Genomic DNA, 46,494 nt, shown 5'->3' with positions numbered 1-46,494 from the left:
TCTTTTATCTTTTATCTTTTATCTTTTATCTTTTATCTTTTATCTTTTATCTTTTATCTTTTATCTTTTATCTTTTATCTTTTATCTTTTATCTTATAAATTTCGTTAAGATTCCCGAAAACTATTATTTCATATTATTTAATTTCGTAATTTTAGTGAAGAGAATGTTTTTCGGAAAGTTTTCTAAATTATTTTTTTATCAACCAAATCTTACATTATCATGGAAAATATAAAGTTTCAGGTATCGCCATATCAGGATGAATTGCAGCTCCTTATTGATGGGAAAAAGGCTGGTTATATGTCCATAGAGGTTGACGGAAGACTGCTTATTGTGTATTATACGAAACTTGATGAAGAGCGTGAAGGAAAAGGATATGCCAAACTATTACTGGATGAGCTGGTACGCTACGCAGAAGAAAAAGATTTGCTTGTAGACCCGGAATGTGATTTTGTACGTCAACAGTTTGAAAACCACCCTGTAAGATATAAAGACATCTGGCATGCCTGATCAATCTTCCCACCAGGCTGTAAATTGCTGTTCATGCTGATTCAGATCTACTACCTCTCCGATCATCGGAGTGAGGATATTCAGTTTTTTTTCTTTTCCCAAGGCAGTTATCTTTTGTAAGGGTTCATTCCATGGATGAAGAGCGAGTGCAAATTTTGCTGCATGAACAGGAATAATACGCTCCGCTTTGAGATCAATACCAGCCTGGATAACATCTTCCGGCAACGTGTGGATATATCTCCATGCTTCTCCATATTGTCCGTTTTCAAGAATAGCATAATCAAAAGGGCCGTATTGCTCACCGATTGTTTTAAAATGGCTGTCATAACCACTGTCACCTCCCAAGAAAATTTTCTTTGTTGGTGTTATCAAAACATAGGAGCTCCATAGGGTATCATTCTGCCTTATTCTTCTGCCGGAAAAATGTCTGGCAGGGGTGAACACAATTTTCATATCATTTTTCAGATTCACTTCAGTTCCCCATTCTTCTTCAATAAGCGAATTTTCAGCATATCCCCATCTCTCTAAATGCGCTCCCACTCCCAAAGGCAAAATAGCCATTCCCATTCTGTCTCTGATAGATTCTACAGTCGGGTAATCCAGATGATCAAAATGATCGTGGGTGATTACCAGATAATCAATATTGGGAATATCTTTAGGTTTAAAGATATCTGATCCTTTGAATGCCTTGTTAAAATATTTAAACGGCGAACCATACAAACTCAATACAGGATCAATCAGGAAAGAAATACCGTCTGTCTGCAGATAATAAGATGAATGTCCCAGCCAGATAAATACATCCTGATTTTTGTCTATGTTTTTTAAATCGGTATGAAGGGATGGAATTTCTTTCAGGGGTTTTAAGAGTGGATCTTTTTTCCCAAAAAAGAAATCAAAAGTCACTTTCGACATTTTGTAGCCCTCTGTAATAGATGGTGTATGGCTGGTATTCTGAAACTGTCTTTTTTTATAGAGTTTTGACTGCCTGATCCGTTTCAGCCTCTTTCCTTTTGGCGCCCCGCCAAACGCCTTCATATTGATCACTATAAAAAAGGTAACCGTAAGAACAGCTACTGTCGTAATAATCCAATAAATCATCTGTAGAAAATAAATATCAAATGTATTGACTTTTTACTTTTAAATAAAAAGCTTATTCAATTTCAATGCATTTTTTAACTAAATTTATCATGTATTTTGGAAAATTTATTATTCATTTAAGGTATGGTTAATTTTAAACTTTCTATTTTAGCACCCTAAAAAACTCAGATCTATTGAAAAATTATTCGGTAATATTTCTTCTCGCAATACTTTCGTCTTGTGCTTCTATCAAAAAACACAACGAACAGCGGGCTTCATGTATTCCACCGGAGCAACTCAAAGAGGATGTGGACTTTGCTTATTCAAAATTACAGCAAATGCATCCTCAATTATACTGGTATATTCCCAAGAAGGAATTGGATCATAAATTTGACAGTCTTAAGCAGACAATCACAGAATCTCTTACTCCTCTTCAGTTTTATTTTAAACTTCAGCCTGTCATTGCGGGAATCCGTGAAGGACATCTTTCATTGAGAATTCCCAGAAAGAAATTTACCCAAAAGGAGTTTAAAAGACTGGAACACCAGAAAGGAATGTTCAGCCGTTTTGAATATTATATATCAGGCGATCGAATGTATATTATTCAAAACAGAGATTCCATTGAGCATATACAACCCGGAACTGAAATTTTATCCATCAACCATGTTCCTGTTTCGGATTATATAAAAAAGTACAGAAGTCTGATCAGCAGTGATGGTGACAATACGACTTTCCATCCTTATTTTTTAAAAGATCTTTTCTTTAATTTTTATACTGCAGAGAACGGATTTGGGAGTAAAGCAACTCTGGAAACGCTTTATCAGGGAGAAAAAAGAACGTATACTTTAAGCAGAGAAATAAAATCTGATTCTGACCTTGAGAAGGATAAGGAAATGAAGAAAAAAACGCTTGAAAAGAAACTGAATGATTATGTAGCTTCAAGTAATTCTTACAACAGGAGTTTTAAATTCCTGGATAAAGACAGCACTATCGCTTATATAAAAGTACAGAGTTTCTCCAGAGACTATTCTGATAAGTTTTATAAAAATACCTTTGCCAAGATCAATGATGTCAAGGCTCCCTACCTCATTATAGATGTGCGAAATAACTATGGAGGCTCTCTCTATGAGATCAATAACCTGTATTCCTATTTAGCGGAAGCTCCTTTTACCCTGATCAAACCTTCTCAGGTAACATCAAGAAATACTCCACTGCGCACCAATTACTTCAGAAAAAGCAATCCATTAGAATATGCTCTTAAAAGCATTGCTTATCCGAGCTATTTCTTCGCACAGGCTTTCAGCACCTATAAAAAAGACGGAAAAGTTTTCTATAAAATGAAAGCTGATAAACCTACAAAACCCAATAAGCAAGCTTTCCACGGAAAAGTTTTTGTATTGATCAACGGAGGAAGCTTCTCAGCCTCTTCTATTATTACCGCCAAGCTTAAAAATGATAAAAGGGCAACTCTTGTAGGTGAAGAAACCGGTGGTGCCAATGACGGAACAGTTGCAGGGTTCTATTCATATCAGAAACTTCCTAATTCTAAAATAAGGTTCCCAATAGGATTACTTCTGGTACAGCCTAATATCAAATTCTCAGACTCACGAAAAGGTGTTGTTCCCGATGTAGTGGTTACTGAAAGCATGCAGGATATTATTGATAAAAAAGATCCACAGCTGGATTGGATAAAAAATGAAATTGCTAAGGAAAAAGATAATAAAGGGCAATAATTTATAAGTTTCGGCGGGCTTTCAGCCCGCCGAAACTCTTTTCTATCTTTTCAATTCTTCCAAAAGATTTTCAATATGCTGCATATATCTTCCGTAATAACGGTGAAACCAGAATTTTCCGGCCAGATAGAGTAAAAACAATCCTCCGATTACAGAACCTATTAAGATCACTGCAATTTTCAGTTCACTCAAAGGTTTTGGCCACGGGATAAATTCCAGAACAATAAGGATTTCACATACCAGAAACGGGGCGAAACTGATATAGTATGAAAGATAATATTGTTTATTCAGATTCAGCTGCATCACAAGATCTTTCAGAGAATCGTAGGTTTTGGGCGCAGGATTACTGATTTCGTTATACAGTTTAAAGAACTTACTGAAAAAGAAAACGGTTACAATAAGCATGGAAGCAATTAAAACCGTTATATATAATTGCAGTTTAAAAGGTCTGCAGACTGAGCAAACCAAAAATGCAAAAACAAAAATTCCTATCATCCACCAGAATTCAACACGCATGTTTTTACGTATTTTTTCAAGGGGAAGGTTCAGTTTATTTCTTTGTTCTATACTTATTTCAGGAGTTTCCTCCATAATATCTTCATTCCAGGTATTTTTCAATTCATCGATATTCATTGGATTACTGATTTTAATGTTTGTTGGTTTTTATTTGGCTTAAGATATCTTTAAGTTTGTTTTTTGCGCGGTTCATTTTCACTCTTACATTTCCTTCAGAAATCCCTATCTGCTCTGCAATCTGCTTTCCTGAAAAATCTTCCAGATAGTAGAATATAAAGGCTTTATCAATAGGATTAAGTTGATGAATGGCCTTATACATTTCAGCCAGGCGCTCTTCTTTGCGATAATCATAGTCTTCCTGTATAATGATATGATTGGAAAAATCTTCATTGGTAATAAAGCTTTTTCTTTTTTCTGATTTAAGGAAAATAATGGCCGTATTCAAAGCGATCCTGTACAGCCATGTTGAAAATTCGCTTTCACCTCTGAAACCGGGAAATGCTTTCCAGAGCTGATAGGTAATCTCCTGAAAAAGATCATCCCGGTCATCCTTTTCAGTCATGTACATTTTAGAAATCTTAAATAGGATTCCTTTATGCTGTTCAATTTGACTTATAAACTCTTGTTCTAATGAGGTCATGATTTGTTACTCTATAGAGTTAGTTTTCATTTAAAAAAATTGTTACAGTTTTTACAAAAGAAATAAAAAACCTGATAGCTTATCTATCAGGTTCTTATTTATATTAAAATTCTAATTCAATTTATTTAAGGCTCTTTGCAGGGATCCTATATCAAGAAGGTTCAGCTTGGCACCGGCTATTATGACAATCAAAAAAACGAGTGTCAAAAATAAAATGATAAAAATATACATGGAAACAAACCATATCACGGTATTCAGAATATTTCCTTTGATCCCCATTTTATTCATGAAAAATTTCTGAGAACGCTCAAACCATGTTTTTTTCTTTTGCGGTCTGGAACTTACTTCAATTTCGTTAAGTTCATCCACCAAACGCACCACATCATCAATATATCTTCCATACATATAATAGATCCAGTATTTTATAATAAAAGCAATCAGGAGCAAAGTGATCAGAAGACTGCTCCCGAAGATTGCCAGATTATATTCCATTTCAAAATGAAAATTAATTCTGATCAGAGAGAGAAGAAATCCAAGAGGAATATAGGACACATAGTAGGCAATATAAATTTCTTTCGATATGAGAAGCTGGGTTTTAAGATTAAACAAATCATAATTTGTATTGATACTATTCTTTTGAAGCAGCTTATACAGTTTCAGAAAACGGGAATAAAAATAGACGATGATAACAATGGTCAGGATGGTGACAAATACGGATATGATCTTGATATTAGAATCAGCAGAAGCAAACGGGAAATTGGTTAAAAGTAAAGGCAGCGTTACAATCATCAGCCAGAACTCTGTTTCCATATTTACTTTCAGCATCTGTAACGGGGAATGTATTTCCTTCTGTTTTTCAAGAGAAATTTCAGGAGATTCCTGTCCTGTATCTTTATTCCAAAGTTGTTTAAAATTTTCTAGCTCCATCGTTTTATCTTTTAATGAGAACCTGTTCCCTGTTTGGTAATGATCTCTTTCAGCTTTTCTTTTGCCCTTTTCAGCTTTACTCTTGTATTCACTTCGGTAATTCCCAGCTGAACGGCAATTTCTTTTCCTGAAAAACCCTCCAAAAAGAAAAATATAAGTGCTTTATCAATAGGACTCAGCTGATGAATTGCTTCATACATCAACTTCATATTCACATCATCCGTATCATTATAAGGTTCCTGCCGGACACCCAGCCCGTCTACATTCTGGTTCTGTATAAAACTACGTTTTTTTTCACTTCGCAGGAAAACAATTGCAGTGTTTAGTGCAGTTCTGTAAAGCCATGTAGAGAAATCACTTCTCTTTTGAAAATCACCGTATGATTTCCAGGCCTGGTAGATGATCTCCTGATAGAGGTCATTCTGATCGTCCTTATTATCCATGTACATTTTAGAAATCTTGAAAATAACACCTTTGTGCTTTTCAATTTTCTCTAAAAATTCTTTTTCCGGTGAAGACATGATTTACATACTGATCCTTAGATAATATTTATTGAAACATCATCTTATTATAATACAAAACTCCAATTTCCGGCATTAAGTTAAAAAAATCCTTAACAAACAAAGAAGTTTATTGAGGATTTTTAATTATGTTAAATACAACAGAATCAGAAAATATAATCTGTACTTAAAAAATTGGAATCATGTTCTCTGACGATGGTATTGAGTAATTCTTTATTGGAATCTGTAAGTTTTGCCGCTACCAGAGACCGGATTGAGAATGAACGGAGTGCATCAAATACAGAAAGCGTACCTTCTGCACTGTCTTTTCTTCCGGTAAACGGGAAGACATCCGGACCTCTTTGTGCCTGGCAGTTGATATTGACACGGCTTACAAGATTTACAAACGGATCAATCAGCTTTGCCACTTCCTGAGGATCTTCACTGAAAATACTTACCTGCATCCCATGCGAAGCATTCACCTGATACTCTATAGGCTCTTCTATGTCTTCAAACGGAACAACAGGAATCACCGGACCAAACTGTTCTTCATGATACAGTTTCATATCACTGTTTACCGGATAAACTACCGCCGGAAAAACAAAAGATTCATCTGTATAACCTCCGTCTTTATTCAAAACAGCGGCTCCTTTCTGTAAAGCATCATTAATGCATTCTTTCAAATAAGGAGGTTTATTCACTTCCGGAAGCGGTGTTACTTTTACGTCTTTCTCCCACGGTAATCCTGGTTTCAGAGCAGAAACCGCTGCACTTAATTTTTCTGTAAATTCTAAAGCAATCTCTTTCTGAACAAATATAAGCTTCAGTGCTGTACATCGTTGTCCGTTGAAAGAAAGTGCCCCTAAAATACATTCGCTCACGGCTACATCAAGATTCGCATTTTTAGTCACGATGGCTGCATTCTTAGCATCCAGACTCAGAATAGCTCTTAAACGATTCACTTTCGGATGTAACTTTTTCAAGCCGTTAGCTACTTTACTGGAACCGATGAAGGCCAGAACATTCACTTTTCCGCTTTCCATGATTGGCGTGATGATTTCTGATCCTTTCCCATATAATGTATTCACAGTTCCTTTCGGGAATGCTTCTTTAAAGGCGTTCAATAAAGGATAATGAGCCAGTACACCATGTTTCGGGAGTTTAAACAGAATGGTATTTCCCATGATCAAGGCAGGAATCAATGTGGTAAAAATTTCATTCAGAGGATAGTTGAATGGCCCCATACTTAACACCACTCCAAGCGGAGCCCTTCTGATCTGTGCAATTGTTCCTTCTGCCTGTTGAAAGCGGGAAGATTCTCTGTCCAGATCCTTCAAAGCATCAATGGTCTGGTTGATATAATCTACAGTACGGTCAAATTCTTTGGTGGAGTCTGCAAGCGTTTTTCCAATTTCCCACATCAGTAATTTAATGATCAGATCTCTTTGCTGGATCATCAGGTAGACGAATTTCTGCATGCATTTGATACGCCCTTCCACAGACATGGTAGGCCATTCTCCAAGACCATTATCATAGGCTTTTACACAGGCTTCAAGGACTTCCATAGCTTCCTTCGGGCCAATATTCGGGATACTTCCCAACAGTTTTCTTTCTAACCCGTTTTCTGTAGGAATGCACACCGGGGAATAGATTTCGGTAACATCTCCGTCCCACTCTACCAGTTCGCCGTTCAGGAGATAAGTTCTCTGGTGGATGACCGGAACTTTATATTCTTCCGGAATTTCATTTTCACTCTTAAAAATGTGATGGAATGATGCAGTGTTTTCTGAACTCATAAATCTTTCTATTTTTTTATGTGATAAGACTGAGACTATCTCAAAAGTGTCATTCTGACCACAGACTAAAGGTCTGCGAATGTAGTTCTGATATCCAGACATCAATAAGACTCTTCCTTCGTCAGAATAACAAAAGCCAAACTATTTGACTTTTGAGACGGCTTCGTTTAATAATATAAAGGTAGAAGTAAAATGTTTTGAAAAAAACAATCTGACAATAGATTTGATCTATTTGAATTAAAATTAATCTCAGCTCCTGAAAAAAGAATAATTTAGCTTAAAAATAAATTTCATGTTTTCAAAATTAGTTTTCAGTACACTATTGTTCTTTTCCGCAATGGGCTTTGCACAAAAATCTAAAGCAACCAATACGGTTCTGATGGGAGGAAAAGAAGTACATACCTATGCAAAATTACCGGCGCTGAATAAGCCAGCCCCTAAATTTACCCTTACCGATGTGAATATGAATGATCAGACACTGGAATCTTACAGAGGGAAGAATGTGATCTTAAATATCTTTCCTAGTGTAGATACAGGCGTTTGTTCAGCTTCTGTACACCATTTCAATGAAGAGGCAGGAAACCTTCCCAATACGGTGGTACTTTGTATTTCCAAAGATCTTCCGTTTGCACAGAAAAGATTCTGCGGTGCTGAGGGAATCAAAAATGTAGTAATGCTTTCAGATTTCCGTTCAGACTTTGGATGGAACTATGGGGTGGAACTGGTAGATTCTGCCATGAAGGGCCTTCTAAGCAGAGCGGTTGTAGTAATAGATCCTTCAGGAAAGATCATCTATGAAGAGCAGGTGCCTGATATTTCACAGGAACCGAATTATGAAGCGGCAATTGCAGCGGTAAAATAATAAGCTTTTACTTTAAAATAAATATAAACTCCGGCGATCTTCGATCGCCGGAGTTTATATTTACGCAAGATTTTTATGCTTTATTTTCATCATTTTTTAATCTCCATCTCCACCAATAGAATTAAATTCCTTAGTTGAGTAGTGCAAGAACAGTAAAGTTAATAAGTCATCAACAGAATGATCCACTTCAAGATGAAAAATTGATTCTTTACCTTTTCTTTTCTCCTCCCGTATCTCGATCAGTAATTCCCCTTTTTCAGTTAATTGCCAGGTCTTTTTTAATTTAAAATAATAAATTTTAACTCCCTGGCCCGACTTAATAATTCTTTTTTTTGCTAAATCTGTGAAATACGTTATCACATTTGAATCAAAGAGTTCTACATCATTCTTTAAAAAACCTACATTCCTGATATCATATTTCTTAGAATTGAAAGTGATATACTCTTCAAAATGAAACAACTTACGATTCTTTATAATTCTGCCAACTTCATTTTGACTTTCTGAAACTAAAACCAAATCCTTTTTTTGATAGTGTACGGTATATTTTTTCAACAATTCTATTTTTTACTTTCAATCACAATAACTCCATATCTCCCTTTATCTCCATAAAGTTTGGTTGCTCCTTCACCAGAAAGTATATTTACACTTTTCACATTATCTCCTTTTATTTTTTTCATTTTCTCTTCAGATATTTTCTTACCATCCAGCAGAATCATTGGCTGTGTAGATTCAATATCCTCTTTACTTGGCATGCCCAGCCACATTGTTTTATTGATTGTATTGTTGATGACCTCTACTCCTTCAAGCCCTTTCTTAAAATCAACTTTCTTTACTTCTTCACCTTTTACTTCCTGTGCTTTGGCTGTGGTCACCACTCCGCTTGCAGTCAATAATCCCAAAGCTATTTTAGAGGTTAATGAAAAATTTAGATTTCGACCTAACTGATCACCCGTAAATCTCCCACACATTTTTTTATCAGACTTAAAACTCATTAAAAGTTCTTCATCTGAGGAGCTTGTAAAATCTGTTACAGTTTTAGAACAAACGGAACAAAATTTCCCTTTTTGATCGCTTGTCATTTCTTCCCAATTTTCATGACAAGGGTTTTCAATATTTAGTCTCATGGTCAGTTATTTTATTACTAAGATAGAATAATAATAGAAAATTTAAAATATATCGTATAATGTATGCTTGTTTTATTTTTTTACCGTTTCTTCTTAGTAGTAATCACAACTACTCCATCCTTGGCTTTTTCGCCATACTTTGTAGTTGCAGAAACTCCCTTCAGAATATTCATTGTTTTTATAAGATTAGGATCCAGTGCTTTTACTTTTTCATAATCGCTTATTTTTCCATTCACTACATACATGGGTTTGTATACTGCTCCACTTGAGGGAGCTCCGCCAATACGTATACTGTTATGATCTTCAGGAGCCTTACCAATTACTCCTGGTAATTTTGAGACAATTTCTTTTTTTTCTTTTTCTTTGCTGTCTGATAAAGCTATCGCTGGCACTACTGAAACAGAACCAAGCAATTTTCTGTCTCCCTGAGTATTCAAAAAAACTTCCTGTAAGTCTTCAGTCTTTAGGGTATCACAGATTTTATTTTGCTGTGCATCCACACTTACAATCCCTCCCGTTGTCAGCATAAAACCAACAGCAAATTTCACAAAAAGATCATTGATATAAGAATAATGCAGCTCCCGGTTGAGCTGTGATGGATTAAAATTTCCACAGATTTCTTCCGAGGCCTTAGAAAACACATCTATAATATCATCATCCGAAGTTTTCCTGAAGTCTCGTACCGTTTTGGAACAAACAGTGCAGAATCTTCCTTTTTCATCTGGTGACATCGTATTCCAGTTTTCATGACAAGGTTTGGGTATCGTAATTTTCATAGTAAGCTTTTATTATAAAGATGAGCCTATGGCAGAAAAGGTTGGAAATAGTTGTAAAGTTTTCTAATATTTTAAATTTTGTTGGAAAATCGTTTACATAGTCTTCCTATGTGCTCACCCTGTCATTCCATCTAAACCCTTATTTTTTTCATCAATCTAAAAGTTTTGCTGCATAGATTCCTGTGGAATGATAAAAAGGGTGTGGGAAACTCTACTTATGACAACAGATCGTGGAGTGACAATTGGGTGGAATAACAATGAGGTACAGAAATGATCCTAAAAAAACGGGCTAAAAGCCCGTTTCTATTGATGTTGAGATTCTTCACTACATTTCATTTCGTTCAGAATGACAGTTGTCCTTACAAATACCATTTAAGATTTTAACAACACTGCTCCATCTTTCAGAATCATATACTCCTGTCCTACTTCCTCTGAAATACGCTTCATATCATTGTCATCAAACACCTGAGGAATATAAAATTTTTCATGAGCAAACAATCCGTAATGGATGGGTACCAGTTTTTTAGCATGTAAAAGATGGGCTGCGGCAAAGGCTTCTTTCAGACTGAGGGAAGCGGGAACAGGGCTGTATTCTAATCCAATGATTTCAAAATTAACAACTACTCCGTTTACGGGTAAAAATGCGTAATCTATATTGGGATTTTCTTTTCCGAGCTTCCAGAACTGATTGTGCCAGATGGTGTCTCCACCATGAAAGATCTTTGTTTCCCCGTCATCCACAATCCACGAAGACTGTATTTCTCCCAATCCATCCATGGCAAATACGGGTTTGAAGGTGATATTGTTTTCTGTAAAGGTTTCATCCAGGTCAAGAATAATGATCTCTGCGTCAATTACAATTTTTCTTACCACAGCTTCAAGCCCTTTATATACTATCAGTTTTCCGTCTTCCTTTAGGCATTTTCTGATGACTCCTTTATCAAAATGGTCAAGGTGCATATGGGTAAACAGAATATAATCAGCCTTTACATGGTCTGAAAATTCTATAAGATTCTCTACAGCATCTCCCAAAACGGGTTTATAATAAGTGTAATCTTCTACAGCGTCTATTAAGATGGTTTTGTTGTGTGAAGTGAGCTGAATGCCCGCCCAGTTTAGTTTTTGTATTTCCATATTCTTTTTTTCAACAAAGGAAAAGACTTCCTGAGAGCCAGTCAATAAACAAAAGATAATTAATGAAGGTGTTTTTTTAAAGTTGGAAGATGGAGGATGGAAGATGGGAGTTATTGAGGTGATAGAATAACTATATCTCTCTTTTATTTCAAGTGATTGATCAATTTAATTATTAAATCTATAGAAAATAAGGAAATGGGTAGTAACTTCCAACTTCCAGCTCCCCTCTTCCAGCTTATACAATCCTTTTTCTGATTCTGCTTAAAGAGATAGGTGTAATTCCGATATAAGAAGCGAGGTATTTTAAAGGAATATTCTGAATATAATAAGGTTTGTTCTTCAGCAAATATTCATAGAGATCCTGAGGGGTGTTTTTCAACAGGAGCATTTCTCTTTTCATTGCTGCATTGAGCTTTCTGCTGAGATAATAATTCTGAACGAAACGGCAGTGCGGATTTAAAACAAACATATCTTTCACCTCATCAAGGGTGATTTCCCATGCCAGTCCGCTGTTAATAGATTCATAAACAGCATCGGATTCTTTTTCGTCAACGGTAAAAATATCTCCGGGAAAGTAAAATTCTGCACAGATTTCAGTATCGATATCTGTAGTGCTGCTGATATAATATTTACGAACAAGCCCATCTTCTAAAAGATAGGCTTTATTGTTCGTAAACAGAGTTTTTTTTGAAAATTCAACCTCAGCAAATTTCTCCCATACAGGATCACAATCCTCTACGTTCAGGTGTGAAAAAAGATTTTTGTTGATCGTTGCCAATGTTGAATATTATATTTTACAGTAAATTTTCGTCTACAAGGTTTGGAAGAGTTACTTTCAGATTAGGTTCTGCTTCCATCGCTCTTTTAATAGCGAAAACAGCACCTTCGTTTCTTGCCCAGCTTCTTCTTGAGATTCCGTTGTTTACGTCCCAGAAAAGCATAGACTTCAGTCTTCTGTCGGCATCATCGCTTCCGTCCAACAGCATTCCGAAACCACCGTTGATTACTTCGCCCCAGCCTACTCCACCACCATTGTGAATGGAAACCCAGGTAGCTCCGCGGAAACTGTCACCAATCACATTGTGAATGGCCATATCTGCAGTGAATCTTGATCCGTCATAGATATTGGAGGTCTCTCTGTAAGGAGAATCTGTCCCCGAAACATCATGATGATCTCTTCCCAATACTACAGGCCCGATTTCTCCGTTTTTAATAGCTTTGTTGAAGGCTTCTGCAATTTTCATTCTTCCTTCTGCATCTGCATAAAGGATTCTGGCCTGGGAACCTACCACCAGTTTATTTTCCTGAGCTCCTTTGATCCATTGGATGTTGTCTTTCATCTGTTGCTGAATCTCTTCAGGAGAGTTTTTCACCATTTCTTCTAATACTGCACACGCAATATCATCGGTTTTCTGCAGATCTTCAGGATTTCCGCTGGAACATACCCAACGGAACGGTCCGAAACCGTAATCAAAACACATCGGTCCCATAATATCCTGAACATAACTTGGATATTTAAATTCTCTTCCCAGGGTAGGATTTTCTGCCATTACATCAGCTCCCGCTCTGGAAGCTTCCAATAAAAAGGCATTCCCGTAATCAAAGAAATAGGTTCCTTTTGCTGTATGTTTGTTAATGGCTGCAGCATGTCTTCTTAATGTTTCCTGAACTTTTTCTTTGAATAACTCAGGGTTTTCAGCCATCATGGTATTAGATTCTTCAAACGTCTGTCCTACCGGATAGTAACCTCCAGCCCAAGGATTGTGAAGCGAAGTCTGATCTGAACCGATATCAATTCTTAAGTCTTCCTGATCGAACTTCTCCCAGACATCAACAATATTTCCAAGGTAAGCTAAAGAAACAGTTTCTTTATTAGCCTGTGCTTCTCTTACTCTTTTTACCAGTTCATCAAGGTTTTCATAGATCTCATTTACCCACTTCTGATCATGACGGATCTTTGTAATCTTCGGATTGACTTCTGCACATACAGTAACGCAGCCTGCAATATTTCCTGCTTTTGGCTGAGCCCCGCTCATTCCCCCTAATCCTGAAGTCACGAAAAGTCCTCCTTTCGGTTCTTTTTTTATTTTTCTGAAAGCATTTAATGCTGTAATCGTTGTTCCGTGAACAATTCCCTGCGGGCCAATATACATATAACTTCCCGCCGTCATCTGCCCATATTGTGTAACACCTAATGCGTTGAACTTTTCCCAATCATCCGGTTTTGAATAGTTCGGGATCATCATTCCATTGGTTACAACAACTCTTGGTGCATCTTTATGAGACGGGAACAATCCCATCGGATGTCCTGAATACATCACCAATGTCTGCTCATTACTCATTTCCGACAGATATTTCATCGTCAGCAGATACTGAGCCCAGTTGGAGAATACAGCTCCGTTTCCACCATAAGTAATCAATTCGTGAGGATGCTGTGCTACTGCATAATCCAGGTTATTCTGAATCATCAGCATGATCGCTTTAGCCTGCTCAGATTGTCCCGGATAATCTGTAATAGGTCTCGCCTTCATTTCATAATCCGGACGGAAACGATACATATAAATTCTTCCGTAATCTTCCAGTTCCTGCTTAAATTCTGGAATCAGTTCTGCGTGAAACTGAGGATCAAAATAACGTAATGCATTCTTCAATGCCAGTTTTTTCTCTTCTTCTCCTAAAATTTCTTTACGCTTCGGAGCATGGTTGATATTGGTCTCGTATGGTTTTGGTTGTGGCAGCTGATCAGGAATCCCCTGCTGTATCTGTTCTTGAAATGTCATATTACTATTTAAAGGTCTATGTTGTAAACAATGTTTGAAGTTTTAAAGATATTCAAATTAGAAAATATAAGCAAGTAAAAAGCAAAATGGCTTATGGCTTATGGCTTATGGCTTATGTAAAATTATTGAATCCGTATAGCGCATTTCTATTTTAATACTATATTTGAAAAGATGCACCTCAAATTCCCCTCCCCTGGAGGGGTGGATTTCAAAGTTCATCAAACTTTGAAAGACGGGGTGGTTAAAATAAACACATTCATGAAAGAAATCCTTACCGTCATCAACGGAATTCCGATCCGCAGGAATTTCGTTGAGAATCTGCCCTACAATCCTCATTTAAAAGTATTATTAAGAGAAAAACGCAAAGCCCGTATTCTGGGTGAAGTAATCTTCTGGAAGAAAGTCCGTGCAAAAAAATTTCATACAATTGATTTTGACAGGCAAAGGATTATTGGAAACTATATTGTCGATTTTTATATAAAAACTTTGGGATTAATTATAGAAATAGATGGTTCAAGTCATGATGAGAAAGAAATTTATGATGGAATAAGACAGGAGTATCTGGAATCTTTAGGACTGTTAGTTTTCAGAATAAGTGATTTTGATGTGAGGAATAACCTGAGTGTGGTGATGAGGGAGTTGGAGGATTTTATTGTTTTGCATTATGGAACCACCCCGTCTTCAAAAATTTAAAGAATTTTTGAATCCACCCCTCCGAGGGAGGGGAATTGCCCTTACTAATATTAGTTGTTATTCAACATAAAAAAACCTCACTGAAAGTCAGTAAGGTCGATTTGTTATCGTTAAAGTTTAGGTTAAAACATCATCGTTTTCTTCTTCATGGTCATCCTCATTATCACTGAGACTCCAGTAGTTGTTCTCTTCATCTTCCTCTCCTATTTCTTCCATTTCATCATCGTCATCGGTTCCTGGAATATCTAAGCCTTTATCTATTTTATCTTCGTCTAAGTCCTCATCTAAGATAGGATTTCCATCTCCGTCAAGTGGAATGTGTTTTTCTCTCTTAAATATATCTTCGTTTGGGTTATAATCCATCTGTTCTAACCTCTTGTTTTGTTGATTAATATTTTTCTCTGGTGCCATAATATTTAAGATTTTAGGTTTACATAATCAAAACAAAAATAATTCCAAGTTAGGATGAATGAGCAGAATAAATGTCAGGATTTGCACAATTCGGCATTCTTTCATTTTTTGAAAAAGCGATGATATTTTCTGCTGCCAGTCTTGCCATCCCGTTCCTGGCTTCAATAGTAGCAGAACCAATATGGGGTAAAATACAAACACTTGAAAGTTCAAGAATAGGATCGTCTGGAGACATAGGTTCCGGATTGGTAACATCCAGACCCGCTCCCCAGATTTTCTGATCAACCAACGCCTGATACAAATCTTTTTGATTGTGAAATCCACCTCTGGCAGTATTGATGAAAATAGCATTTGGTTTCATCTGTTCAAAGATGGACGCATTGAACAATTCTTTTTGGTCAGGGATAAAATTGGCATGAACACTCAATACATCTGAGTTTTTGATCAGCTCTTCAAAAGAAACATACGTTGCTCCCAATTCCTCTTCAGCTTCTTCGTTATGATGGCGGTTGTGATAAATGATATTCATTCCAAAAGCTTTCTTTGATTTTTCAGCCATTTCATAACCGATACGCCCGAGTCCGAAAATACCGAGGGTTTTCCCATAAAGCTCCTGTCCCAAAGCATGCAAAGGCTCAAATGCTCCCCAGCTTCCATCTTTTACTTTCCTGAAGTTGTAGCTTGCCCTTCTTGCCACCGACTGCATGAGTAAAAAAGCAACATCTGAAGTCGCCCTGCTCAAAACATCGGGAGTATTACCCACCGGAATATTCCTCTGGGTGGCTTCTTTGATATCTACATGATCGAATCCTACAGAATATAAAGCAATGGCCTTCACATTCGGGCAGGCTTCAAAGAAGTTTTTGTCATATTTAAATTCTGCCCCAATACTTAAAATAGCATCGGTATTTTTACAGTAACTCAGCCATTCTTCATAAGAAAGGTTTTCTTTTTCCGGAATAGTAATTTCCAGCCCTGCTTCTTCCAGCATTTTAATTCCTGTTTCGGGAATTCTTTTATTGATAAAGACTTTCATTGGTATGGATTAATGATTGTAAATAAAAAACCTCACTCGCAAAAAGTAAGGTTCCTGAACTTTAATATTAAAAATTATTTCTTTTCATCCGAATGGTTTTTGTTTTTCTCCCAGGCTTCAGAAGCAATTTCCTGAATCTCGGCCCAAACTTCTTTCGCGGATTTCTGAGCTTGTGTCATAAATCCCTGTTTGGTTGCTTCCTGATTCCTGCTTTTCATGTCATGAATGTAATCTTTTACCTGCTGGGAATAACTTTCTACGCTATATCCCTGATTATTATTCAGGTTTTTCTGAAGATTACTAAAATCATGTGACGCTTTGAATCTGTTCGTGTCCATAATAATAGATTTAGTGATTGGGTTCTCCTATGAGTCCAATTTTCATTCCGAAATGAGTTATAATATTTTAAATTTTGGCTAAAGCCGATAGAATGTATGTTGATAAAAAAAAACGGACTCCCTTCGTCTCCGCTCAGGATGATAGTCCGTTCCTATTGATCAAATTGGTATCCAACGGAACTGGTGTTTGAGACCAGTTCTTCTACCAATTCCGTTTCTGATGGATAAAAATTATTGATTGGTATTTCCAAGCATAGGAACAAATTTATACGCTCCAAATTCCTCTTTTTCAAATTCTGTAGGCCCTATTTTGGTAAATCTGTATAAAACCTGCTCATCAGTAGGTCCTAATGGAATCACCATAATTCCTCCGACGTTTAATTGTTTTAAAAGCTCTGTTGGTAAAGTAGAAGCACCACAGGTTACGATAATTTTATCAAAAGGAGCAAAAGTAGGAAGCCCGGCAAAGCCATCTCCAAAGCTCTGGAATTTTGGAAACAGGTGAAGTTCTCTGAGTTTCTTTTTGGAAAAATCAAAAAGGTCTTTCTGTCTTTCAACCGTATATACATGAGCTTTCATTGCTATTAAGACAGCCGTCTGATATCCGCATCCGGTACCAATTTCCAGGACTTTTTCACCTGGTTTTACCTGCAGCAGTTCAGACTGTTCTGCTACCGTTGAAGGATGGGAAATGGTCTGATGTGCCAAGATGGGAAATGCTCTGTCTTCATAGGCAAAATCTTCAAAAATACTTTCGATAAAAAGGTGTCTTGGAACTTCACCCACTGCCGAAAGTACATTTTCGTCCGAAATTCCAATTCTGTTTCGAAGGTAATCAACTAAAATCTTTCTTTTTCCTTTATGTACAAACGAATCCTGCATTTGACAAAAGTAAGAAATTAGAAATTAGATTTCAGAAATTGGGGCAAAGAATTATCCACAAAAAGAAAGCAATCAAAAAATGACTGCTTTCTTTTTATTTAATCCCATTTTATTGGATAAGGTCCATAAAAATCGCTGAAGGTATTATCAGCACATCTTTTTCTCACAAAAAAGTTATAGTTCACTGTTTTAGTTAATCCTATGTAAATAGCTTTTTGACCTGAAATCACTAATTCTCCACTCGCAGGTGGTGCAGAGCTGGTTGTCAAAACAGTTTCATATGCAGAAATGCCATCATTTTCCCAGGTTACTGTAGCATCAAAAGTGGAAGAATAAACGGAAGAAGTCGTTTTTGAATACGTTGCATATCCTGGTTTTATACAGGTTGTTGTATTACTGGCCAAAACGGTAACAGGTCCCGCCCAGTTGCTCCGGCCATTGTCTATTCCGCAGTTTTTTCTTACGTAAAGATCATATTTATTATTCTTATACAATGGAAGATTATAGGAATTCTTATAGGTTACAACTGTTGTTCCATTTCCTAAAGTAAAACCTTGCTCTCCATACTGTATTTCATAATATCCCTCGCCCTGGCTAATCATATTCCAGGAAAGCTGGTTACTTCCTTTTTCAAATATCAGATTTTCTGGAGTTCCACATTTAGCCTGCGGGTCGTATGGACTATCTCCTATACATCCGGCAGTACATAATCCTAAGATGAGTAATATCGAAATTATTCTTTTCATCGTTATTTTTCTGACCGTGAATTTACTGTAATTTCTTTAATGAATACATGCGTTCAATCTTAAATATCTCCAAGTGAAAAGTCATGTATTTTATAAATGTACATTCACTATCTTTACAAAAATTTAATACAGCTATGTTAAAAGCAGGTTTGGTAGGTGCCGGACACTTGGGAAAAATACATTTAAAACTTCTTAATCAATCAGATAGATATGAATTTGTAGGTTTCCATGATAAAGATGTTGAAAACGGAAGGAAATTAGAAGCCGAATTCGGATATAAATATTTTGAAAATTTTGATGAATTGCTTGAGCAGATTGACATGCTTGATATTGTCACTCCTACAGTTTATCATTACGATTATGCTTTAAAAGCCATTGAAAAAGGTCTTCATTTCTTTATTGAAAAACCGGTAACCCAGACTCTTGAGCAGGCAGAAGAAATTTTACGTTTATGCCAGGAAAAAGGAATCAAAGCACAGGTAGGACACGTTGAGCGATACAATCCGGCTTTTATTGCCACTAAGGAATATATCAGCAATCCGATGTTCATTGAAATCCACAGGCTGGCAGAGTTTAATCCCCGCGGGACAGATGTTTCTGTAGTATTGGACCTTATGATCCATGATCTGGATATTCTGTTGAGCATGGCTAAATCTAAGGTTAAAAATATCCACGCAAGCGGTGTTTGTGTGGTAAGCAAGACTCCGGATATTGCCAATGCGAGAATAGAGTTTGAAAACGGCTGTGTAGCTAACCTTACGACTTCCAGAATTTCTATGAAAGCCATGAGAAAAAGCAGATTCTTCCAGAAAGATGCTTATATCTCTGTAGATTTCCTTGAGAAAAAGGCTGAAGTGATCAGAATGAAAGACGCTCCTGAAAACCCTACTCCATTTGATATGATTATTGAAAATGCAGATGGAGAAAAGAATCAGATCCTGTTTGAATACCCGAATATTCAGTCCAACAATGCTATTTTGGATGAGCTGAACTCTTTCGCAGATGCCATCACAGACGATAAAAATGTAGAGGTTTCTCTTGAAGACGGAACTGAAGCATTGAAAGTCGCTTTGGAAATCATGAGGCTGATCAGCTAAAAATAAAAATATGCTGTTTTTTATACAGCCATACATACAATGCTATCTTGTAATCAAAAAATGATGATGAGGTAGCATTTTTAATTTCTAAGGTTATTCTTTAAAACGTTCTATGTTAATTTGCAAATAAATATGCTAAAAAATTAATTGCCTACTTGTAAATAGTTTTTCTGATAAGGTATTTTGTTTCGCATTATTCCAAAGCATTGTCTGAGTAATTTATTGCATACAGCAATCAATGCTACTTTTTTGGATTTATTTTTTGACAAAATTCTTTCATATAATTCCCTGCATTGGCTGTTAAATCTCATAGCTGTCCAGGAACACACATATAAAATACTTCTTACATGCTTTTTTGTGGTCCTGCATTTGCCAAGACTTTTCTTTTTGGTTCCTGATTCATAAAGACGAGGAGCTACACCAAAGTATTTGGATAGTTGTTTAGCATTGGCAAAATTTTTAAATCCATTGGTGGCTACCAACAACAGTAAAGCCGTTTTTTCTCCAATGCCCGAAATACTACTTAATAAATCTACATCTCTCTTTAATTCTTCATCCTGAAGTCTTGACATCCGTGACATCACTTTTTCTATCTCGCTGTCATGATTCCTGATAAGTCTTTCATAATGTTTTATCGTTTCCTTGCTACACAGTGCTTTTTGTTGAAGAGCCTTAAGCTTAAGACCATACTTTTTTTTCGCCTGTTCCAGATCATGCCAAAGATTTAATTCCTGATCAAGGTATTCCAAAGTCTTACTTTTAGGAGTATAAGGCCTAAATTCTACCTGTTCACCATACTCCCGAATCAGTCTGGAATCTTCAGCATCAGTCTTACTGATATGATTCTTTAGTTCGCCATATCTTTTTATACTTACTGGATTTACCATACTTACTTCGAAACCTAATTCATAGGAAAAATATAAAATCTTGCTGCTATAAGCACCTGTAGCCTCTACTATAATCTTATATTCTTCTTTATCAAAAATATTAAGATTACCTAAAATATCTTTTTTAAGATTAGGAATATTACGTGTTATTATTACTCCCTCTGAATCCTTGTAATTAAGAGTAAGCATTTTCAAGCTAACATCTACTCCAATTACTTTTTTCTCTAAATTTGCCATAAGAATTTTCTTTATTTATTGGAAATATGTTTTCTTGTAACCAACGTGGTAAGAGAATTTTACCTAAACAGCGTTCTATTCGGTTTTTAGAAAACAAGGAATAGGGATGGAGCGTTTAAATCGATATCGGAAGTATCAGCGCAAAGGCTATCTGTTTCCTATTCCTTTTTCCAATAAGGTTAGTCTTAAAATTAAGTCTTTCTGATTTATTGCAAACTTACCACGCAAAGGTTTCATTTTTTCTAAGGTTTTATTTTAAGTGAGCAAAGATTAAATCTATTTGATGAAGCTGTAGACTTATTTAGCTAATTCCTGCTTTATTTTTTAAGCATTTATGTAATGAAATAAAAACTTTTCGTTAAAAATTACTGATTTATCAATTAAAAATCCTTTTCAAAACAAAAAAACAATATATTTGGAGAACAATTCAATAAAGTATTGAAAGATTTTGTTTTACATATATGGATATCTGACGTAATAAATGATGTGAATATAGCATCATCTTACCCTGTCATCATTCATTATAATCTTTAATTTCCCTACTATTTTAAACCATTGAAACCATTATGAAAAGAGCTATTGTAATATCCGCACTTTTATTGTCTCAATTTGGGACATCACAATTATTAAAGACTTCCGGACAAAAAATCGTTAATGATAAAGGTGAAAATATCCAATTGAGAGGTCTGGGTCCTGGTGGCTGGATGCTTCAGGAAGGATATATGCTGAAAACAGCTGACTTTGCCGGTCCTCAGTATAAAATCAAGGAGAAAATTGCTGAGTTAATTGGTGAAGATGGCATGAATGAGTTTTACAAGGCTTATCTGAAAAACGGAATCACCAAACAGGATATTGATTTTCTGGCAAAATCAGGATTCAATTCGATACGGCTTCCCATGCATTACAATCTTTACACACTTCCTATTGAAAAAGAACCTGTAAAAGGAAAAGATACATGGCTGGAAGAAGGTTTTAAAATGACCGATGACCTGCTTCAATGGTGTGCCGATAATAAAATTTACCTCATCCTAGACCTTCATGCTGCTCCGGGCGGACAGGGAAATGATGTCAATATTTCTGATAATGATAAGTCAAAACCTTCGCTTTGGGCCAATGAAGAGAATCAGAGAAAAACTATAGCGTTCTGGAAAAAACTGGCGGAACGATATAAAGACAGTCCATGGATTGGAGGCTACGACCTGATTAATGAGCCTAATATCAATTTCACCGGTAAAAACCCGAACGGTACTGATGAAATGTCTAATGCTCCGCTTTGGAAACTTCAGAAGGACATCACGGCTGCCATCAGAGAAGTTGATAAAAAGCATATTATTTTCATTGAAGGAAACGGCTGGGGAAATAATTATAACGGACTGCCGGCTATCTGGGACAATAATATGGCTTTCAGCTTTCATAAATACTGGAATTACAATGATAACCAAACCCTGCAGTTTGCACTGGATCTGAGAGAAAAGCATAATATGCCGATCTGGCTTGGTGAAACAGGAGAAAATTCCAATGTATGGTTTACTGAGCTTATTCAGCTTTTGGATCAACATAATATCGGGTATGCATTCTGGCCGATGAAAAAGATTGATAATATTGCAGGAATCACCAATGTAAAGATCACTCCTGAATATGAAAAGCTATTGGATTACTGGAAAAACGGCGGTAAAAAGCCTTCAAAAGAGTATGCCAAAAAAGCTTTGATGCAGATTGCTGATAACTATAAACTGAGCAATACGGAAGTTAAAAAAGATGTTATTGATGCGATGTTCAGGCAGACAAAGGATGCTTCAACAAAACCATTTAAAAATCATCAGGTTCCGGGAAGGATATTTGCTTCGGAATATGATCTGGGAAGAATGGGTTCTGCTTATCTGGATAAAGATTTCATTAATCTATGGGTAAGTGATCCTGCAAAAAGATCAGAATGGAACTCCGGACAGCAGATGAGAAATGATGGTGTAGATATTTATAAGTGTAATGATAAAATTACCAATCAGTATTATGTGGGAAAAACAGAATCCGGGGAATGGCTCCAGTATACTGTTCAGTCAAAAGGAGACAAAAATTATACGTTCGACCTCCGGTATGCATCATCCACTGATTCAAAAATAAGGATTGAAACAGCTTCCGGAAAAGTTTTAGCGACGGTATCATTAGCTTCAAGTGGAGGAAATGAGAACTGGAAAACAATTTCTGTAAAAAACATAAGCCTTCAGAAAGGAAAAAACAGTATCAGAATATTCTTTGAAAATGATGGTGCCAATCTGAATTATTTTGAAGTAAAATAGTAATAATTATCTTAAATTGCAGCTCTCTTTTGGTCTTCAAAGGAGAGCTTTTTAATTTCGGTATTATGAAAAAAACAGCATTCTTTTTTCTTCTGATTTCGGCATTTACCTTTGCCCAGACTTCTTTGTTGGAACAAAAAATAAACTCAATTCTTAAAAACAAAAAAGCAACTGTTGGTGTTTCTGTCTTAGGCTTTGAGAATAGTTTTAAATATGATAAAAATGCAGACAAAAAGCTTCCGATGCAAAGTGTCTTCAAATTTCATATTGCCGCTGCAGTTCTGAATGCTGTAGATCAGGGAAAACTTTCATTAGATCAGAAAGTTGCACTCAACAAATCAAATTTACTTGAAAATACATGGTCCCCGCTACGCGATCAATATCCGGCAGGGAACGTTGAAATTCCGTTAAGTGAAGTGATTGAATATACTGTTGCTAAAAGTGATAATAATGGCTGCGATATTCTTCTCAGGCTATTGGGAGGAACTCAGCCTGTACAAAAATTCATGGATTCCAAAGGAGTGAAAGGTTTTCAGATCAAATATAATGAAGAGGCAATGCATAAAGACTGGAAAGTTCAGTATGAAAATTACAGTACTACCCAATCTGCAGTTGATGTCCTGAAAAAGTTTTATGACGGAAAATTATTATCTAAAAAGTCGACAGATTATCTGATGCAGGTCATGTTATCTACTTCAACAGGGTTAAACAAAATGGTAGAGCGACTTCCAAAAAACACTCCTGTGGCCAGAAAAACGGGAGCTTCCGGAAAAAATAAGGCAGGTTTAACAGGGGCAGAAAATGAAATCGGCATCGTTACTTTACCCAATGGAAAACATTATGCATTAGCTGTATTTGTCAGTAATTCAATGGAAACAGATGCGGTAAACTGCAGGATGATTTCTGATATTTCCAAGGAGGTTTGGGTATATTTTAATAAATAAAATTTTAAGCTTATTTTTAAGCGATTTTTAACATGAAAAAAATAATAGTAACAACGGCTCTGCTGGCTTTCACATTCTTTTACTCACAGAAGAATCAGAATTATCTGGAGATCAGCTATGGAAGTGTATGCTGCGGCCCGCCTTCAGACAAACCCGTTATTAGCTTTCTGAAGGAATTCAAGAATAAAAGCAGGGTAAAAAGCCTGGAAATTCTACAACAAAAAGGAAGAGGCAGAGAAGGTGAATTCACATTATATGTTGGTACTGACTATCTTACAAAAAATCAGAAAAGCCGTCTTATAAGAGGATTAACGGCTACCGTTTCTAATCAGAACAACAGTAAGAAAAACCAAAGTACAGGAACCGTTTTCTTTGATTCGGCAACGGTTGTTTCTCAATCGGATCTTACTGACGTAAAAAATTTAACTATCTATAAAAAATAAAGGAAAAATGATCAAAAACATTGTCGTTATCGGAGCGGGAACCATGGGAAATGGTATTGCACATACTTTCGCACAAAGCGGTTTTAAAGTAAATCTTGTAGATGTATCTCAGGAAGCTCTGGACAGAGGTTTGAAAACCATTACTACCAATCTTGACAGAATCATTGCAAAAGGAAATCTTACAGAGGAACAAAAAGCTGAAACGCTTGGCAATATCACTACTTTTACAGCACTGAATGATGCAGTAGGTGCTGCAGACCTTATTGTAGAAGCTGCTACAGAAAATATGGATCTTAAACTGAAGATCTTTGGCCAAATGGATGAACTGGCTCCTGAAGGCTGTATCCTTGCTACCAATACCTCATCTATATCTATTACAAAAATTGCGGCAGCTACTAAAAGAGCTGATAAAGTAATCGGAATGCACTTTATGAATCCGGTTCCAATCATGAAACTTGTAGAAATCATCAAAGGATATTCTACTTCTAAGGAGACTTTTGATGCCATTTATGAAATGAGCAAAACTTTAGGTAAAGTTCCTGTAGAGGTGAATGATTATCCAGGTTTTGTGGCTAACAGAATTTTGATGCCAATGATCAATGAGTCTATCGAAACGCTTTATAACGGAGTGGCTGGTGTAGAGGAAATTGATACGGTAATGAAATTGGGAATGGCACATCCAATGGGCCCGCTTCAGCTGGCAGACTTTATTGGTCTTGATGTATGTCTTGCCATTCTGAATGTAATGTATGACGGTTTCAAAAATCCGAAATATGCGCCTAACCCATTGCTTGTAAATATGGTAACAGCAGGGAAACTTGGTGTAAAATCAGGGGAAGGATTCTATGATTATTCTGAAAGTAAAAAAGCTGAAAAAGTTTCAAAAATGTTTTTGAAGTAATTTTAAAGTCAATAATTTTATTTATCTTTGAGAAAGTTAAAACATTAAAAAAATGAAATTACCAAAGTTTTTATTAGCAGATAATTCGGAGTTTCCAGAGGATCTATTTGTAGTTCATACAGAATACCCAAGATTTATCTTAAACGTTGAGGAAGAAGAAGTTGAGTGGTTAGATGATCTTGAAGGTGATGATGAAGAAACTATGGCAGACGAAGCTACTAAAGTAGTAGAAGCAGCGTTTAAATGGTGCGACGAAGAGTTGGCTAAGTACGACGAAGAAGAGGAAGATTAATAACACTCTAAACATAAAAAAGGAACTCAATTGAGTTCCTTTTGTTTTTTTATTCTGATTTAGTGAATTTCAATAATAAGAGATTGTCTTTATACAATTCTAAAGTATTTCCGGAAATCACATATTTGTTTGCTTTTCCCATCATATCCATAAAGTTCTGCTCTACTCCGATGTTGTTGCACATCATTTTTGTAGATCCCATTTGTCCGGCTGTAAAACCACCTGTAGACGGATCTATGGTAGCCGTTCCGAAATAGTTATTACATCCGGCATTTCCTGTGATTTTCTCTCCTTCAATATTCAATGTCGGAACTTTTCCTTTTACCGTTTCAGCCAGTGTCCATTTTGTGTTGGCAAGAGCAGGCTGAGCTTTTCCTACTTTAGAAGCAGACGGGCTTGTCATAGATCCACATGAAGCCAATACTGCAGCTGTACATATGCTTAAAAAAAGATTTTTCATTTTTTTCTTTTTGAATTAATCCAAATTTACGGAAATTATATTATTTAAACGGGCTGCGGTGAATTTTATTATTCTTTAACACTTGTTATTTTGAATATTTTTCTGGTCCTTTTTAGTAAAAAATGCTCCTGGAAGGATGATCATGCTTATTTTCTTTTAAACACGAATAACATTAATCTTTTCACTAATATCACTAATGGAATTCAATAGGAACGGGCTATTATCCTGAGCTTAGTCGAAGGAAGCCTGTTTGTTTAAAATACAAACATACCAATAGCTTTTGCCCAAGCCTAACACCAGCGCAATAAAACAAAAAAACGGACTTTTAAAAGTCCGTTTCTGTTATATTGAAATATATATTTTCAAGTATTAGGATCTCAACTCAGCGTTGAATTCTTTCTGGAAAGCTTTGATCAGAGAATCCATTACTTCTGTGATCTCTTTTTCTTCCAGTGTTTTGTCTTCGTTTAACAACTCGAAGCTCATTGCATAAGATTTCTTGCCTTCAGGAAGATTTTTACCTTCATACACATCGAATAAGTTAACACTCTTAATGAATGGAGATTTATTCTTTTTAGCGGTCTGATATAGATCCTGATAGTTTACATTTTTATCAATCAATAAAGCTAAGTCTCTTCTGATCTTGTTGAATTTCGGAATGTCTTTGAATTTCAGTTCATTTTTAGAACGCAGTTCCTGAGCATATTCCAGTTCAATTTCTGCATAGAAACAATCCTGATCAATATCGAAATCTTTTAATAAAGCAGGAAATACTTTTCCGATTCTTACCAAGGCTTTACCATCAACTTCATATACCAAAGCATCAGAGAATCTTTCATCAGACAGAGCTGCTTCTTTATACTCTACAGCAAGTCTTTCCAATAAAACTTTTACATAAGCTTTAAGATTATAGAAACTTACAGCAGATTTAGGCTGAAGCCAGTTTTCCGCAACATCTCTTCCGGAAACCAACAAAGCCAATTGTTTTCTTTCTTCGTATTTTTCTTTTTTGTGGTAAATTTTTCCTAATTCGAAGAATTTAATATCCTGATTCTTTCTGTTGATGTTATATACGGCATTCTGAAGAAGTCCTTCCAATAAAGACTTTCTCATGAATGCTAAATCTCCGCTTAAAGGATTTAACAGTTTTACGGCATCAGTTTCGTCTTTTACAGAAGTCAATGAGTTATTCATTACTTCGTTGAAGCCAATGCTCTGTAAAGCTCTTGCCCAGCTGTTTTCCAGTTCATCCTGATCGTTAGCACTAAGCTTAACAGGGGTAAACGAAATTTTCTGTGGAGCATCAATTTTATTATATCCGTAGATTCTTAAGATCTCTTCAATGACATCAATTTCTCTTGTTACATCTGCTCTGTACGCAGGAACAGAGATTTCAAAACCATTTGGAATTTCATTTAAAACCTGAATTTCCAATGCTTTTAAGATTTCCTTTACTTTTTCTCTGTGGATTTTTGTTCCTAAAATCTGCTCAATTTTAGAGAATCTCAGGATCACATAGCTGTCTTCAATTTTCTTAGGATATTCTTCCAACAGATCTCCTACTAATTTTCCTTCAGCAATTTCCTGAATCATTTTAATAGCGTGAGTAATTGCCGTTCGTGTAATATTCGGGTCTACTCCTCTTTCAAATCTGAAAGACGCATCTGTATTCAAGCTGTGAGCCTTTGCCCCCTTTCTTACCGCAATCGGATTAAAGTAAGCACTTTCCAGGAATATCGTTTTGGTAGTTTCTGATACTCCGGAATTCTCACCACCGAATACTCCGGCGATACACATTGGATTATCTTTACCGTCTTTGATCATGATTTCAGAACCATTCAATGTTCTTTCAACTCCGTCTAAAGTAGTAAACTTCGTTCCCGGTTTTACGACCCCTACTTTCACTTTCTTGTCTGCAATTTTATCTGCATCAAATGCGTGAAGCGGCTGTCCGTACCCGTGAAGAATATAGTTGGTAATATCTACAACGTTGTTAATCGGGCTTAGTCCGATCGCTTTTAATCTGTCTTTTAACCAGGATGGAGATTCTGCTACTTTTACGTCTTCAATAACCGCTCCGATATATCTTGGGCATAATTCAGCATCTTCAATTTCCAGTTTGAAACCATGAGTTCCCTCACTATTCAAAGCTTCGGAAGCTACTTTATTAAATTGGGACTTCAGCTGGTTGGTAGAAAGATAGGCATGAAGATCTCTTGCAACTCCATAGTGAGACATCGCATCTGTTCTGTTCGGTGTTAATCCGATTTCAAACACCTCATCATTAGTCAGTTCAAAATAGTCTGCAAAGTTTTTTCCTACTTCATATTGGGTTTCATCCAGCACCATGATTCCTCCGTGATCTTCGCTAAGACCTAATTCATCTTCTGCGCAGATCATTCCCTGAGAAACCTCTCCTCTGATTTTGGCTTCTTTAATTTCAAAAAAGTTTCCGGTTTTGTCATAGATTTTTGTTCCGACAACGGCTACAGGAACAGTCTGTCCTGCTTCTACGTTAGGAGCTCCGCAAACAATATTCAATACTTTTCCGTTTCCTACATCTACTGTTGTCTTCTTCAGTTTGTCAGCATTCGGATGCTTTTCGCAGGTTAATACTTTACCTACAATAATTCCTTCCAGACTGCCTCTTACACTTTCAAATTTATCTATCCCTTCAACCTCAAGACCTATATCTGTAAGGAATTCACCGATTCTTTCAGTTTTTGATTCCGTTTTTACAAAGTCCTTCAGCCAGTTGTTTGATATTTTCATTTGTTAATCTATCTACTTATTTAATTCGTCAAATGAGCCTTTCGGTTTCATCTGCTCTATTTTGAAATTTTTATTTGAAATTCCACGCCATATTCAAGTGTGAATTTTCGAGCTACAAATGTCGTGTTTTTTTGAGAAATAGAGAAATTTAGAAGCGATTTTAAGATAATTAATTTTCATTAATACTTCTGCTTCTTATTGAGGAATCTAATGATCAGATGGTCTCACTACTTTCTTCAGACTATCAGAAAATAATACCAATCCTCCGGCCATCATAATAATATCTTTCAACACCAAACGTCCTGCTCCGGACAGATAGGGAAATCCAAACTGTGGTGTGGGATAATCTCCACCCATATTTGGTACATATACTTCCGGAGTAGTTCCTAAAAATGAAAGGGTAACCAATGACATTAAAAACGTTAAAGCACCTCCCAATGCTCCGATTTTAGGAAACCAGATCCCCAATAATACCAAAACTCCGATTATTACGATCATTGTCCCTAAACCATAAGAAAACGTGTATGTTCCATTTTCTTTATGCCAATCAATATTTTTCTGGATAACCTTTCCTTCCGGATTTTTATACAGGGTATATTCTGCAACAGGCTTTTTGTCTTCATTAAGAACTTTATTCCCTGCATTTTTATAGAAGTAACTCATGAAGGGACTATTGGCGACAAAGGGTACAATTCCTTCAGCTTCGTAATGAAACGCCTTCAAGCCTCCAATCCAGGCCATAACGATAAAAATTGAAATTCTGAGAAAATTGAAAAACCAGGTGTCCCATTGTAATAAACGGTGGTAAAGTCTGTTGTCTTGCATATGATTTATTTTTTAACAAAGGTATTCACATGCCTACAGCGCCAACATAGATATTTTGGGACATTACATGGACATTTTCGCCACCACGGAAATTCCCACTTGTTCTCTGTATTTTTTTGGGGAACATCCTACCGATTTTTTAAAATACCTGCTGAAATAAAATTCATCGGCAAATCCCAGTTCTGAAGCAATTTCCTTTATAGATCTATAGGTTAAATGCAGTAATTTTTTAGATTCCAGAATGATTCTTTCATTAATAAGCTGAGTGGGTGTTTTCGCAAATTCTTTCTTTACAGCCTTGCTTAGTGTATTATTGGTTATGCTCAGTTTGTCACTGTAAAACGACAGTTCTTTTTCATTTTTAAAATGAGTCTCCAACAGTTTTTGAAATTCTGCAGCATTTTTATTGGGCAGTTTATCATGAGAAAATACCCTATTCTCAATACTGGTTTTCTGTTTACTGCCAATGGCAAGAATAAGCTGTATATAAGTTTTGATAATGGATTCTGAAAACTGATGTTTCTCGGATTCTTCTTTTTTGATGTGACTGAAAAGTTCGAGAATATAGTTATAGTTTTCTTCTGAGAGTTCAACCCCCGGATTCAGATAAATATTATTGAAAAGAAGTCCGTTACAGGCCACTTCTTCTTTGTGATATTCTATACAGTAATAATCGCCATGGAAGAAAAGCACATCAATATTTTCATCAGATTCCGAAGCCAGTTTCAGTTTTTGATAAGGGGAAAGAAACAGAATATTGTATCCGCTGTAAGAATAATTAATATCATCCACAGAAAAAATACCAGAGCCTTTCCATAGAACCACACTGTAGTTTTCAGTGGTAAATTCTGAGGGAAAACCGGAAGTGCGGTAAGAGTATATTTTTATTTTCATGATGAGCAATTTTAAAACACTAATAACCCTAATGATTCACAAATGACACGATTTAACGCTGTTTAATATTCTTTTGAATAGGTTTTCTTTTCTGTCAAATACTCGGTTTTAGTTCCGTTACCGGTTCTGAAAAGGGTTTTGAGTGTATTCTTTTGTTTAGGCTTTGAAGGATCGGGAAGAAAACATTGGAAATGTAAATGCGGGCCATTTGTCCAGCCTGTATTGCCGCTCAATCCTATTAAATCACCTTTTTTAACCTCATCACCTATTTTAACTTTAACCCCATTTTGTTTCAGGTGAAAATACTGCGCAATGGTTCCATCCGAATGTAAAATTGAAATATAATTAGCCTGATTAGCACAACTTGATGTAGGGCATCCTGTATTATTATTCTGAACTGCATCAATCACTTTACCTTCTCTTGCCGCTGTAATTTCGGTTCCTTCAGGCATTACAAAATCTAAAGAGTTTTCATTCTGGTGAGAAAATATTCCATTGTACCCCTGATAAACATTAAAGGATTTCCCTTTTTGAAAAGGAAGATCATAGGTATAGTCAGCATCATAGGTCTTTATTGTTGCATCTCCAGCCAATGTATAGTAAGCAGGCATTTTCTTGATTTTCCACCCTTTTTTATTATCGTTGACAACAAAATAAGCAATTTTGTTTTTCATTGATTTGGGAGGCAGCACTCTGATCATTTTAAATGCTTCGGGACTCTTCAGATTTTCTGTTTCCGGTTGTTCGGAGAACGTTATTGAAATTGGATAGATTTCAATATTATCAGCATAGTAAGTGATAATATCTTTTGTGTGCTCATAGTACATTTTCGCACTCTTCTGCGAAAAAGCCCATAGAGAGCAAATAAGTGATCCGAGAATTGTTATTTTTTTCATGTTTATTAAAATGTTTTTACTCTACTTTTGCCTTGAAGCAAAAATATACAAAAGTTAAAGACAGGAATCATCCGCTAAAAATCTAATGTCTTCCTAAAATTTACAAACTCACATGGATTATCCGGTTCTGCTTCGTTTCAATATTCTATCCCATGCTCAAACAGTGAAAATTTTTTAACAGATTACATTGAAATTTTCTTGACGCTCGTAATTCCAAGTCGATTCCATATCATTACAATTATGAGTCGGAATTCAGGATTACAAAAAAAGCCGGAAAAATTCCAGCTTTCTTTTTTATGGGTATATGTTAATCTTATAATCCTATTACAGGCATTGATAACATTAAGATATTTTCATTTTCTTCAAGACCATCAAGAGGTTCAATGATCCCTGGCCTGTTAGGTTGAGACATTTTCATAGTAATATCATCAGATCCTAAAATGGTCAGCATTTCCGTTAAGAATTTTGAGCTGAATCCGATATTGATATCTTCTCCGTTGTAGTCACAAGGAATCTGCATGTCTGCTTTGTTTGCATATTCAGTATCTTCTGCATGAAGGTGAAGAATATTTCCGGAAAGCTTGAATCTTACCTGGTTGGTAGATTTATTAGACATGATAGATGCTCTTTTGATCGCTCCTAATAAAAGGTTTCTGTTGATTGTCAATACATTTGGATTTTCCTTTGGAATTACCGCTGTATAGTTTGGATATTTACCATCAATCAGTCTACAGATCCAGATATGCTTACCAAAAGTAAACTTGGCCATATTCTCATTGAAGTCGATCGTAACGTCTTCGTTGGAACTCGCCAGAATATTTTTGAAAATGTTCAGAGGTTTTTTAGGCATGATAAACTCCATCGGCTCCGCATTCATAAGGTCTGCTCTTTTGTATACCACCAATCTGTGGGAGTCTGTAGATACGAAATTGGTTTCGTTTTCTCCAAACTGGAAAAGCACTCCTGTCATTACTGGACGAAGAGAATCATTACTTGTAGCGAATAGGGTGTTTGTCAAAGCTTCAGACAAAACTCCAGCCGGCATTGTAACACTTTGTGAAGCGTCAAATTCCGGTAATTCAGGATAGTCATCAGCATTGTCTAATGCTACTGCGAAATTATCTTTTTCATCTAAAATCTCAAGCTGGCTTCCCGTACCTTCGGCATTGTCTTTTACAACAAATGTCAGAGGCTGTTCACCATAGGTCTTGATAAAATCCTGAAAAATTTTAGCAGGAACAGCAAATTTACCTGTATCATCAGACTTTACTTCCAGAGAAGTAACAAGAGTTGTCTCGCCGTCAGATGCTGTAATGGTAACATTATTTCCGTCTAATTCAAAAAGATAGTTTTCTAAAATCGGTCTCGATTGAGAGCTTGATATTACGCCACTTACAGTTTGCAACGCCTTCTGCAGTTCACCACTTGAAATAATAAATTTCATAGATTTATAAAATAAGTTTCTACAAATATAATAAATAGATACAATAAAGAAAAGAATAATATGGAGGAGTTTTTCACAAATATCCTTAATTTGTTTTGAGCCTTGATATTATGGTTAAATTTCTTTTGATCTTGTAATTTTCATCAAATATTCACTTTATTCAGATTTCTATTTGTACATTTTTTCTTCAAAATGCATTACAACATGAGTATTGGAAGCAAAAGAGAATTAATGTTGATCATTTTTCCCTATAATACCACATTTCGAATATAAAAGATAATTCATAACAATCAGAATACAAAGCCTATCTTTGTATGAAAAGTTCAGAATTATGCAAAAACCTCCCCTTCATAAAAGTTTTCTCAATGCTTTCCGGGGTGTTTTCATGATGATGAAGACGGAAAGAAATTTCCAGATCGAAGTTCTCGCATTCTTTATAAACCTTTTCCTTATTTTTTATTTCAGACTGAACAACACAGATGCAGCGTTGGTTTTTATTGCTTCGTTTGCTGTTTTAAGTGCTGAAATTTTCAATACTGCTATTGAAAAGATTTGTGATATCATCCAACCTGATTTCGACAAAAGAATTGGCTTTATTAAAGATATTGCGGCTGGTGCTGTTGTTTTGACAGCCATTGCATCGGTGATTGTCGGGATTTTGGTGTATGGAAAATATATTTTAAGATTTATACAAGCAATAAAGCAGCTGTTTTTTGTAGATTAAAACCACCCCGTCAAAAATCCTCTGAATTTTTGCCACCCCTCCGAGGGAGGGGAATTTCACGTCTTCAGTTCATAAGTTGTGAAGGCAAAAAGTCTTTTTTCTTATTTCACGGCAATTAAGATATCTACTTCGGCATCTGACGGGTTCTGTGCCTTTTCTCCATAGATTTCAAAATCAGCAGTAAATATTCTTCCGAGATCCATTTTCCAGATTTTCAACCATTCATTGATCACCAACCCTTTTGAAAGATCTCCTTTTGTAGTAAATCTTATGTAATCTCCACCATCAAAAGAATAACCTACCATTCCTTCAGGAATATTATCAAGGTTTTCCACTTTACATCCAAGAACTGTTGTATAGGGCTTTGTATGGTCTTTTTCGTAATCCGTATAGATGGAATAAATGGTATTGTCTATCTTATTTGGAATTGAATTTAGAATATCCTCATTGATCAATTTTTCCCATAAGACCGGAATGTCTTTTCCTGCCTGCCCATTTTCATTGGTTGTTCTTACTGAGATTCCGATGACCTTAAAAGGTTCCACTTTCATGTTATTCATTTCTTTATTTTTTTGTTGTGACAAAAGTAAGGACAGGTTGTGACAGGTGTGTGTCAGTAGTTTTTTTTAATGATTGAATAGGATATTTTTTTTAAGTTTTAGCTAAAGCTATTTGAATGTTGACGTTTTAGATAAACGGGCTAAAGCACGTTCCTATTGAATTAAATTTCTGCGGCTATTCTCTTTTTGCTTAGTCTATTCCAATTTTGTCACTCCGTAGGAGTCTCTACATATTTTATAAACCAATTATAGTATAGATTCCTCGCTCTGCTCGGAATGACAAAGATCCCGTTGAAATTCTATAGGAACTAGTGAGATTGCTTTGCTTGCAATGACTATTTTCCGACATAAATAAACCCTTTCTTCCCGGATTTAAAAACGGTTTCAATTCTTTTATAGTCATCTACTTCATATTCATCTGCCTGAAGGATTTCGGCTTCTGTCACTTCAAAAAGAACACCTTCTATCTGATCATCATCATTCCCTGAAAATTCCAGTACGGGATGGTATTTCTGTCCACTTTTCCGCAGTACTTCAGGGTCTGTAATTTCAAGCATTTTTAATTTATAGCCTGATAAGATATCTTTTTCACCTTGTAAAAGTCTTCCAAAGGTTTCCATTTGAACCTGCTCTTTCTGTAAGGTTCCGTAAGAAAATAAATTTGGCATTATAAATATTTTTCAATAATTGGGATTGCAACTTCAGCCATCATTCCATAGCCTTTTTCGTTGGGATGCACTCCGTCTGCAGATAATAGAATTTCTTTATCTTCAAGGAAAGCAGAATAAAAATCAATATACCCCAGTGAGTGTTCTGCTGCAAGATCTTTAAGGATCTGATTATAGACAACAACATCCTGGTTGATTCTTTTTTTTCCGGAGCTTACCACCACTCCATCTATTTTTTGAGAGAAAGGAAGAATGCTAACAAGATAAATTTCGTTGGGAAATTCTTTGGCATTCGCGATGGCTATACTCATGTTGTTTTTAAATTTTTCAGGGTCTACAATCTGTATTCCGTCTTTTATCGCAAGGTCGTTGGCTCCGTAGCTTAAAAAAACAAGGTTTCCATCAGCTGAATTTCTGGCACTGAGCTCGTGGAGAATTCTTTTCAGCAATCCTTCTGTAGTTTCTCCTCCGATTCCTAAATTGAATAAAATCAGTTCATCACCATTTCCCTCGTGAAATTGCTGCAAGGCATATCTTTTCAGAATATCTACCCAGCCACCAAAAACACCGTCATATTCTCCGTAGGTAATGCTGTCACCGAAGAACAGCCCGTAAATAATTTTCTTCATTAACTTCTATTGTTTCCTTTTTGTTGAAGTAAAAATAGTGAGAAAAATTATTAATATCTTTCAACTTGCATAGTTTTTAACGCAAAAGGGCGCTAAGTGTTTATATTAATTTTATGTTTTCGTTTGCAAGGGCGTTTCACTTAGCTATAGACCAATTTTGTACCCTGGTTGAATAAACTTATTTGAACCATTAAGATTTTTGAAGGAATGAAGAATTATTAAGGCAACAGCTAAAGCTATTATGAAGCAGAATACCTTATTCATCAGCGATGAACCTTAACTTTTCTTACAGTCTTTATTATTTTTAATGGTTTAAAATGTATTCTGCTTTTTGACGCAAATATATTATTGCTATTCTCTTGATTCCAGGGAGCAAAGAATGAATCAACAAGTTGATTTGCTGAAGCTAGCTGGAAAATGTAAATATTCCCACTCATTACTCATTACTTATCATTCTAATGTCAGTGTAATATTGCTATGGGACTCTATAATTTCCACCAGAATTTCAAAAAGGGTTTGCCCTTTTCCTTCGGTCAAATCATCTAATTTTTGCTGAATCAATTCTATATTGAATGGTTTTCCTTGTCTGATCTTATTGTTGTAGAATTCACGAGTGGCATCAAAACCAAGGTCCTTTTCTGATTTCTCTGATTCTTTCCAGATGATTTCAATTTTTTCTTTGCCTTCTATTACTCCGAAGCCTCCGTAGAGAATATCATCAAAGCCATCAAGCGTTCCAACTTTCCAATCTGCATCTTTCATCAGAACACTGGAAATTTCTTCGTAGAAACCGGCTAAAGACGAAAAATGACCGCCATAGATGACGATCATTTTTCCTGTATTGTTATTTGAAGTATTCAACACCGTTTTTGAATATGTTGTGATAATTCGCGGTTGGTATATTTTTCATGAGACCTTCGGCAAATCTTTCCGGGTGTCCCATTCTACCGTAAATCTTTCCACATGGGCTGGTAACTCCTTCAATTCCGAATAATGAGTTATTCGGGTTGAACGGCATCCCATGAGCGATGTTTCCATCAAAATCTATGTATTGGGTAGCAATTTGTCCGTTTTCATACAACTTTTTGATTTCTTCTTCTGAAGCCATGAAACGTCCTTCACCGTGGGAAATCGGAATAGTGAAAGTCTGATCTTTCATTCCTTTTAACCAAGGGCTTTCGTCATTCACTACTTTTACGGTAACCATTTGAGAGATATGTCTTCTGATCGCGTTGTGAGCTAACGTTGGAGAGTTTTCATCCAAATCTTTGATTCTTCCGTAAGGTAATAATCCTGATTTCACAAGAGCCTGGAATCCGTTACAGATACCGATGATCATACCGTCTCTGTCTAACAATTCATGAACTGCATTTTTCATTTTCTCGTTTTTTAGAACGTTAACAATGAATTTTGCAGAACCATCCGGCTCGTCACCAGCAGAGAACCCTCCAGAGAATGCCAGAATCTGAGAAGTTCTGATCTCTTCTACCCATGTATCAATACTTTCCTCCAATAATTGGTGGTTGATATTGATCAAAGGCAGGCTGCTCACTACCGCACCTTCTTTCTGGAATGCATTCAGCGTGTCATACTCACAGTTGGTTCCCGGGAATACCGGAGCAAATACTTTTGGCTGTGCAATTCCGTGTTTTTTAATAATGATATTTCTTGGATGGATTGAGTTTGATTTTTCATCAATTTCAACCGTAATCTTTTCTTTTTCTACTGTCGGGAAAAGGTTTTCAAATGTATTTGTATTGGCAGATACAAGGTCTGCGATATTGGATTCAAGACCGTTGATCTTTACAATACCTGAATCTTTTACTTCTCCGATAAGCTGAAGGGCTGCTGAGCTTAATTCTTCTTTCGCTTCAATAACTAAGCTTCCGATATTTTTCGCCAGTAAAATATTTTCATCAGCATTGATATCAGCTCCTAATCTGTTTCCGAAACTCATTTTTGCTAAAGCAACTGCAAGACCTCCTTCTTTCACTGTTTTCACAGAAACAATTTTTCCTGCTTTGATGTTTTCGAAGATGAATTCAAAAACTTCTTTTAAAGCATTATAGTTTGGAAGTCCGCTTTCCTGAGCGATATGGTTGAAGAAATACAGTTTGTTTCCTGTGCTTTTCAATTCAGGAGAGATGATATTTTCTTTATCTCCATTGGCACATGCAAAAGAAATCAAGGTTGGCGGAACATTCAGATCCTGGTACGTTCCACTCATAGAATCTTTACCTCCGATGGCAGCCAAACTTAAATTGATCTGCGCATCATAAGCTCCTAAAAGTGAAGCTAAAGGTTTACCCCATTTCTCAGGATTTTGTCCTAATTTTTCGAAGTATTCCTGGAAGCTTAGTCTGATATTTTTATAATCACCTCCCATGGCAACAATCTTCGCCACACTTTCTACTACGGCATAAGATGATCCTAACAGTGAATTTTGTTTTGAAATTTCAGCATCAAATCCCCAGCTTGCCAAAGAAACGGTTTTAATATCTTTTGCTCCTAAAACAGGTAATGTCTGCACACTTCCTTCCATCAGGGTCTGCTGATATTTTCCTCCTAAAGGCATTGCAACTGTAGTCGCTCCAATTGAAGAGTCAAACATTTCCAATAGCCCTTTTTGGGAAGCAACGTTTTTATCTTTTAAGATGTTCAGGAAGTTTTCTGCTGTGAAAGCTTTTGTTTCTTCTTTTACTTCTTCAAGGTGAGTGATTTTCACCTCCTGAGATTTTGAACATCCATTGGTATCTAAGAAAGCTCTTGAAAGGTCTACAATTTTATCTCCTTTCCAGAACATCTGCATTCTTCCTGAGTCTGTCACTTTTGCCACTTCTACGGCAACAATGTTTTCAGCTTCACAGAATCTGATGAATTTTTCTTTATCCTGAGGATCTACTACTACCGCCATTCTTTCCTGAGATTCAGAAATCGCCAGTTCGGTTCCGTTTAATCCTTCATATTTTAATGGTAATACATCCAAGTTGACTTCCAAAGAGTCTGCAATCTCACCAATCGCTACAGAAACACCTCCTGCTCCGAAGTCATTTGATTTTTTGATCAGCTTCGTTACTTCAGGATTTCTGAATAATCTCTGAATTTTGCGTTCTTCTACAGCATTTCCTTTCTGAACTTCTGAACTCATGGTATGGATAGAAGTCTCATCCTGTTCTTTTGAACTTCCGCTTGCTCCTCCTACTCCGTCACGACCTGTTGCTCCTCCTAAAATAATGATTGAATCACCGTTCTCAGGCTTCTCACGTCTTACCCAATCCACAGGAACAGCTCCGGTAACGAAACCAACTTCCATTCTCTTGGCTTTGTATCCTTCGTCATAGATTTCGGAAACCATTGTAGTCGCAAGACCAATCTGGTTACCATAAGATGAATATCCGTTGGCAGCCTGTTTTGTAATAGTTTTCTGAGGTAATTTTCCTGGTAATGTTTTATCAACCGGTTCCAAAACATCTGCAGCTCCCGTTAATCTCATTGCCTGGAATACAAAAGATCTCCCGGATAACGGATCTCTGATCGCCCCTCCTAAACAAGTGGATGCACCACCAAACGGTTCAATCTCCGTAGGGTGATTGTGTGTTTCGTTTTTGAATAATAAATACCAGGGTTCTTTTTTACCGTCGTATTCTGCTTCGATCTGGATGGTACATGCATTGATCTCATCAGAAATGACAAGGTTATCAAGATTCCCTGTTTTATGGAAATATTTACCGCATACTGTTGCAAGATCCATTAGGGAAATTGGCTTCAATTCGCGGCCTAAGAATTTTCTTTTTTCGATATAATCATTGAAAATGGTTTCCAATGTATGTTTGAACTGACCTTCAAACTGAATGTCTGACAACTGTGTTTCAAAAGTCGTGTGACGACAGTGGTCACTCCAATATGTGTCTAATACTTTTAATTCCGTTTCCGTAGGATTTCTTTCTTCAGTTTTGAAGTATTCCTGAATGAATTTCAGGTCATCCAATCCTAAAGCAAAACCATGATTGTTATAGAAATTCTCTAGCTCTGCATCATTGAAATTGATAAAGTTTTCGTGGATAATCACTTTTGATGGCGTTTCATCTGCAGGAATATCCAGAATTGATAAGTCTTTTTCCTGAGATTCTACTTTGTTGATCAGAAGGTCTTTGATTTTCACCAAATCAGCTTCAGAAACTCCTTCAAATTCGATCAGTTTTCCACTTCTTACTTTTGATTTTTCATTTTCTGTCAACAAAGCGATACACTGCTGTGCAGAATCTGCTCTCTGATCATACTGACCTGGTAAAAATTCCATTCCGAAATGAATTGCTTTTGCAGGGTTTTCTGTGTGTAAAATATCAGTAACAGGGTCTACGAAAGTATTGTTCACTACTTTTTCAAATTCTCCGTCGTTCAGATTGAAAATATCATACACGTTGTATACTTTCACGCTTTGAACTGCCGGAACCACCGCTTTTACTTCATCAAAAATTTTTGGACTTTCAACATCGAAAATTCCTCTTTTTTCTACGAAAATTCTTTTGTTATTAGACATTAGATGTCAGATTTTTAATATTAGATTTATTTTTTATTTTCAAATTTATTTCTTGCTATCTCTATTGAACGATGCAATTTTTCAAGCAAAACTTTTTCAGAAGGTAAGATAAGTAAATATTCTGCAACTTTTATGTTATCCCCTTCCAGATTCATAAGTTCAATATGTTCATGATAATTGTCGCATCGCTGATGTGACAATTTCAAAATCATCAAAAACAGAGGCAAACTGTATCATTTTTCTGATGTTTTTTTCAGAAAATGAATTTCCAAATTCTAAAGTAAGCTGCTGAGAGATTTGAAAAATGATCTCTTTACCATACTCCGCTCTTTTATTCCCTAAAATATCTTCATTTATTCTTTGCCCGATTTTCCAGTACAAAACCACCATTGCTGAGTTTACCTGAGCCGCAACCTGATACTTAGTCTTATCAACCAGTTCTTTCAGATCGGTAATTAATTGCTGATGGTTCTGATTTTGTAACATCATTTAAAAATTAAATATCAGATTTTTAATATTAGATTTATTTTTCTTTTACTCTTTCTGAACTTAAAGCTTATTTCTTTAAATCCGTCTCTATTGGAAAATTTTGAAAGAGATTTTCCTTCAACCATTATTCTGTACAAATTTAAAGGAATAAGTCTATCTTCTTCAAATTTGAACTGCCGAATTTCCAATTTTATATTATTTATTGATAAATTTATTCGGATTATCCTTATGTTCTTTCTGATAATCCTCCGCATTTTTTATTTCTTCTTTCAGCCAATTTTCAAAAGGAACTTTCTTTTCATTAAAGTCCTCAATGGCATAAAATGTTTTTCCATCTTCTGAAACCAGAAACTTGAAGCGGTAAAGCATATCTAAATCTTTCTTCCTATCATTATAAGTATTCACCTGATAATAGGGAAAATTTTCTTTTGGCCTTTCTACAATTTCGAAAAACAGATTCTTTTCTTTTTCAGATAATTTGTCATAAAAATTTACATAATAAAGATCTGACAGTTTTTTCTTCTGCTTTTCAAAGAACTGAAGGATATTCTTCTCCTTTTCATTGTATTGAAACGGATTCGGGTAGTATTTACCATCTATTTCAACATCCTGATCTGTTGGCTTTGCTAATGGCTGAACGGTTTGTCCTTTGACATTCATCACTCCCCATTTTCCGCCTACAATAGATCTATGTTCATCATTGGTTTTTTCCCAATCGCAGCCGTCACAAAATGCAGCATATCCGTAATTAAAAGGAAATGCAAAGTCATGCTCAGCTACAATAACAGTATTCCCGTTTCGGTCTGCAAATCCTACTTTACCATTTTTAACCAATCTTCTCAATCCTTCAGAGAAATAATCTGCCCCATTGTCAAAAAGGAAAGGCTGATACAGGAATTTCCCATTTCTATCATACACATAGCCCCATGCATTTTTCTCCGGTTCTTCGCCTTCTTTACTTCCGTCAAAAAGAATGGTTTCTCCTTCTACAGGATCTCCATCTTTAAGAAATGAAAAAACTTTGAACTGTGCGGGAACAATTATTTTTCCTGTTTTATCTTTTACTCCAACCAGAGAATCTTTGGATTTGAAATAATGTAAATCCTCTTTACTCTGAGAAAAAGAAATGATGGGTGTCAATAAAATGGTTACCAGTAGTTTTTTCATATTGATCGGGGTTGGAAATAAAATATGCAGCCGAAAAGACTGCATATTGTTTTATACTTTAAGATCAGCTTCCAATCCTATTAAGTCTTTATTTTGATCTATAATCGGCTGTACTTCATTTTTGATGAATTCCTCCGTTTGGATCGGCGCGAAACCAATAAAGTTTTTAGGATCTAAAACTTCTTTCAGTTTTGATTTGTCCAGTTTTAAAGAATCATCATTTAAGATTCTCTCAATAAGGTCGTTTTCTTTTCCTTCTTCTTTCACTTTCTTGGAAGCTTCCATAGAATGAACTCTGATTACTTCGTGGATTTCCTGACGGTCTCCACCAGCTTTTACTTCTTCCATGATGATGTATTCTGTTGCCATGAAAGGAAGTTCTTCCATAATGTGTTTGTTGATTCTGTTTGGATATACAACGATTCCGTTCAGAATGTTGTTCCAGATCAATAGAATAGCATCAACAGCTAAGAATGCCTGAGGAATGGTTAATCTCTTGTTCGCAGAGTCATCTAAAGTTCTTTCAAACCATTGTGTAGAAGCTACCATTGCAGAACTTGTTGTCAGAGACATTACATATTTTGCCAATGCTCCTATTCTTTCGCTTCTCATCGGGTTACGTTTGTAAGCCATTGCCGATGAACCGATCTGGTTTTTCTCGAATGGTTCCTCAATTTCCTTAAGGTTTTGAAGTAAACGTAAATCGTTTGTGAATTTGTGTGCAGATTGTGCGATATTTCCTAATAAAGCAACCACTTTCGCATCAATTTTTCTGTCGTAAGTCTGTCCGGAAACTCCGAAAACCTTATCAAAACCGAATCTTTTTGAAAGTTCTTTATCTAAATGTTTTACTTTAGAGTAATCTCCGTTGAAAAGTTCAAGGAAACTTGCAGCCGTTCCTGTAGTTCCTTTTACTCCTCTGAAACGAAGGGTCTCAAGGAAGAAATCCAATTCTTCGATGTCAAGAACCAAACTTTGTAACCAAAGGGTAGCTCTTTTTCCAACTGTTGTCAACTGAGCTGGCTGAAAGTGTGTAAATCCTAAAGTCGGAAGGTCTTTATACTGAATAGCAAAATCTGCTAAATTTTTCATTACGTTAACCAACTTTTTCTTTAAGATTAAAAGTCCGTCACGTATCTGAATTAAGTCTGTATTGTCTCCTACAAAAGCCGAAGTAGCTCCCAGGTGGATAATTCCTTTTGCTGAAGGCGCCACATCCCCATACGCGTGAACGTGAGCCATTACATCATGACGGAATTTTTTCTCATACTCTGCTGCTTTCTCATAATCGATGTTTTCAGCATTAGCTTTTAACTCAGCGATCTGCTCGTCTGTAATTTCAAGTCCAAGGTCTTTTTCGATTTCAGCAAGAGCTATCCAAAGCTTTCTCCAATTCTGGAATTTGTTATTATGTGAGAAGTTAAATAACATTTCTTCACTGGAGTAGCGCTCTTCCAATGGATTTTTGTAGGAATTCATTCGTTCTTTTACTTTTTAGATGTACAAAAATACGGTTTTTCAGTGAGAGATAAAAATCCTGCTTTTATGATTTTTCAACCCTATTGCGAATCAGATAAAGATTTCATTTATACTTTTACCTTGAAGCAAAAGTATGCAAAAGTTCAAGACGGGAATCATCCGCTAAAAATTTAAATCTACTCCTAAAATTTCCAAACTCGCATGGATCATCTGGTTCTGCTTCGGTTCTAAGTAAGTCCCATGCTCAGACAGTGGGAATTTTTTAACGGATTATGATTTTCATCTATACTTTTGTCTTGAAACAAAAGTATACAAAAGTTCAAGACGGGAATCATACTCTAAAAATTTAAATCTACTCCTAAAATTTCCAAACTCGCATGGATCATCTGGTTCTGCTTCGGTTCTGAATAAGTCCCATACTCAGACAGTGGAAATTTTTTAACGGATTACATTCAAATTTTCTTAACGCTACTGATTCCTAAGTCACATATTAATAAATAACAGTATAACACTAGAAACTAATACGATTAGATGTGATGTCTTTTTTCCCATTTACAACAATCTTCAAGGAGAGACTAGCTGCTGATTTTTTTCTTTTTAATATATCGCAGATAGAAATATAGGATTGTAGAAATTAGAATTGCAATTGCTATTTTAAGATATACATGAAGAGGAATGTTGTGGCTGCTGGCTAATATCATTAATAAATAAAAGACACAGATTAAAAAGGAAGTAAAAACAAATAACTTGTGAAATATTTAATATGATTTTCATTTATACTTTTGTCTTGAAACAAAAGTATGCAAAAGTTCAAGACGGGAATCATACTCTAAAAATTTAAATCTACTCCTAAAATTTCCAAACTCGCATGGATCATTCGGTTCTGCTTTGGTTCCAAATACATCCCATGCTCAGACAGTGGAAATTTTTTAACGGATTACATTCAAATTTTCTTGACTCTCCTGATTCCTAAGTCGGTATTGACACAATCTACCCTTAACATTGAATCGTTATCATCATAAAAGCCAGAAAAGTTCCTAAAACAGCTATACTTATTCCCAATATATTCAATAACAACATTATGAATTTGTCACTTAAGTTTAAAAAAAATGTTGCAGCTGCGGGAATGATAAAAATATTTGAAATCATTAGCAGGATAGAAAAATTTAATCCTCCTTCAAAGGGACTAAAACCATTTCTTATTATGTATATATTTACAAGTAATATTATGACATTGAGAAAAATGATACAAACAGCAAGAATATAATTTTTTCTGGACCGCACGGAAATTTTATAATTAAAATTGCAAAATAACATTTTTTCAATTATACTTTTGCCTTGAAGCAAAAGTAGGCAAAAGTTCAAGACGGGAATCATACTCTAAAAATTTAAATCTACTCCTAAAATTTCCAAACTCGCATGGATCATTCGGTTCTGCTTTGGTTCCAAATACATCCCATGCTCAGACAGTGGAAATTTTTTAACGGATTATGATTTTCATCTATACTTTTGTCTTGAAACAAAAGGATACAAAAGTTCAAGACGGGAATCATACTCTAAAAATTTAAATCTACTCCTAAAATTTCCAAACTCGTATGGATCAACCGACTCTGCTTCGGTTCTAAGTAAGTCCCATGCTCAAACAGTGGAAATTTTTTAACGGATTACATTCAAATTTTCTTGACGCTCCTGATTCCTAAGTCGATTGGTGGGGATGGCATAAAACAGGCTATCCCATTTCTGAGACAGCCTGTTTACATTATTTTCATGAATTAAATTAATCGATAAGTCCGCAAGGCGATCCTACAGGAATACATTTTTTTTCAAATGAACACCAGAAGTATCCTGCAAGACACATCGGGATACCTCCCTGAACAGTTTTCAATTCTCTTTTTGAAAGTTTTCTTAAGTTTTTCATAGTAACGTTTTTTTGATTTTTTTCCTACTCTGTATGCTTTTCGGATTACGCTTTAATTTGGTAATACCAATATACAGATTTTTATAAAAACATAACTAATTCATTTTATTAAACTTATAACGAAAATTTGTTTATTAACTTCGTATGAGCGTCATTGTACTTCAATATAGCTTCTTAAGACAAAAAGATAAAAACCTCCGCTGTTGCAGAGGTTTCGTTTTATTTGTGGGCACGAGCGAGACGCTCGTGCCAGCGGAGAGAATCTTAATATAATATGTTTCATTTTACTACTTTCAATTTTTTATTGTACATATCATAAATTACTTTAGTATTGTTTTTTTTATAAACAGTCAAATAAGTAGCATTTTTATTTTTTATTATAGAATCTCCTATCTTAATTAATGAAATTATTTTTAAATCTTCCAAATAAATTTTATTACCATCTGATGATTTAACAACATTAAAATGCGTCATAAGGTCATATGAGTTTGAAATAACTCGTCCATTACAATACTGATCAAAATATTTATATTTAGATAAGTTAGGATCAAATATTTTTTTTAGAATTATCCCACAAAATGTAATTCCAAAAAATAATAAAATAATTTTGTTAATATTTTTTTTTAAAAATCCCATACAGATGTTTTAGAGCGTTTATAAAAAATTCCTGTTCCAATTCCTTTTAATCCTGCACTTATTTCAGTAACTCCTCTTTTCCCTGCTCCTACATTTAAGGGGTTCATCATTTCTAGGGGAGTAGATTTGGGGTCAAAAGTACCTCCATATGTAACCCCAACAGGTGATATAAAAGATTTTGCTTCACCAGAGTAATCTTCTAATAAAAATGGTCCGGAATGATTTGAGGAAATTCGTCCTATTCCGAAGCCCCCCTCAAAACCTAAACCGAAATTTATATTTCTATTAAAAGACAGCCCCCAATTATTTCCTGAATCTTTAATTAAACCAATGTCAAATCCAAATCCCCCTCCTAAAACTCCATTTATACTAAAAGATATACTAGTACCTTTACTTTCTGTGCCTATAATAGTAGTTCCATCTTTTGTTTCAAATGTTTCTTTACTGCTTTTTTGAGAGCCATCAGCATTTGTTATTGTTCCATCATCGTGAAAAGTATATTGAGAAACTGTTTCTCCATTCTCTTTTGTTGTAATTGAACTACCTTCTGAAAGATGCTGTGCATTTTCTCCATATTTAGCGGTAGCTTGTTCTTGATTTTTTATTTCCGAATCAAAAAATATTTGATTTCCACGTTGTAACCAATCTTTATTTTCTCTACCGTCCGGATCAATAAATCTCAGTGGGTTATTAAACGCATAGTTATATGGTGACCATCTTCTTGATTTTTCCGCCAGTGGATCTACCACACCCCATCTTCCCATATCCGGCATATAGAATCTTGCACCATAATCATACATCCCGGTCTCTTGCAAC

At 35.7% G+C, this 46,494-nt stretch carries 47 protein-coding genes; 11 read left to right on the top strand and 36 right to left on the bottom strand.

Annotated elements, in window-relative coordinates; translation table 11 throughout:
• Nucleotides 1-220: 220 nt before the first annotated feature.
• Complete coding sequence (locus FN817_RS22905; RefSeq protein ID WP_047385514.1) at nucleotides 221-508, top strand: GNAT family N-acetyltransferase; 288 nt, start codon at nucleotides 221-223, stop codon at nucleotides 506-508.
• Here FN817_RS22905 and FN817_RS22900 read toward each other — a convergent pair whose 3' ends face one another.
• On the bottom strand, nucleotides 509-1,606 hold the full coding sequence (locus tag FN817_RS22900) for an MBL fold metallo-hydrolase (RefSeq protein ID WP_142719938.1): 1,098 nt from the start codon (nucleotides 1,604-1,606) through the stop codon (nucleotides 509-511).
• Between the two features lie 173 nt (nucleotides 1,607-1,779).
• On the opposite strand from FN817_RS22900, the gene FN817_RS22895 reads away from it, so the two are divergent.
• Complete coding sequence (locus FN817_RS22895) at nucleotides 1,780-3,318, top strand: S41 family peptidase (protein WP_142719937.1); 1,539 nt, start codon at nucleotides 1,780-1,782, stop codon at nucleotides 3,316-3,318.
• Nucleotides 3,319-3,360: 42 nt separating this feature from the next.
• Here FN817_RS22895 and FN817_RS22890 read toward each other — a convergent pair whose 3' ends face one another.
• The 5 genes from FN817_RS22890 to FN817_RS22870 all read right to left on the bottom strand — a co-directional run bounded on the left by FN817_RS22890 (nucleotide 3,361) and on the right by FN817_RS22870 (nucleotide 7,697).
• Nucleotides 3,361-3,951: a hypothetical protein gene (locus FN817_RS22890; RefSeq protein ID WP_047421637.1), complete on the bottom strand. Its 591-nt coding sequence runs from the start codon at nucleotides 3,949-3,951 to the stop codon at nucleotides 3,361-3,363.
• Nucleotides 3,952-3,964: 13 nt separating this feature from the next.
• Entirely contained in the window at nucleotides 3,965-4,474 is a 510-nt protein-coding gene (locus tag FN817_RS22885; protein WP_142719936.1) for an RNA polymerase sigma factor, read from the bottom strand.
• A 111-nt stretch (nucleotides 4,475-4,585) separates the two neighbouring features.
• The gene (locus FN817_RS22880; RefSeq protein ID WP_142719935.1) at nucleotides 4,586-5,401 is read right to left on the bottom strand and encodes a hypothetical protein; all 816 of its coding nucleotides are present in this window, start codon (nucleotides 5,399-5,401) and stop codon (nucleotides 4,586-4,588) included.
• 11 nt (nucleotides 5,402-5,412) lie between these two features.
• Nucleotides 5,413-5,922 carry an RNA polymerase sigma factor gene (locus FN817_RS22875; RefSeq protein WP_142719934.1) on the bottom strand — a complete coding sequence of 170 codons (510 nt, stop codon included), beginning with the start codon at nucleotides 5,920-5,922 and terminating at the stop codon, nucleotides 5,413-5,415.
• Between the two features lie 146 nt (nucleotides 5,923-6,068).
• A complete protein-coding gene (locus FN817_RS22870; RefSeq protein WP_047421863.1) occupies nucleotides 6,069-7,697 on the bottom strand; it encodes an NADP-dependent glyceraldehyde-3-phosphate dehydrogenase in 1,629 nt (542 codons plus the stop codon).
• Nucleotides 7,698-7,989: 292 nt separating this feature from the next.
• Here FN817_RS22870 and tpx point away from each other — a divergent pair, with 292 nt between their 5' ends.
• A complete protein-coding gene (gene tpx / locus FN817_RS22865) occupies nucleotides 7,990-8,559 on the top strand; it encodes a thiol peroxidase (protein ID WP_185149934.1) in 570 nt (189 codons plus the stop codon).
• Between the two features lie 96 nt (nucleotides 8,560-8,655).
• On the opposite strand, the gene FN817_RS22860 is transcribed toward tpx, so the two are convergent.
• The 6 genes from FN817_RS22860 to FN817_RS22835 all read right to left on the bottom strand — a co-directional run bounded on the left by FN817_RS22860 (nucleotide 8,656) and on the right by FN817_RS22835 (nucleotide 14,373).
• Nucleotides 8,656-9,111 (bottom strand): hypothetical protein, encoded by a 456-nt coding sequence (locus tag FN817_RS22860; RefSeq protein WP_142719933.1) that lies wholly within the window; start codon nucleotides 9,109-9,111, stop codon nucleotides 8,656-8,658.
• A 5-nt stretch (nucleotides 9,112-9,116) separates the two neighbouring features.
• Nucleotides 9,117-9,683: a hypothetical protein gene (locus FN817_RS22855; RefSeq protein WP_142719932.1), complete on the bottom strand. Its 567-nt coding sequence runs from the start codon at nucleotides 9,681-9,683 to the stop codon at nucleotides 9,117-9,119.
• 80 nt (nucleotides 9,684-9,763) lie between these two features.
• Nucleotides 9,764-10,459, bottom strand: a complete 696-nt coding sequence (locus tag FN817_RS22850) for a TonB-dependent receptor plug domain-containing protein (RefSeq protein ID WP_142719931.1) — start codon at nucleotides 10,457-10,459, stop codon at nucleotides 9,764-9,766.
• A gap of 372 nt (nucleotides 10,460-10,831) precedes the next feature.
• Complete coding sequence (locus FN817_RS22845; RefSeq protein WP_142719930.1) at nucleotides 10,832-11,593, bottom strand: MBL fold metallo-hydrolase; 762 nt, start codon at nucleotides 11,591-11,593, stop codon at nucleotides 10,832-10,834.
• A gap of 235 nt (nucleotides 11,594-11,828) precedes the next feature.
• Nucleotides 11,829-12,371, bottom strand: coding sequence for a Crp/Fnr family transcriptional regulator (locus tag FN817_RS22840; RefSeq protein ID WP_142719929.1), 543 nt, complete (start codon nucleotides 12,369-12,371; stop codon nucleotides 11,829-11,831).
• A 16-nt stretch (nucleotides 12,372-12,387) separates the two neighbouring features.
• On the bottom strand, nucleotides 12,388-14,373 hold the full coding sequence (locus FN817_RS22835) for a urocanate hydratase (RefSeq protein ID WP_142719928.1): 1,986 nt from the start codon (nucleotides 14,371-14,373) through the stop codon (nucleotides 12,388-12,390).
• Nucleotides 14,374-14,631: 258 nt separating this feature from the next.
• Between FN817_RS22835 and FN817_RS22830 the strand changes: the two genes are divergently transcribed.
• A complete protein-coding gene (locus FN817_RS22830) occupies nucleotides 14,632-15,066 on the top strand; it encodes an endonuclease domain-containing protein (RefSeq protein WP_142719927.1) in 435 nt (144 codons plus the stop codon).
• Between the two features lie 117 nt (nucleotides 15,067-15,183).
• On the opposite strand, the gene FN817_RS22825 is transcribed toward FN817_RS22830, so the two are convergent.
• The 5 genes from FN817_RS22825 to FN817_RS22805 all read right to left on the bottom strand — a co-directional run bounded on the left by FN817_RS22825 (nucleotide 15,184) and on the right by FN817_RS22805 (nucleotide 18,479).
• Complete coding sequence (locus tag FN817_RS22825; RefSeq protein WP_142719926.1) at nucleotides 15,184-15,477, bottom strand: hypothetical protein; 294 nt, start codon at nucleotides 15,475-15,477, stop codon at nucleotides 15,184-15,186.
• A 49-nt stretch (nucleotides 15,478-15,526) separates the two neighbouring features.
• Nucleotides 15,527-16,513: a 2-hydroxyacid dehydrogenase gene (locus tag FN817_RS22820; RefSeq protein WP_142719925.1), complete on the bottom strand. Its 987-nt coding sequence runs from the start codon at nucleotides 16,511-16,513 to the stop codon at nucleotides 15,527-15,529.
• 74 nt (nucleotides 16,514-16,587) lie between these two features.
• A complete protein-coding gene (locus tag FN817_RS22815) occupies nucleotides 16,588-16,851 on the bottom strand; it encodes a prevent-host-death protein (protein WP_142719924.1) in 264 nt (87 codons plus the stop codon).
• A gap of 231 nt (nucleotides 16,852-17,082) precedes the next feature.
• Nucleotides 17,083-17,733: a protein-L-isoaspartate(D-aspartate) O-methyltransferase gene (locus FN817_RS22810; protein WP_142719923.1), complete on the bottom strand. Its 651-nt coding sequence runs from the start codon at nucleotides 17,731-17,733 to the stop codon at nucleotides 17,083-17,085.
• Nucleotides 17,734-17,831: 98 nt separating this feature from the next.
• On the bottom strand, nucleotides 17,832-18,479 hold the full coding sequence (locus FN817_RS22805; protein WP_142719922.1) for a hypothetical protein: 648 nt from the start codon (nucleotides 18,477-18,479) through the stop codon (nucleotides 17,832-17,834).
• Between the two features lie 134 nt (nucleotides 18,480-18,613).
• Between FN817_RS22805 and FN817_RS22800 the strand changes: the two genes are divergently transcribed.
• The gene (locus tag FN817_RS22800) at nucleotides 18,614-19,576 is read left to right on the top strand and encodes a Gfo/Idh/MocA family protein (RefSeq protein ID WP_142719921.1); all 963 of its coding nucleotides are present in this window, start codon (nucleotides 18,614-18,616) and stop codon (nucleotides 19,574-19,576) included.
• A gap of 143 nt (nucleotides 19,577-19,719) precedes the next feature.
• Here FN817_RS22800 and FN817_RS22795 read toward each other — a convergent pair whose 3' ends face one another.
• Entirely contained in the window at nucleotides 19,720-20,700 is a 981-nt protein-coding gene (locus tag FN817_RS22795; RefSeq protein WP_142719920.1) for an IS110 family RNA-guided transposase, read from the bottom strand.
• Between the two features lie 566 nt (nucleotides 20,701-21,266).
• Here FN817_RS22795 and FN817_RS22790 point away from each other — a divergent pair.
• The 5 genes from FN817_RS22790 to FN817_RS22770 all read left to right on the top strand — a co-directional run bounded on the left by FN817_RS22790 (nucleotide 21,267) and on the right by FN817_RS22770 (nucleotide 25,577).
• Nucleotides 21,267-22,997 carry a cellulase family glycosylhydrolase gene (locus FN817_RS22790; protein WP_142719919.1) on the top strand — a complete coding sequence of 577 codons (1,731 nt, stop codon included), beginning with the start codon at nucleotides 21,267-21,269 and terminating at the stop codon, nucleotides 22,995-22,997.
• 65 nt (nucleotides 22,998-23,062) lie between these two features.
• Nucleotides 23,063-23,941 carry a CGA/CIA family class A beta-lactamase gene (bla-A, locus tag FN817_RS22785; protein WP_142719918.1) on the top strand — a complete coding sequence of 293 codons (879 nt, stop codon included), beginning with the start codon at nucleotides 23,063-23,065 and terminating at the stop codon, nucleotides 23,939-23,941.
• 32 nt (nucleotides 23,942-23,973) lie between these two features.
• A complete protein-coding gene (locus FN817_RS22780; protein ID WP_142719917.1) occupies nucleotides 23,974-24,384 on the top strand; it encodes a hypothetical protein in 411 nt (136 codons plus the stop codon).
• A 10-nt stretch (nucleotides 24,385-24,394) separates the two neighbouring features.
• Complete coding sequence (locus tag FN817_RS22775; protein ID WP_174774454.1) at nucleotides 24,395-25,285, top strand: 3-hydroxybutyryl-CoA dehydrogenase; 891 nt, start codon at nucleotides 24,395-24,397, stop codon at nucleotides 25,283-25,285.
• Nucleotides 25,286-25,337: 52 nt separating this feature from the next.
• Complete coding sequence (locus FN817_RS22770) at nucleotides 25,338-25,577, top strand: hypothetical protein (RefSeq protein ID WP_002977986.1); 240 nt, start codon at nucleotides 25,338-25,340, stop codon at nucleotides 25,575-25,577.
• A gap of 49 nt (nucleotides 25,578-25,626) precedes the next feature.
• Here FN817_RS22770 and FN817_RS22765 read toward each other — a convergent pair whose 3' ends face one another.
• The 6 genes from FN817_RS22765 to dnaN all read right to left on the bottom strand — a co-directional run bounded on the left by FN817_RS22765 (nucleotide 25,627) and on the right by dnaN (nucleotide 32,868).
• Nucleotides 25,627-26,037, bottom strand: coding sequence for an META domain-containing protein (locus tag FN817_RS22765; RefSeq protein ID WP_047421614.1), 411 nt, complete (start codon nucleotides 26,035-26,037; stop codon nucleotides 25,627-25,629).
• Nucleotides 26,038-26,406: 369 nt separating this feature from the next.
• Nucleotides 26,407-28,809 carry a phenylalanine--tRNA ligase subunit beta gene (pheT, locus tag FN817_RS22760; protein ID WP_142719916.1) on the bottom strand — a complete coding sequence of 801 codons (2,403 nt, stop codon included), beginning with the start codon at nucleotides 28,807-28,809 and terminating at the stop codon, nucleotides 26,407-26,409.
• 207 nt (nucleotides 28,810-29,016) lie between these two features.
• Nucleotides 29,017-29,634, bottom strand: a complete 618-nt coding sequence (locus tag FN817_RS22755; protein ID WP_142719915.1) for a DUF417 family protein — start codon at nucleotides 29,632-29,634, stop codon at nucleotides 29,017-29,019.
• Nucleotides 29,635-29,697: 63 nt separating this feature from the next.
• Nucleotides 29,698-30,528 carry an AraC family transcriptional regulator gene (locus tag FN817_RS22750; protein ID WP_142719914.1) on the bottom strand — a complete coding sequence of 277 codons (831 nt, stop codon included), beginning with the start codon at nucleotides 30,526-30,528 and terminating at the stop codon, nucleotides 29,698-29,700.
• Nucleotides 30,529-30,590: 62 nt separating this feature from the next.
• Nucleotides 30,591-31,424 (bottom strand): M23 family metallopeptidase, encoded by an 834-nt coding sequence (locus FN817_RS22745; RefSeq protein ID WP_142719913.1) that lies wholly within the window; start codon nucleotides 31,422-31,424, stop codon nucleotides 30,591-30,593.
• Nucleotides 31,425-31,737: 313 nt separating this feature from the next.
• Entirely contained in the window at nucleotides 31,738-32,868 is a 1,131-nt protein-coding gene (gene dnaN / locus FN817_RS22740) for a DNA polymerase III subunit beta (protein WP_034699704.1), read from the bottom strand.
• Nucleotides 32,869-33,199: 331 nt separating this feature from the next.
• Between dnaN and FN817_RS22735 the strand changes: the two genes are divergently transcribed.
• Nucleotides 33,200-33,592, top strand: a complete 393-nt coding sequence (locus FN817_RS22735; RefSeq protein WP_142719912.1) for a diacylglycerol kinase family protein — start codon at nucleotides 33,200-33,202, stop codon at nucleotides 33,590-33,592.
• Between the two features lie 101 nt (nucleotides 33,593-33,693).
• On the opposite strand, the gene FN817_RS22730 is transcribed toward FN817_RS22735, so the two are convergent.
• The 12 genes from FN817_RS22730 to FN817_RS22685 all read right to left on the bottom strand — a co-directional run.
• On the bottom strand, nucleotides 33,694-34,152 hold the full coding sequence (locus FN817_RS22730; RefSeq protein WP_142719911.1) for a GyrI-like domain-containing protein: 459 nt from the start codon (nucleotides 34,150-34,152) through the stop codon (nucleotides 33,694-33,696).
• 335 nt (nucleotides 34,153-34,487) lie between these two features.
• Nucleotides 34,488-34,820, bottom strand: a complete 333-nt coding sequence (locus FN817_RS22725) for a gamma-glutamylcyclotransferase family protein (protein WP_142719910.1) — start codon at nucleotides 34,818-34,820, stop codon at nucleotides 34,488-34,490.
• Nucleotides 34,820-35,449 carry an SGNH/GDSL hydrolase family protein gene (locus FN817_RS22720; protein ID WP_142719909.1) on the bottom strand — a complete coding sequence of 210 codons (630 nt, stop codon included), beginning with the start codon at nucleotides 35,447-35,449 and terminating at the stop codon, nucleotides 34,820-34,822. Before FN817_RS22720 ends, FN817_RS22725 begins: the two co-directional genes overlap by 1 nt.
• 450 nt (nucleotides 35,450-35,899) lie before the next feature.
• Nucleotides 35,900-36,313 carry a ribonuclease inhibitor gene (locus FN817_RS22715; RefSeq protein WP_142719908.1) on the bottom strand — a complete coding sequence of 138 codons (414 nt, stop codon included), beginning with the start codon at nucleotides 36,311-36,313 and terminating at the stop codon, nucleotides 35,900-35,902.
• Nucleotides 36,294-39,989 (bottom strand): phosphoribosylformylglycinamidine synthase, encoded by a 3,696-nt coding sequence (locus tag FN817_RS22710; RefSeq protein WP_142719907.1) that lies wholly within the window; start codon nucleotides 39,987-39,989, stop codon nucleotides 36,294-36,296. Before FN817_RS22710 ends, FN817_RS22715 begins: the two co-directional genes overlap by 20 nt.
• Nucleotides 39,990-40,015: 26 nt before the next feature.
• A complete protein-coding gene (locus FN817_RS23500; protein WP_262708443.1) occupies nucleotides 40,016-40,144 on the bottom strand; it encodes a hypothetical protein in 129 nt (42 codons plus the stop codon).
• A 13-nt stretch (nucleotides 40,145-40,157) separates the two neighbouring features.
• Nucleotides 40,158-40,478, bottom strand: coding sequence for a DUF1016 N-terminal domain-containing protein (locus tag FN817_RS22705; RefSeq protein WP_142719906.1), 321 nt, complete (start codon nucleotides 40,476-40,478; stop codon nucleotides 40,158-40,160).
• 195 nt (nucleotides 40,479-40,673) lie between these two features.
• Nucleotides 40,674-41,645 (bottom strand): WG repeat-containing protein, encoded by a 972-nt coding sequence (locus FN817_RS22700; RefSeq protein WP_228451642.1) that lies wholly within the window; start codon nucleotides 41,643-41,645, stop codon nucleotides 40,674-40,676.
• A gap of 51 nt (nucleotides 41,646-41,696) precedes the next feature.
• Entirely contained in the window at nucleotides 41,697-43,124 is a 1,428-nt protein-coding gene (gene purB, locus FN817_RS22695; protein WP_047421604.1) for an adenylosuccinate lyase, read from the bottom strand.
• A 1,777-nt stretch (nucleotides 43,125-44,901) separates the two neighbouring features.
• The gene (locus FN817_RS23310; protein ID WP_156120973.1) at nucleotides 44,902-45,042 is read right to left on the bottom strand and encodes a bacteriocin-like protein; all 141 of its coding nucleotides are present in this window, start codon (nucleotides 45,040-45,042) and stop codon (nucleotides 44,902-44,904) included.
• Nucleotides 45,043-45,321: 279 nt separating this feature from the next.
• Nucleotides 45,322-45,678, bottom strand: coding sequence for a hypothetical protein (locus tag FN817_RS22690; protein ID WP_142719904.1), 357 nt, complete (start codon nucleotides 45,676-45,678; stop codon nucleotides 45,322-45,324).
• On the bottom strand, nucleotides 45,666-46,494 hold an 829-nt coding region (locus FN817_RS22685; RefSeq protein WP_142719903.1), incomplete at its 5' end, for an RHS repeat-associated core domain-containing protein. The genes FN817_RS22690 and FN817_RS22685, both read right to left, overlap by 13 nt.

It is taken from the genome of Chryseobacterium rhizoplanae, from assembly GCF_900182655.1.
GTDB lineage: Bacteria > Bacteroidota > Bacteroidia > Flavobacteriales > Weeksellaceae > Chryseobacterium > Chryseobacterium rhizoplanae.
The sequence above is the reverse complement of the archived record's forward strand: the minus strand, read 5'-3'. Positions and strand labels throughout refer to the sequence as shown.

Bases quoted from the DNA above. Each gene is read 5' to 3' on its own strand.
- FN817_RS22765 (WP_047421614.1), bottom strand. From the start codon at position 26,037: ATGAAAAATCTTTTTTTAAGCATATGTACAGCTGCAGTATTGGCTTCA.
- purB (WP_047421604.1), bottom strand. From the start codon at position 43,124: ATGAATTCCTACAAAAATCCATTGGAAGAGCGCTACTCCAGTGAAGAA.
- FN817_RS22690 (WP_142719904.1), bottom strand. From the start codon at position 45,678: ATGGGATTTTTAAAAAAAAATATTAACAAAATTATTTTATTATTTTTT.
- dnaN (WP_034699704.1), bottom strand. From the start codon at position 32,868: ATGAAATTTATTATTTCAAGTGGTGAACTGCAGAAGGCGTTGCAAACT.
- FN817_RS22825 (WP_142719926.1), bottom strand. From the start codon at position 15,477: ATGGCACCAGAGAAAAATATTAATCAACAAAACAAGAGGTTAGAACAG.
- FN817_RS22700 (WP_228451642.1), bottom strand. From the start codon at position 41,645: ATGAAAAAACTACTGGTAACCATTTTATTGACACCCATCATTTCTTTT.
- FN817_RS22735 (WP_142719912.1), top strand. From the start codon at position 33,200: ATGCAAAAACCTCCCCTTCATAAAAGTTTTCTCAATGCTTTCCGGGGT.
- FN817_RS22730 (WP_142719911.1), bottom strand. From the start codon at position 34,152: ATGAATAACATGAAAGTGGAACCTTTTAAGGTCATCGGAATCTCAGTA.
- FN817_RS22900 (WP_142719938.1), bottom strand. From the start codon at position 1,606: ATGATTTATTGGATTATTACGACAGTAGCTGTTCTTACGGTTACCTTT.
- bla-A (WP_142719918.1), top strand. From the start codon at position 23,063: ATGAAAAAAACAGCATTCTTTTTTCTTCTGATTTCGGCATTTACCTTT.
- FN817_RS23500 (WP_262708443.1), bottom strand. From the start codon at position 40,144: ATGAATCTGGAAGGGGATAACATAAAAGTTGCAGAATATTTACTTATC.
- FN817_RS22855 (WP_142719932.1), bottom strand. From the start codon at position 9,683: ATGAGACTAAATATTGAAAACCCTTGTCATGAAAATTGGGAAGAAATG.
- FN817_RS22845 (WP_142719930.1), bottom strand. From the start codon at position 11,593: ATGGAAATACAAAAACTAAACTGGGCGGGCATTCAGCTCACTTCACAC.
- FN817_RS22885 (WP_142719936.1), bottom strand. From the start codon at position 4,474: ATGACCTCATTAGAACAAGAGTTTATAAGTCAAATTGAACAGCATAAA.
- FN817_RS22815 (WP_142719924.1), bottom strand. From the start codon at position 16,851: ATGGACACGAACAGATTCAAAGCGTCACATGATTTTAGTAATCTTCAG.
- FN817_RS22710 (WP_142719907.1), bottom strand. From the start codon at position 39,989: ATGTCTAATAACAAAAGAATTTTCGTAGAAAAAAGAGGAATTTTCGAT.
- FN817_RS22725 (WP_142719910.1), bottom strand. From the start codon at position 34,820: ATGCCAAATTTATTTTCTTACGGAACCTTACAGAAAGAGCAGGTTCAA.
- FN817_RS22870 (WP_047421863.1), bottom strand. From the start codon at position 7,697: ATGAGTTCAGAAAACACTGCATCATTCCATCACATTTTTAAGAGTGAA.
- FN817_RS22820 (WP_142719925.1), bottom strand. From the start codon at position 16,513: ATGAAAGTCTTTATCAATAAAAGAATTCCCGAAACAGGAATTAAAATG.
- FN817_RS22800 (WP_142719921.1), top strand. From the start codon at position 18,614: ATGTTAAAAGCAGGTTTGGTAGGTGCCGGACACTTGGGAAAAATACAT.
- FN817_RS22835 (WP_142719928.1), bottom strand. From the start codon at position 14,373: ATGACATTTCAAGAACAGATACAGCAGGGGATTCCTGATCAGCTGCCA.
- FN817_RS22880 (WP_142719935.1), bottom strand. From the start codon at position 5,401: ATGGAGCTAGAAAATTTTAAACAACTTTGGAATAAAGATACAGGACAG.
- FN817_RS22890 (WP_047421637.1), bottom strand. From the start codon at position 3,951: ATGAATATCGATGAATTGAAAAATACCTGGAATGAAGATATTATGGAG.
- FN817_RS23310 (WP_156120973.1), bottom strand. From the start codon at position 45,042: ATGAAAAACTTAAGAAAACTTTCAAAAAGAGAATTGAAAACTGTTCAG.
- FN817_RS22875 (WP_142719934.1), bottom strand. From the start codon at position 5,922: ATGTCTTCACCGGAAAAAGAATTTTTAGAGAAAATTGAAAAGCACAAA.
- pheT (WP_142719916.1), bottom strand. From the start codon at position 28,809: ATGAAAATATCAAACAACTGGCTGAAGGACTTTGTAAAAACGGAATCA.
- FN817_RS22720 (WP_142719909.1), bottom strand. From the start codon at position 35,449: ATGAAGAAAATTATTTACGGGCTGTTCTTCGGTGACAGCATTACCTAC.
- FN817_RS22705 (WP_142719906.1), bottom strand. From the start codon at position 40,478: ATGATGTTACAAAATCAGAACCATCAGCAATTAATTACCGATCTGAAA.
- FN817_RS22850 (WP_142719931.1), bottom strand. From the start codon at position 10,459: ATGAAAATTACGATACCCAAACCTTGTCATGAAAACTGGAATACGATG.
- FN817_RS22755 (WP_142719915.1), bottom strand. From the start codon at position 29,634: ATGCAAGACAACAGACTTTACCACCGTTTATTACAATGGGACACCTGG.
- tpx (WP_185149934.1), top strand. From the start codon at position 7,990: ATGTTTTCAAAATTAGTTTTCAGTACACTATTGTTCTTTTCCGCAATG.
- FN817_RS22745 (WP_142719913.1), bottom strand. From the start codon at position 31,424: ATGAAAAAAATAACAATTCTCGGATCACTTATTTGCTCTCTATGGGCT.
- FN817_RS22905 (WP_047385514.1), top strand. From the start codon at position 221: ATGGAAAATATAAAGTTTCAGGTATCGCCATATCAGGATGAATTGCAG.
- FN817_RS22830 (WP_142719927.1), top strand. From the start codon at position 14,632: ATGAAAGAAATCCTTACCGTCATCAACGGAATTCCGATCCGCAGGAAT.
- FN817_RS22795 (WP_142719920.1), bottom strand. From the start codon at position 20,700: ATGGCAAATTTAGAGAAAAAAGTAATTGGAGTAGATGTTAGCTTGAAA.
- FN817_RS22750 (WP_142719914.1), bottom strand. From the start codon at position 30,528: ATGAAAATAAAAATATACTCTTACCGCACTTCCGGTTTTCCCTCAGAA.
- FN817_RS22805 (WP_142719922.1), bottom strand. From the start codon at position 18,479: ATGAAAAGAATAATTTCGATATTACTCATCTTAGGATTATGTACTGCC.
- FN817_RS22810 (WP_142719923.1), bottom strand. From the start codon at position 17,733: ATGCAGGATTCGTTTGTACATAAAGGAAAAAGAAAGATTTTAGTTGAT.
- FN817_RS22790 (WP_142719919.1), top strand. From the start codon at position 21,267: ATGAAAAGAGCTATTGTAATATCCGCACTTTTATTGTCTCAATTTGGG.
- FN817_RS22770 (WP_002977986.1), top strand. From the start codon at position 25,338: ATGAAATTACCAAAGTTTTTATTAGCAGATAATTCGGAGTTTCCAGAG.
- FN817_RS22780 (WP_142719917.1), top strand. From the start codon at position 23,974: ATGAAAAAAATAATAGTAACAACGGCTCTGCTGGCTTTCACATTCTTT.